At 52.4% G+C, this 45,270-nt stretch carries 43 protein-coding genes, 1 tRNA gene and 1 pseudogene; 5 read left to right on the top strand and 40 right to left on the bottom strand.

What is annotated here, in order from left to right; genetic code table 11:
- Positions 1-208, bottom strand: a pseudogene (locus H8L32_RS20425) (DUF4214 domain-containing protein); the annotation flags it as partial.
- A gap of 451 nt (positions 209-659) precedes the next feature.
- On the opposite strand from H8L32_RS20425, the gene H8L32_RS20420 reads away from it, so the two are divergent.
- On the top strand, positions 660-1,550 hold the full coding sequence (locus H8L32_RS20420) for a polysaccharide deacetylase family protein (protein WP_230412325.1): 891 nt from the start codon (positions 660-662) through the stop codon (positions 1,548-1,550).
- Here the strand turns inward: H8L32_RS20420 and H8L32_RS20415 are convergent.
- From H8L32_RS20415 to H8L32_RS20295, 25 genes are all read right to left on the bottom strand, one after another.
- Positions 1,539-2,150, bottom strand: a complete 612-nt coding sequence (locus H8L32_RS20415) for a 4'-phosphopantetheinyl transferase family protein (RefSeq protein ID WP_186949090.1) — start codon at positions 2,148-2,150, stop codon at positions 1,539-1,541. The two genes, H8L32_RS20420 and H8L32_RS20415, sit on opposite strands and share 12 nt — an antisense overlap.
- A 60-nt stretch (positions 2,151-2,210) precedes the next feature.
- Entirely contained in the window at positions 2,211-2,813 is a 603-nt protein-coding gene (locus H8L32_RS20410; RefSeq protein ID WP_186949089.1) for a hypothetical protein, read from the bottom strand.
- A gap of 145 nt (positions 2,814-2,958) precedes the next feature.
- The gene (locus H8L32_RS20405; protein WP_186949088.1) at positions 2,959-3,408 is read right to left on the bottom strand and encodes an excinuclease ATPase subunit; all 450 of its coding nucleotides are present in this window, start codon (positions 3,406-3,408) and stop codon (positions 2,959-2,961) included.
- A gap of 46 nt (positions 3,409-3,454) precedes the next feature.
- On the bottom strand, positions 3,455-4,699 hold the full coding sequence (locus H8L32_RS20400; protein ID WP_186949087.1) for a beta-ketoacyl-ACP synthase: 1,245 nt from the start codon (positions 4,697-4,699) through the stop codon (positions 3,455-3,457).
- A gap of 8 nt (positions 4,700-4,707) precedes the next feature.
- The gene (gene fabG / locus H8L32_RS20395; protein WP_186949086.1) at positions 4,708-5,439 is read right to left on the bottom strand and encodes a 3-oxoacyl-ACP reductase FabG; all 732 of its coding nucleotides are present in this window, start codon (positions 5,437-5,439) and stop codon (positions 4,708-4,710) included.
- Between the two features lie 2 nt (positions 5,440-5,441).
- Positions 5,442-5,924: an ApeP family dehydratase gene (locus H8L32_RS20390; RefSeq protein WP_186949085.1), complete on the bottom strand. Its 483-nt coding sequence runs from the start codon at positions 5,922-5,924 to the stop codon at positions 5,442-5,444.
- Positions 5,921-7,111, bottom strand: coding sequence for a beta-ketoacyl-ACP synthase (locus H8L32_RS20385; protein WP_186949084.1), 1,191 nt, complete (start codon positions 7,109-7,111; stop codon positions 5,921-5,923). Before H8L32_RS20385 ends, H8L32_RS20390 begins: the two co-directional genes overlap by 4 nt.
- Before the next feature lie 13 nt (positions 7,112-7,124).
- Positions 7,125-7,688, bottom strand: a complete 564-nt coding sequence (locus tag H8L32_RS20380; protein ID WP_186949083.1) for a DUF3261 domain-containing protein — start codon at positions 7,686-7,688, stop codon at positions 7,125-7,127.
- Positions 7,666-10,059 (bottom strand): MMPL family transporter, encoded by a 2,394-nt coding sequence (locus tag H8L32_RS20375; RefSeq protein ID WP_186949082.1) that lies wholly within the window; start codon positions 10,057-10,059, stop codon positions 7,666-7,668. The genes H8L32_RS20380 and H8L32_RS20375 overlap by 23 nt, the downstream gene beginning before the upstream one ends.
- Before the next feature lie 75 nt (positions 10,060-10,134).
- Positions 10,135-10,749: a LolA family protein gene (locus tag H8L32_RS20370; protein ID WP_186949081.1), complete on the bottom strand. Its 615-nt coding sequence runs from the start codon at positions 10,747-10,749 to the stop codon at positions 10,135-10,137.
- Entirely contained in the window at positions 10,746-11,180 is a 435-nt protein-coding gene (locus H8L32_RS20365) for an acyl-CoA thioesterase (protein WP_186949080.1), read from the bottom strand. The genes H8L32_RS20370 and H8L32_RS20365 overlap by 4 nt, the downstream gene beginning before the upstream one ends.
- Positions 11,173-12,756, bottom strand: a complete 1,584-nt coding sequence (locus tag H8L32_RS20360) for an HAL/PAL/TAL family ammonia-lyase (protein WP_186949079.1) — start codon at positions 12,754-12,756, stop codon at positions 11,173-11,175. The genes H8L32_RS20365 and H8L32_RS20360 overlap by 8 nt, the downstream gene beginning before the upstream one ends.
- A complete protein-coding gene (locus H8L32_RS20355; protein ID WP_186949078.1) occupies positions 12,743-13,699 on the bottom strand; it encodes an LpxL/LpxP family acyltransferase in 957 nt (318 codons plus the stop codon). Before H8L32_RS20355 ends, H8L32_RS20360 begins: the two co-directional genes overlap by 14 nt.
- On the bottom strand, positions 13,696-14,442 hold the full coding sequence (locus tag H8L32_RS20350; protein WP_329605207.1) for a glycosyltransferase family 2 protein: 747 nt from the start codon (positions 14,440-14,442) through the stop codon (positions 13,696-13,698). The genes H8L32_RS20355 and H8L32_RS20350 overlap by 4 nt, the downstream gene beginning before the upstream one ends.
- A gap of 1 nt (position 14,443) precedes the next feature.
- On the bottom strand, positions 14,444-15,523 hold the full coding sequence (locus H8L32_RS20345) for a class I SAM-dependent methyltransferase (RefSeq protein WP_186949077.1): 1,080 nt from the start codon (positions 15,521-15,523) through the stop codon (positions 14,444-14,446).
- On the bottom strand, positions 15,517-17,259 hold the full coding sequence (locus H8L32_RS20340; RefSeq protein WP_186949076.1) for an AMP-binding protein: 1,743 nt from the start codon (positions 17,257-17,259) through the stop codon (positions 15,517-15,519). The genes H8L32_RS20345 and H8L32_RS20340 overlap by 7 nt, the downstream gene beginning before the upstream one ends.
- On the bottom strand, positions 17,252-17,782 hold the full coding sequence (locus H8L32_RS20335) for a COG4648 family protein (protein WP_329605206.1): 531 nt from the start codon (positions 17,780-17,782) through the stop codon (positions 17,252-17,254). The genes H8L32_RS20340 and H8L32_RS20335 overlap by 8 nt, the downstream gene beginning before the upstream one ends.
- A 29-nt stretch (positions 17,783-17,811) precedes the next feature.
- Positions 17,812-18,057, bottom strand: coding sequence for an acyl carrier protein (locus H8L32_RS20330; RefSeq protein WP_186949075.1), 246 nt, complete (start codon positions 18,055-18,057; stop codon positions 17,812-17,814).
- A 28-nt stretch (positions 18,058-18,085) separates the two neighbouring features.
- Positions 18,086-18,340: a phosphopantetheine-binding protein gene (locus tag H8L32_RS20325; protein ID WP_186949074.1), complete on the bottom strand. Its 255-nt coding sequence runs from the start codon at positions 18,338-18,340 to the stop codon at positions 18,086-18,088.
- Entirely contained in the window at positions 18,333-19,106 is a 774-nt protein-coding gene (locus H8L32_RS20320; protein WP_186949073.1) for a lysophospholipid acyltransferase family protein, read from the bottom strand. The genes H8L32_RS20325 and H8L32_RS20320 overlap by 8 nt, the downstream gene beginning before the upstream one ends.
- The gene (locus H8L32_RS20315; RefSeq protein WP_186949072.1) at positions 19,099-19,863 is read right to left on the bottom strand and encodes a beta-ketoacyl synthase chain length factor; all 765 of its coding nucleotides are present in this window, start codon (positions 19,861-19,863) and stop codon (positions 19,099-19,101) included. The genes H8L32_RS20320 and H8L32_RS20315 overlap by 8 nt, the downstream gene beginning before the upstream one ends.
- A gap of 336 nt (positions 19,864-20,199) precedes the next feature.
- A complete protein-coding gene (locus tag H8L32_RS20310) occupies positions 20,200-23,349 on the bottom strand; it encodes an efflux RND transporter permease subunit (protein ID WP_186949071.1) in 3,150 nt (1,049 codons plus the stop codon).
- Positions 23,350-23,358: 9 nt separating this feature from the next.
- On the bottom strand, positions 23,359-24,609 hold the full coding sequence (locus tag H8L32_RS20305) for an efflux RND transporter periplasmic adaptor subunit (RefSeq protein ID WP_186949070.1): 1,251 nt from the start codon (positions 24,607-24,609) through the stop codon (positions 23,359-23,361).
- 30 nt (positions 24,610-24,639) lie between these two features.
- Positions 24,640-26,139: an efflux transporter outer membrane subunit gene (locus H8L32_RS20300; protein WP_222619427.1), complete on the bottom strand. Its 1,500-nt coding sequence runs from the start codon at positions 26,137-26,139 to the stop codon at positions 24,640-24,642.
- 8 nt (positions 26,140-26,147) lie between these two features.
- Complete coding sequence (locus H8L32_RS20295) at positions 26,148-26,930, bottom strand: CerR family C-terminal domain-containing protein (protein ID WP_186949069.1); 783 nt, start codon at positions 26,928-26,930, stop codon at positions 26,148-26,150.
- 287 nt (positions 26,931-27,217) lie between these two features.
- Here H8L32_RS20295 and H8L32_RS20290 point away from each other — a divergent pair, with 287 nt between their 5' ends.
- Positions 27,218-29,203 (top strand): methyl-accepting chemotaxis protein, encoded by a 1,986-nt coding sequence (locus H8L32_RS20290; protein WP_186949068.1) that lies wholly within the window; start codon positions 27,218-27,220, stop codon positions 29,201-29,203.
- Between the two features lie 142 nt (positions 29,204-29,345).
- Here the strand turns inward: H8L32_RS20290 and H8L32_RS20285 are convergent, their stop codons facing one another.
- From H8L32_RS20285 to H8L32_RS20245, 9 genes are all read right to left on the bottom strand, one after another.
- Complete coding sequence (locus H8L32_RS20285; protein WP_186949067.1) at positions 29,346-29,714, bottom strand: MerR family transcriptional regulator; 369 nt, start codon at positions 29,712-29,714, stop codon at positions 29,346-29,348.
- Between the two features lie 8 nt (positions 29,715-29,722).
- Entirely contained in the window at positions 29,723-30,076 is a 354-nt protein-coding gene (locus H8L32_RS20280) for an integration host factor subunit alpha (protein WP_456243413.1), read from the bottom strand.
- A gap of 101 nt (positions 30,077-30,177) precedes the next feature.
- Positions 30,178-32,604, bottom strand: a complete 2,427-nt coding sequence (pheT, locus tag H8L32_RS20275) for a phenylalanine--tRNA ligase subunit beta (RefSeq protein WP_186949065.1) — start codon at positions 32,602-32,604, stop codon at positions 30,178-30,180.
- Positions 32,605-32,678: 74 nt separating this feature from the next.
- On the bottom strand, positions 32,679-33,695 hold the full coding sequence (gene pheS, locus H8L32_RS20270) for a phenylalanine--tRNA ligase subunit alpha (RefSeq protein ID WP_186949064.1): 1,017 nt from the start codon (positions 33,693-33,695) through the stop codon (positions 32,679-32,681).
- Positions 33,696-33,822: 127 nt separating this feature from the next.
- Positions 33,823-34,182, bottom strand: coding sequence for a 50S ribosomal protein L20 (rplT, locus tag H8L32_RS20265; RefSeq protein WP_186949063.1), 360 nt, complete (start codon positions 34,180-34,182; stop codon positions 33,823-33,825).
- A gap of 28 nt (positions 34,183-34,210) precedes the next feature.
- Complete coding sequence (gene rpmI, locus H8L32_RS20260) at positions 34,211-34,408, bottom strand: 50S ribosomal protein L35 (RefSeq protein WP_110253942.1); 198 nt, start codon at positions 34,406-34,408, stop codon at positions 34,211-34,213.
- A 179-nt stretch (positions 34,409-34,587) separates the two neighbouring features.
- A complete protein-coding gene (gene infC, locus H8L32_RS20255) occupies positions 34,588-35,124 on the bottom strand; it encodes a translation initiation factor IF-3 (RefSeq protein WP_186949062.1) in 537 nt (178 codons plus the stop codon).
- A gap of 53 nt (positions 35,125-35,177) precedes the next feature.
- Positions 35,178-37,085: a threonine--tRNA ligase gene (gene thrS / locus H8L32_RS20250; RefSeq protein WP_186949061.1), complete on the bottom strand. Its 1,908-nt coding sequence runs from the start codon at positions 37,083-37,085 to the stop codon at positions 35,178-35,180.
- Between the two features lie 236 nt (positions 37,086-37,321).
- Positions 37,322-37,398, bottom strand: a tRNA-Val gene (locus H8L32_RS20245).
- Positions 37,399-37,612: 214 nt separating this feature from the next.
- On the opposite strand from H8L32_RS20245, the gene H8L32_RS20240 reads away from it, so the two are divergent.
- Positions 37,613-38,545: a cation diffusion facilitator family transporter gene (locus tag H8L32_RS20240; RefSeq protein WP_186949108.1), complete on the top strand. Its 933-nt coding sequence runs from the start codon at positions 37,613-37,615 to the stop codon at positions 38,543-38,545.
- A gap of 49 nt (positions 38,546-38,594) precedes the next feature.
- Here the strand turns inward: H8L32_RS20240 and H8L32_RS20235 are convergent, their stop codons facing one another.
- Genes H8L32_RS20235 through H8L32_RS20225 form a run of 3 tightly spaced genes read right to left on the bottom strand, consistent with a single transcriptional unit; the run spans position 38,595 to position 42,066 of the window.
- Positions 38,595-40,832 (bottom strand): RelA/SpoT family protein, encoded by a 2,238-nt coding sequence (locus H8L32_RS20235; protein ID WP_186949060.1) that lies wholly within the window; start codon positions 40,830-40,832, stop codon positions 38,595-38,597.
- Between the two features lie 5 nt (positions 40,833-40,837).
- Entirely contained in the window at positions 40,838-41,188 is a 351-nt protein-coding gene (locus tag H8L32_RS20230) for a RidA family protein (protein WP_186949059.1), read from the bottom strand.
- Positions 41,189-41,196: 8 nt separating this feature from the next.
- Complete coding sequence (locus H8L32_RS20225; RefSeq protein WP_230412323.1) at positions 41,197-42,066, bottom strand: alpha/beta fold hydrolase; 870 nt, start codon at positions 42,064-42,066, stop codon at positions 41,197-41,199.
- Positions 42,067-42,342: 276 nt separating this feature from the next.
- Between H8L32_RS20225 and H8L32_RS20220 the strand changes: the two genes are divergently transcribed.
- Positions 42,343-43,137: a 3-hydroxybutyrate dehydrogenase gene (locus tag H8L32_RS20220; protein WP_186949058.1), complete on the top strand. Its 795-nt coding sequence runs from the start codon at positions 42,343-42,345 to the stop codon at positions 43,135-43,137.
- Between the two features lie 124 nt (positions 43,138-43,261).
- Complete coding sequence (locus tag H8L32_RS20215) at positions 43,262-43,786, top strand: DUF3617 domain-containing protein (protein WP_186949057.1); 525 nt, start codon at positions 43,262-43,264, stop codon at positions 43,784-43,786.
- A gap of 118 nt (positions 43,787-43,904) precedes the next feature.
- Here H8L32_RS20215 and H8L32_RS20210 read toward each other — a convergent pair whose 3' ends face one another.
- Positions 43,905-44,546: a CoA transferase subunit B gene (locus tag H8L32_RS20210; protein WP_186949056.1), complete on the bottom strand. Its 642-nt coding sequence runs from the start codon at positions 44,544-44,546 to the stop codon at positions 43,905-43,907.
- A gap of 19 nt (positions 44,547-44,565) precedes the next feature.
- Positions 44,566-45,267, bottom strand: coding sequence for a CoA transferase subunit A (locus H8L32_RS20205; protein WP_186949055.1), 702 nt, complete (start codon positions 45,265-45,267; stop codon positions 44,566-44,568).
- Between the last annotated feature and the right edge of the window lie 3 nt (positions 45,268-45,270).

Genomic DNA, 45,270 nt, shown 5'->3' with positions numbered 1-45,270 from the left:
CGAACAGGTTTTTATAGATGGTGTTGACGGTTTGCGCTGTGGTCAGGTTGGCATACGTGTCTGCGTATTCTTTCTGAACGGAGAAGCTTTGCGCGATGTCTTTGAGGGACAGGTTGGACGCTGTCCAGTATGCCAGGCCCAGTGGGTCCGCTGGACGATTGAAATAAGCGATGTAAAGCTTTTGAATGTCTGCAGCGGTATTGGCCATGAATAGATCTCTGATAAATTAATTTAAAAATGTGAAATTGTAATGGTTACAGAATATTACAAATTTTAGCGGTGCAAGATTAACACGTCAATCCTGATCTACCTGTGACTCATATCACAAATACTCTTCCAGCTAAAGACTTGATCAAGAATTTACATTATCGCGATAGTGATCTCAATGTTTTCACGTCAGATATAGCGAATTAAGCCCCTTTTGTGACCTCTTTATGTTGTTTAAGCGGTCATCAGATCAGGCATAGGGAAAACACAAACAAGGTCTGGCGCTGCGGCTTATCTTTCCGTTATTTCCACATGGAAATAATTGTATTTACCTGGCAGTCATCGCCACCATTACAACAGCTTGTCAATCATGGTCGCCAGCAGGATGAACAAGAAAAATTCCGGGAGGGCAGATACAATACGGGCCTTCTACCCAAAACGGCATTCCGACTTTGTTGACCTTCTGTAACAGGCAATTCACTACCACCTGCTTGCTGGCTTTGCTGTTGGCTGGTTTTTATAATGCTTCTTCAGCGGCAGATACCTGTGTAGGCAATCCTGCGCCGATTCGTTATCTGTTGACCTTTGATGATGGCCCCAGTGCCGTGCAGCCAGACAATCCAACAGAAACAGTATTACGGACTTTGTCGAAAAACCCGTATCAGTCAGATATCAAGGCGATCTTCTTTACCCAGACACGCGCAGTCAACGGCGGTGGGACTGAGTATGGTCGCAGTCTGTTGAAACGTGAAGTGGAGAAAGGTCATTTACTGGCCTTCCATACTGCGACACCACGGCACTCCAACCACCGCTATCTGAAAGAGGATGAGTTCAATGCTTCGCTGGCATCAGGTATTGCTGATCTGACCGGTATCACGGGTATCGCTCCCAAGCTGGTGCGGCCACCGTTCTGGAATTATGATGCACGCACGCTGGATACCTATCACAGCCATGGTCTGCAAATGCTGCTAACGGATTTAAGTGCCAATGACGGCATTATTTACGGCATCAATTTCAGCCTGACCAAGCACCGCAACATGCGCAAAATGTTGTTGGCAGCACGTCCGCACTGGTGCAACAACGAGATGCCTGCTGTGGATGGGGTAACACCTATCGTCGTGACTTTTCACGATATCAATTCCTATACCGCCAGCCATCTGGAAGAGTATCTGGACATTCTGCTGGATGTCGCCAAAGAGCTGGACATCCCCGTCAGCGAAAAACCATTTTACGATAACCGGGAAGAGCTGGAACGGGCTGCCCTGGCGAGGGTAGTGAAAGACGCCAGCAATCCGCCAGAGTTGCCGGGTATATGGAACTGGTTCTGGAGTTTATTCCGCTGACAGAAGATCAATGTGCAAAAGTTGCGGTGAAGATGTTAGCTGCTCTGCACTGCACAGCGTGATGGACAATTCTGGATGTGGAAAGTGCAGGCATTCTGCATTTTCCACATTGAGTTCAGCGTTGAGTTTAGCATTGAGTTTTATATGTGCTTCCCTGCTGGTCCATAGCCGATAAAAATCATGCATGCGATTGCCAGCATCCTGTTGCTGCAACCAGGCATTTTCAGCAGCATCAAATGCATGCAATGCCAGCGCAGAAAAATCGCGATCAGGGTTCAATAATTCAATATCCAGACCCAGCCTGGTACTAGCACTGAGCGCGCAGGCAACCCAGTTGCCGCTATGCGAAAGACTGAAGCCAAGATCAGGACAAACCGGAAAATCCAGTTGCGGCGCATTCCCAGGACACTCGGTCAATTGCAACGCACTGACCGGCACGTCCAGCAACTGACTCAGGCTTTGGCGCAACAAAATACGTCCAAGCAGAAACTGCCGCTGACGCTCTGGTCTGACAAAGCGCTGGTAACGCTGTAATTCCGTTGGACCAAGCCATGATATATAGCAAGCCAGTTCCCTATCTTCGATAAGGGAACTATCCACAAGCCATACCGTGGCGACTGACATTAGTAGCTTACCAGGCAATACTTAAAGTCAATACGTTTAATCAAAACCTGACAAGACTTTATAAGTAATTTCAGTATTTGTCGCTTTGACTATTTCCAATCTTGCGCCTTTATAACCCAGTATTGACGACTCATCCAGATCATATGTAACTTCGTTACTGAAGGCTGGTCGCGCAATGTTATTAGAAAACTCCCTGTAACCAAGCGTGATCCGGTTTCCTATTTTGCCGTTATATAACAAGGTTTGCTGAAATGCATTTTGTGACTTTTGCGCTACTCTATTATTCAATGAATACTTTATATCTGCGCATTGCTCTTTGCTAAGACAAATTTTGTTTTCAGCCTTGTAAAGAAAGATGTCTTTTCCATCCTTTAAAAATTTAATGCGCGTCGCATTCTCAGCTTCAAATGGATATTCGCCTTTACGCAAAGTATAAGTGCCAATCATCTCATCTTGAGAAATGACGAGCGAAGGCACCAGTTGCCCGGTTCCCTGAACCAGTAATTCTTCTCCTACGCCTTTTTTTGCTATCGTACCCATCTCTGGAAAAGTAAAGGAAGCAATCTTCTTGGTGGCACATCCTGATAACAGGACAACTGGCACTATTGCCAAAGGTAGAATTTTTTTCCAGATACTCATATATAGTTTTCCCAATAGAAACGTCAATTAATTTTGTACTTCAAAAATTTACATCAAACCATCATTGAAACGCGTGGCTCGTGCATGTCGTTAATTTAAACATTCACAAAGATAAAGCATGCACAAATAAAACCACAACACTTTTTTATTTATTATCAATCTTCACAAAATCTGCCTTGAGAACAACGCCGGCCATCAAGGCATTCACATGGCATTCAAATTCTGTTTCGCTCGATTTTTCAACATTGTCATAGTTGCTGACGATATTGACCACAGCGTTGGCGCCCGAACTTTCAGCGCGCTTTTTCAGTTGCAACATGGCGGACAAGAATACCCAATTGCAAGCCTGCTCCGTCGACTTGTTCAAGGCATTTGTTTTTTTATTTGTCTGATCGTTGAGTATCTTTTTTAATACGGGCGGCGTAGCCTGCGAGCCAAAATAATACTTCACCTTGTCACCCAGTCTGTACTGCGCATTATTGGTGGCCATCGCGGTTGCTATGGGTAACATCACTACATTGTCAGCAGCCGCAACGGGCAATGCAAATCCAGCCAATGTGGTCAGTGCAATTAAAGTAGAAAGCAATTTTTTCATGTTCCATCTCCCTGTTAAAAAAACACGCTATCAGCACACGTGACTATCACGCATATTTTTTGAAAATCAAAGAGGTATTGATGCCGCCAAATGCAAAATTGTTCGACATGACGTATTCGCAATCAATAGCCCTGCCCTCGCCCCTGATGTAATCCAGTTCTGCGCATTGTGGATCAAGCTCCTGCAAATTGATGGTGGGGGCGAACCAGCCTTCACGCATCATTTCTATGCTGATCCAGGCTTCCAGTGCACCGCATGCACCCAGAGTATGTCCCATATAACTTTTAAGGGAACTGATGGGTATGGCATTGCCAAACACCTGGGCGGTAGCCTGGGTTTCGGCAATATCACCCTGCTGCGTACCGGTGCCATGGGCATTAACATAGGCGATATCGGACGGCTGTAATTGCGCGTCTTCCAGTGCCAGTTGCATGGCGATCTTCATGGTTTCTGCATTCGGTTGCGTCACATGGCAACCGTCACTATTGGTACCGAAACCGACCAGTTCTGCATAAATTCTTGCACCACGTGCCTGTGCATGTTCCAGCTCTTCCAGTATCAGGCTGCCGGCTCCCTCCCCTATCACCAGGCCATCACGACCGGCATCGAAGGGGCGTGGTGTATCTTGCGGATTGTCATTGCGCACGCTGGTGGCAAACAAGGTGTCAAACACGGCCGCTTCAGTGGCACATAATTCTTCGGCACCACCGGCAATCATGGCAATTTGCTTGCCGCTGCGTATGGCTTCATAGGCATAGCCTATGCCCTGACTGCCTGAAGTACAGGCGGATGAAGTCGTGATCACGCGACCGGTCAAGCCAAAAAACACACCAATATTAACTGGTGCAGTATGTGCCATCATTTTGATATAGGTGGTCGCATTGATGCCTTTGGTGGTGCGTTCTTCCATCATGCGGCCAAAATCACCGATGGCACTGGGCGTACCTGCCGATGAGCCGAAAGAGATTCCCATCTTTCCGCTGGTCAGCAAAGGATCATCCAGCAAGCCTGCATCGATCAATGCCATTTCGCTGGCGCGGGTTGCCATCAGGGCGACTCTACCCATGCTGCGGGTGGCTTTGCGGTGGTAGCGTTCATTCAGTTCAAATGGCGCAGCCGGTACACCCAACTGTGTATTCAAACCATCATAGTCGCTCCATTCCTGCATGCGCACGACGGCATTGCGGAATTCACCCAATTGCTTGCGAATAGCCGGCCAGTCATTACCCAAAGGGCTGATGCCAGCCATGCCGGTCACGACGACGCGGCGATTCTGTCGATTAATGCTCATATCCGAACTCATGCCATACCTCCATTAACCGATATCACCTGTCGTGTCACATAAGCGGCATCTTCATGCATGAGGAAGCTGACGACGGCGGCCACCTCTTCCGGCTTGCCGACACGACGTGCAGGTATCATTTTCAAGGCTTCTTCCAGTGGTACTTCACTGATCATGTCGGTTTCTATCAAGCCTGGCGCCACACAGTTGACGGTGATGGCACGCTTGGCCAATTCGATGGCCAGTGCCTTGCTGGCACCGATGATACCCGCCTTGGCGGCGCTATAGTTGACCTGGCCACGATTACCCACCAGGCCAGACACTGAAGCCATGGTAACGATGCGGCCCGGTTTGCGGCGTTGCACCATGGGCATGACCAGAGGATTGAGCACATTATAAAAGCCGTCCAGATTGGTATTGAGGACGATATCCCAGTCTTCGCCCGACATGGCCGGAAAAGCATTATCCCTGGCCTCGCCAGCATTGCAGACCACGCCATAATAGCAACCATGTGCTTCCACATCTGCCAGCAGCAGCGCTGCGGCATTGTCCCGTTCGCTTATATCAAACTGCAATACGCGTGCAGTACGGCCCAGGCCCATAGCGGTGATTTCAGCGGCCACAAGCTCAGCCTCTTCACGCTGACTGCGGCAATGCAATACGATATCGTAGCCATCACGGGCCAGACGCAAGGCAATGGCCTTGCCTATACCACGTGAAGATCCGGTTACCAGCACACTCTTACTCATCTCTAACTCCGTTGCAGAAATTCTTTGGCATCAGCCGGTTGAAATACCGTGATGGTGGCTACAGCCAGCGACACGCCGCTTGCCTGATCACGGATGGCACACTCAAATGCCCCTAATCCATTGTCCCCTTGCAAGACCCGCTGTATCTGCACTTCCAATACGCTACCGGTGGCAAATACCGGCTGGCTGCAGTCGTAACGCCGGGTTCCCAGCAAAAAACCGACCTTCACCGGTTCATTGCGCAGGCTGGCAAGATAACCGGCATGGGCTGCTATCGCCTGCGCCATGTATTCGATACCGACCCAGGCATCCACGCCTTGCGGTTTGCAAAACAGGGTCTCTGGCCGGATCGCCACTTCAGCAGTCAGGGTTTCGGCATCCGCTGCCAGCACCCGGTCCAGCAAGACCATCTCGCCATCATGCGGGACCAGACTGCGCACTGGCGGAAATACCGGTGGAAATACACTTGCGGTGGTTTGATTCATTCTGTCTTCCCCAACACCAGGCATGCGTTCGATCCGCCAAACGCAAAAGAATTGCTGACTATCCAGCGCAAAGGCTTACCTGTCTGCTGCCGTGGTGCCACGGTATGCAGGGCAGGCAATTGTGGATCGGCAATGCCATCCCACAGATGCGGTGGCAACAGGCCTTGCGGATTATCTGCCTGCATTGCCAGCCAGCATAGTGCCGCCTCAATGGCAGCGGCAGCCCCCAGGGTATGTCCGGTAAATGGCTTGGTGGAACTGACAGCGATGTCGGGGCCAAATATGTCTTGGATCACGCGTGATTCCATCGCATCATTTTGCACCGTGGCAGTACCATGCAGGTTGATATAGTCAACCTCGGACGCTGCAATACCGGCACGCTGCAAAGCCTGGTTAATCGCCATACGGGCGCCACCACCAGCGGGGTCAGGTGCAGACATGTGGTGTCCATCCGACGATTCCCCCCAGCCGCACAGCGCCACGGCACCGGGTGCCGGTTCAGCAGTCATCAGAAAGAAGGCAGCGCCTTCGCCGATATTGATGCCTTTGCGATTGGCACTGAGCGGGTTGCAGAATTCTGTACTGACTGATTCAAGCGCAGAAAAACCGGCCACGGTGAATTCGCACAGGGTATCCACACCGCCGGTCACCACTGCATCACACAAGCCCATCCTGATCAGACGGGCAGCACTTGCCATCGCCTTGGCACTGGAAGAACAGGCGCTGGAATGGGTATAGGCTGGTCCACCTGTGCCCAGTTCATGGGCCAGCATGGCTGCCGGTGATCCCATTTCCTGCACCGCATACTGAAACGACGCTGGCAGGCTGCCATGTTCGTGATAAGCCCGCAACGCTGTCTCTGTGCCGGCAATGCCGGACGTACTGGTACCGACGACGATACCCACACGATCAGCGCCAAAGCGCTGTATTGCAGCATCAACCGCCTGACGTATCTGTGCCAGTGCTGCCAGCGCCAGTTGATTATTGCGGCTGCGCATGGTCACCGGTAAATGGCTGACATCGGGCAAGATAGCGCGCACCTGGCCTACCGGCAATATCCGTCCCGGTGACCAGGCATCCGTCATCTGCAGGCCGGTATCGGCCTCGTCCAGCAAGCGACGCCTGATCTCCTGGTGATTGTCACCCAGGGCACAGACTACGCCACAGTGATGTAAATACAGCTTCATAAATAAAATAGCTTCAAGGTGCCGACTGTATGGTCAGGCGATAGTGATAACGCAGATTGTTCAGGACAACCGTGCCGCTCCAGCGCGGCATGCGGCTGTAGTCTATGCTGGTCACCAGTTCATTATCCAGATACAGTGTCCGGCGCAAACCCTGGTCTTCAATACGCCAGCCTGCCGGCAGCGCCTGGGCAATCGCCTGTACTGGCCACAAACTCAATTGCATATCTTCCAGCACATCTTCGGCCCTGACCTGTGCCGGCAGCATCATGTGACGCCAGGATTTGAGTTCCTTGCCATCATAGCTGAGACTTAACACACGCTGACCAAAAGCCAGACCTACCAGTTCCAGTTGCCCGGCATCCACTTCCAGTGCGGCATCCAGTTCATCGATGCGGCCATTGCGTTCCACCTTAAGATGTTGCTGCACGCTGAAGTTTTCACCCAGACTGGCAGGTACCAATTTCAAGCCCAGGCGGGCCTGCTTGGCCACAGGTGGCGCGCTGGCACAGCCAGACAGTATGGCCAGCATCAGTAACACGGATAGCCCGACGATTTTACGATTGAACAGGTGGCGCATGATGGCTTTCTGAAGAAGTAAAACACGGTACGATCAGCCAGACCAGGCTGGTACCGATGAGCATGGTCAGTCCAAATGCCTGCAATGCAGGGGTGCGGCTCAGGCCCAGCAAACCGAAAGACAAAATGGTATTCGCTGCTGACAAACCCACCGCCAGCCAGGGTGTGGCATTGCGTCGGTCTGCGTGTTCCTGCATGAAGATGCCATAGTCAACCCCTACACCCAGCAGCAGCATCAGCGCCAGCACATGGAATAATTGCAGGCTTTGTCCGGTCAGTCCAAACAGTGCCAGCGTGGTCAGGCTGGCGACCATGGTCGGTGCCAATACGCGCCACGCATGACGGCGATAGCGTGGCCACAACAGCGCAAACACCAGCACATAGGCGGCACAGACTACCCAGCCCATATAGACTCGATAACGCCCCAATACCGAAGAAATTTCACTGACTTTATCCACCCACTGCACACCATCCAGACCATCGGCAGTGTGTTGCAGGGATGTCAGACCGCCGTTGGTGTAATTCAAACCACGCAGGGCGACAATGCTGGCATATTCATTACCAATACGGCCCAGCCACAGGTGGCGCCAGGGTTCGCCTGCGGCAGTTTTCAGGAAACTGTTTACGCTCATGCCTTCAGAAGGCTGCAGTAAATGCGTACGGATACCGGCCGCCCAGCTCGCCTCTTCATCCACCTTGATAGCCAGTTGCGACAGAGGGCCACCATCGGCCAGCAGTTTTTCTTCTATCAACTGACGCCGTGCAACCTGTGTCTGTGCAGAAGGCACCCAGTTGGACAGCGCCTGATAGCCGGAGATAGTGTGTTTCTCTATCATAGCCTCCAGCTTGCGCTTCAGGATTTCTTCGCGCTGCAACACCATTTCTGCCGACGCACCACGCACCAGGAAATACTGCACTGGTGTCGGTGCATCCAGCAATTTACCAAGCTTGATCTGGTCTGCCACCAGCTGTTTTGGTGGCGTTTGCAAGAGCCTGATATCGTCGTTCGCACCCAGTCTGGAACAGGCAAACAGCACCAGCATTGAAAATGTCACCAGCAAGCCTATGCTATAGCGTTTCATGGTCAGACGCGGCCAATGCCATAGCGCTGCACTGTACCAGGCCACCAGCTTGCCACTTTTTAAACTACCGCCACGTGCCAAGTGCGGAAACCAGCACACCACGGTCAACCAGGCGAATATCAGGCCCAGGGCAGAAAATGCTGCCATATGCCGCAAGCCGGGGAATGGTGTCAGACCCAGGCCCAGGTAACCGATCACAGCCGCCAGCAAAGTCAGGCCCAGGCCAGGCAGCAAGCGCTTCAGCAATTGATGGGAATCGAGTTCAGCATCGGCATTCAGGCGGTTACATAAAAAGTAAATACCATAATCCTGTGCCACACCAATCAGGCTGGCACCAAATACCAATGTCAGCAAATGGATACCGCCAAACAGCAGCCAGCATACGGACATCGCCCCCAGAAAACCTATGCCTATCGACATCAGGATCAGCAGGATAGGTTTCAGTGAACGGAAACTGAACCACATCAGTAAAATGATACCGGCCAGGGAGCCAACGCCAATGGTCGATACTTCAGAATTAGCCTGCTGCCCTGCGGCTGCGGCATGTAGTACCACACCAGCGCTGATGATCTGCAAGCCTGGCGTTGCCTGCCTTGCTGCGTCAGCAGCCCTGGTCAGCAATGGCAGCACAGCTTCCTGTGCGGTCAATGAAAATGCCGCTGGTTTCAGGCTCATGGGCAGCAACACATACTGATTTTCTGCATCGGCAACAAACAGCATGCCATCACGCGGCCTCACCGGCGTTTCCTGCGCCCTCTCCTGTACCCAGCCACTGAAAAGACCAAAGGGATCATCCTGAAAAGAACCCAGCTTGGGGCCGGAAAAAGCGCCATACATTTTGACCAGCGCTGTATCGGTCCAGAATTGTGCCGGTTGCGTGCGCAATTGCTGCTCTTGCTGCGCAGTCAGCAAACCCAGACTGTTCTTTTGAAAAGCTGCCAGCCAGTCGCTTTGAGTCTGTTCATTGATGGTAGTTGATGTCAACAGATCGGTACGCGTGGCGATCACTGCGTTATAGGCCTGCGCAGCGCGTTTTGCCTGTTCCCAGTCAGGTGCACCGATCAATACCACCACCCTTTGCTGGGCGGTGTCGACCATATGTGCAAAGGATTGCTGTAGTACCGGGTCGCGTTCCTGCACCGGCAACAAAGCCAGGATGTCGGTGTCGGGCGTGATGCGTTTGCCCAGCCACAAATAGGCGTTATGTGCCAATAGCAGGCACACCACCAGAGCCCAAGCAATTGCCAGGACGGTGGCCAGGCTACGCCGGTTTTTCAAGACTTTATCCATTCCATCCCAATTGGTTTTGAGGCTTTAGCAAAAGCAGCATCCTGTTATCCTGTTACTCTGTCTGGTACCGGTGCATCAAAACATTGCCAGTTCTTCAGCAGTGATTGCCGTTTCACCGGTTTTGATATCAGAAAAGATGATGGCAGTACGGTCGCCACTGGCTTCATCGATATGGATGTTCTTTACATATGCTGCACCATCCAGACTGATCTGCCCTATGGCCTTGGCCAGCGCTGCTTCGCGTGCCTTGAGACTGACTTTCCAGCTACCGGCATCGGCAGTGCCATCGACCTCAAACAACGATTCCAGCTTGCCCAGATCACCAGACAGCAGAGAAAAAAGTACACTGTTGATCATGCGCACGGTGGGTTCTTTTTGCGCATCCAGCCGCATGGCAACGCGGTCACCCTGCATGTGAACAATTTCATCGCGCGTCAACCGCAAGGTATTCGGGAAAGGCTGCAAGGTGCGCCACAATACGCCCTTGCCATTGATCACGCAAAACCGGCCATTTGAAGCCAGCGGCTTTTTCATACCCACCAATTGCTTGGTCTGATCAAAGCGACCGCACAGGACAGCAGGTTTGGCCAGGGTATTCTGGATTTTTGTGGTCAGTGCCGAGGTGGCACCGGCATTAACCGTCAGCACCACAGCCATCAGCACAAACAGGCTGGAAAGTATGCGTTTCATACCGGGGTCACTCCCAATTTTTCGAATAACACGGATGGCGAAACAAAACACATTTCACCACTACTTATTTCTACCGCGACTTGTGTGGTGCTGGCGCGGGTCAGGCGTTTTCCACTGGCAGCATCGGTGATCAGGTAATCGATCTTCAAGCGATTTTCCCATTCCACGATGTCGGCACGCAGCTTCAGTTTCTGCCCAAAGCTGGCGGGGGCAACATAGCGCAACTGCATGTCTATCACCGGCCACGCATAGCCCGATTCCTTCATCTGCACATAGTTATACTGGATACTGTCCAGCAGCGCACAACGCGCCACCTCCAGGTATTTGACATAGTTGCCGTGCCAGACTATTTCCATCGGGTCCAGGTCAAAAAACTGTACCTGCATCTCGACTTCGGCAGACCAGCGGCTGGGGGCGGCATTCTTACGCATACAGACTCCATTCCTGCTGACGCATGCGTTCCAGCATCAGGCGTAAATCAGGCTCCAGACGACGGTCTTCCTGTATCGGGGCGATATCTGTGGCCAGTACGTCCATCATCTTTGCCAATGCCGGTGAAAGTGATAATTCAGGATGCAGTTGCAGGCGCAGCCACACACCCTGGCGCACGGTAATGAGCAAGGCAGCAACCACTTGTTCGGTCAGTTCCAGCACGCGCAGGCAATCCCTGGCGGCTATCGTACCCATGCTGACCTTGTCCTGGTTATGGCATTCGGTAGAGCGTGAAAACACCGAGGCCGGCATGGTCAGCTTCAAGGCCTCTGCCGTCCAGGCAGAAGCACTGATCTGCAAAGCCTTGAGACCATGATTGATGGCCGCCCGTGGTCCCTGCACGCCAGACAGGTTGGCAGGCAAGCCCTGGTTGTAACGGCTGTCTACCAGCAGAGCCATTTGCCTGTCAAGCAGGTCCGCCAGATTGGCGACGGCATTCTTCATGCCATCCATGGCAAATGCAATATGACCGCCATAAAAATGGCCGCCATGCAGTACACGTTCATTCTCGGCATCAATGATGGGATTGTCATTGGCACTGTTCAATTCGTTTTCTATGGATTGCCGGAAAAATGGCAAGGCGTCGGCCAGCACACCGATGACATGAGGCGCGCAGCGTATCGAATAACGGTCTTGCAAACGCTTGCCATTGCGTTCGACCTGCCCTGCCGGTAAATCATGGCGCAGCCATGCTGCCACGCCCTGCATGCCTGCATGTGGCTTGACTGAAAACAGCACTTCATCAAAATGATGGGCATTGCCATCCAGCGCGAAAGAAGCCAGCGCAGTGATACGTGTCGTCAATTGCGTCAGGTAAGCGGCGCGGTCATAGGCCAGGCAGGCCAGCGCTGTCATGACAGCAGTACCATTCATGATGGCCAGGCCTTCTTTCGGGCGCAGACGCAAAGGAGTGATGCCAGCGTCACTCAGTGCCTGTGCAGCCGCTACATGCTCGCCCTTGCGCCAGACTTCGCGTTCACCGCACAGGACGGCGGCCAGATAAGACAAGGGAGTCAGATCGCCACTGGCCCCCACCGAACCTTCGGATGGGATCAGGGGCAACAAGTCGTGTTCAAGCAAACTGGCGATCTGCACCAGCAATTCCACACTGACGCCCGAGAAACCTTTCGATAGCGAAGCCAGACGCGTTGCCATCACTGCGCGGGTCTGTGCCGGAGTCAGGTATTCACCCAGGCCACAACCATGATAGGTGTACAGATGATGCGGCAATTCCACTACCAGATCTGCCGGCACCGTGACCGTGCAGGAATCGCCATAACCCGTGGTGACGCCATAAATGGTGCCATCTTCACGCAACAGGCGATCCAGGAAATCGGCACCGCGTGCAATCGCTGCCCGAAAGGCAGGGTCAGCCGACAAGACTGCCTGCGCTTTACCCTGCGCAATAGCTACAATATCTTCTATACGCAACCTGTTGCGGTCAAATGCAATGACACGCGGTTTGCTGCCGGAGATAGTTGATATAGTTGAGATGGTTGGATCAGCGGGATGCATCTGTTTGTTCCAAATGAGGTATATGCCAAAAATCGTAAAAATTAAACCATTGCAAAGGCGCCTGCACACAATAATGTTCCAGTCGTGCGGCGTAGGCAGCAATCAGTTCCTGCAACAATTCGTCGCGCGCCTTGCGGGGCAGTCTGACTGATTCGCGCAGCAACTCGAAGCGTACTTGCGGCACGCCATCCATCTGCAGGGAAAACAATAAATACACCGGGCATTGCAAAATACTGGCAAGTACATACGGGCCTACCGGGAAAGCGGCATCCTGGCCAAGAAATTTTGCGCAAGCGACTCTGGGCTGAGGTGCCACCGGTATACGGTCACCGGCAATGACGACGAAACCGCCCTCTGCAATTTTTTCTGCCAGCAGCATGGCGGTAGCAGGTGTCATTTCAGTCACTTGCAACAAGTCCATCTGACTGTGAGGATCAAGCTGGCCCAGCATGCGATTGAATGCCTGGGCATGTTTGGTGTGCACGAGTATGGTCAACTTTACATCCGGAAAATCACGGGACAATACCCGGCACATTTCCAGATTACCCTGATGCGAGCATATCAAGACGGCACCGCGCCGGGTAAGCAACTGCGCATGCATCTGTTCTTGCCCGTGATACTGCACCTGCTCAGTCTTGAACAAGCCGCCCCAGAGCAACATTTTATCCAGTATGCTTTCGGCAAACGCACCAAAATGCCAGAATACCCCCAGCCAGCCTTGCCGTACCGCACGGTAAGCATGTATGCGTCGCAAATAATCCAGCGATGCACGGCGTGGTGCCGCGTGCAGTAATACATACCACAGCAATACCGGGTACAGGACGATGCGGAATGGCCAGCGTCCAAAGTAACGAAAAATCCAGAACAACAGGCGCATGCCAGCTACAAAGCTGACTTCATTCATGCTGGCCCAATGCCTGCCGGTGGCAGTCTGTTTTGTCATGAGCGGCCCCGCCAGTTACGCAACAGCAAACGCGGCAAACGCCACAACATGCCAAAGAATAATTGAGTATGCATTTTGGTGATCAGCACATTGTCCAGCCAGACACGGAAGTGCGAAACACCATCTGTCGGATATGCGACCCTGGTAGGCAGATTGATGATGTCGGCCCCTTCCCAATACAGCCGGACCAGGATATCGGTATCAAAATTCATGCGCTTGCCCAGCGTCTGCTTTGCCATCAGCGCCAGTACAGGAGCTATAGGATAGACCCTGAAGCCGCACATGGAATCACGAATCGCAAACGACAGGGTATTGATCCATACCCAGACATGGGTCAGGTAACGGGCATACAGGCGCAGCGCCGGAACTGATTCATCGTAGACAGGATAGCCAACCACGATAGCCTGCGGGTGGGCCTGTGCCTGTTCAAGAAAGCGTGGAATATCGGTGATGCAATGCTGGCCATCGGCATCCACCTGCAACAGGTGAGTATAGCCAGCCTCTGCCGCATGGACAAACCCTGTCATCACCGCCGCCCCCTTACCCTGATTACTGGCATGACGCAACAGGCTGACCCGCGCCGGAATAGCTGCATGCAGTTCATTCAGCACCGTGGCACAGGCAGGCGAACAGCCGTCATCGACCAGTATGCAATCTACATCCTGCGCCAGGACGGCATGCACTACCGCAGTAATGGCATGTTCATGATTGTAGACAGGGATCAATACGCAGGGTTTGAACACTTTACTGCCCTGCCCTCGTAAACCGCAGCAGTGAATGGCAGTAACCAATATCGTCACGGGTGGTCAGCAATTGCAGGCCTGCAGCTTCTGCCAGGCGTATATAGTCATTGCTTTCGTAAATCTTGCTGTTGCCGCTGGCCATGGACGTGAAATACGGCGAGGTATTGATCAGGCAAAAGGCGGCGATATCATAACGTTGCCTGTCCCAGAAAGTATCCATGATCAGCAACTGCCCCTGAGGGCTGAGCGCTGCTGCAGCGCGCTGCAGGATACTGGCGATGGCCGGTTCGGAAAAACAACTGAGAAACTGACTCATCCAGATCATATCCATGTTCGCCGGCAGTGCCATTTCGGCATCCAGCAAATCCACCGGGTGAAAATGCGCACGCTCCACTACGCCAGCCTTGCGCAGGTTTTCTTCGGCAACCGTCAATTGCTTTGGCAGGTCAACCAGATGCATTTCCACCGATGGGTTATAGGCCAGCGCAGCGCAACTGAATTTACCGGTATTTGCACCAATGTCCATCAGGCGGCGCGGTGCCGTGGCAAATACATCGGGCAAAATATCCGGGAATGAGGTATCCGAATAATGATGATCAAACGCAAACCAGCTGGTTTTGGCAGGTTCTGGCAATTGCGACAGCCCCTGATACAGCGTAGGCCAGTCGCCCAGTGCAGTCAGGCCCAATGGTTTTTCCTGATCCAGGGATTCATCCAGCCGGAACAAACCTTCGTAACAAACATCATGATTGAAATCGAGATTGATCTGGGTAATCGCATCGGTCAGTACGCAGTAGCCGGTTTTATCGATGACATAGCGCCCCGCACTCAGATACACGACACCAGCCGACAGACAGGTTTCCAGCACGACCTTCAGTACATATTCAGTCCAGCGCCCGGTAGCGGCCAGTTCAGCAATTGTCAGGCCCGTACCACCAGTATCTGACAAGGCTTGCAACATGCCGCGCTTCCAGGCATAGCGAACGCATTGGAACACGACGGGGCCAAAGGCGATCTTCTGCGCTTCAAAACGGGCAGCAAAAGCACTCTGGCGTTCCGGTGAGAATTTTTTATCTAGCATGCGGTCTTTTCGTTGGTGAATAAGATGCGACCACTGGCGTGTTGCCCGGCGTCGGAAAAATAACGGAATTGCAAACTGCCTTTATGCAGGTCATGAATCATTTCCAGCATGACAGGGGTTTCAGCACGTATCACCTGCTGAAATTTGAGTGCATGAATGGAGATAAAAATGGCCGGTAAATCAAAATACTGACGCGCATATAAAATGGCCCAGTCAACCTGTACCACGCCAGGCAATACCGGAGCGATCGGAAAATGGCCATCGAAATAAAACAGTGATGCCGGTACTGTCAGCTCCAGCACTACACGCGTCGCTTCCTGTTCATGCATCTGTACCACTGGAAGGCGTGGTCGCTGGTCCTGGTTTTCATTGATCAGGGCCAGCAATTGCGCATGTGTAGTCTTGCCCTGGGCATTGACTGGCATCTGGTCCAGGTAACGCCAGCGACGTGGCAATGCGATGGCATCGACAACGCCTGACAACAAAGTACGCAGACGCTGGTTGAACGCATGTTTATCTGCCGTCGCCAGCAAGGTATGTCCTTGTGCCGTGGGAACCACAAAGGCTGTCAACTTCTGTCGTTGTCCAGCGACTTCTTCATCGACCAGGATACGTACTTCACTCACCAGCTCAGAGTTCAGCAAAGCCTGCTCCATGGCGTCCAGCGAAATTCTTTTTTCTTCAATTTTGACAATACGGTCGCTGCGTCCCAGCAACAGCAGGTGGCCGTCTTCGGTCATCTGTCCGCGGTCGGTCAAACGCAGCCAGGCATCCTGCATCAAATGGGGTGAACGTACTTCCAGCAAGCCATCGTCCTGATGTATGCGCCATGCCACCCTGGGCAAGGCTTGCCAGGTATCGATATTGCCCGGCTTGCGCTGACGCCAGGCAATGCCGCCAGTTTCAGAGCTGCCATACACTTCCAAAGGGACTTGTCCCAATAATTTGCCAACTGAAAATGCGATTTCTGCTGTCAATGGTCCGCCGGATGAAAACACGGCACGTAGATGTTGCCTGGCAGCCTGCCAGTCCAGATGTTCAGGCAAACGTTTCAGGTGAGCCGGGCTGGCGATCAATACACAATCAGCCTGTCCGGCCAGTTGCTGCAATTGTTCAGGAAAGCTCAGACTGTCTGTATGAATGGCACGACCTGCAGCCAGAGGCCACAAAATCCTGAACAGTAAACCATAGATATGTTGATGCGAGACGGTCGCCAGCACTACGGCATTGCCCAGCCGCGCGCCAAATACTTCTTCCAGGCTGGCTACTTCGCTGGTCAGTTGCGATATTTTTTTGGGTACTGCCTGCGCCTGTCCGGTACTGCCTGAGGTATGTACCACCAGCCCTGGGAAATCGGGGTCCATCCGGGTCAGCACCGGTATCTGAACAGAAGCAGTACTGGCTTGCACAGGCTGAAATTCGGCAGGAAAATCACCGGCAAAGGCATCAACAGATTTCGCCATTGCCATGCAACTGCTGCTCAGGGTATCGGCATTCAGCCATACGGTTTTACCGCACTGCCATGCGGCCAGCAAGGCTGCTGCAAATTCCAGGCTGTTGTTCAGATACAAGGCAAGTTGTCTGCCAGGCAGGTGCTGGAAGGCATGTGACCACGCACCTATGCGCTGCATGAAAGCGGAATGAGATAAAGCCACAGAACCGGCACGCAAGCCGATGACGGTATCAGCCGGACGGGATGCCACCGCCAGGCAGGGATCAGAGAAAAATTCAGACATGATGCAAGCGCTTGAACCGCAGACGTACCAGATATTCGAGACCGAACAACAATCCCATGAGAATATAGGCAATGACGCCGGTATACAGTGACCATACCTCGGCCGATGCCCACAAGGCTGTGCCCAGGGCGATGGCCCCATTGAATATGAAAAACACGCACCAGACCTGGGTCACGCGCCTTGTATAAGCCACTGCCGCGGGTGGTAAATCCGGCTCGCGCAAGCGGGCAAAGCGTTCGACCATGGAAGGTGGAACAGCCAGGCTGAAACCAAACACGGCCAGCAATACGGCATTGACCAGAACTGGATATAATTTAAGCGGCAACAGGGCATTCGCCCAGACTGCGCATGCAGCCAGCGCCAGGGCCGCAAACATGGACCAGCGGGCGATCTGACTGAGTTTGAAGCTGGGGATTCTTGTGGCAGCCGCCAGCAACAATATGGCAGCCATCCAGCGCGGCTCTACCTGCCCCTGACCCAACCAGATCACCAGCGGATAAAGTATTGTAAGGACGACCGCCACTGCGGCCAGTATTCGGCGAAAGATGCTGATTACTCCGCAGTGAGATTGCCCAAGGCTTCCACGACATCCCCGATAGTGCGAATCTTCTTGAACACTTCGGGTTGCAAACGCAGGCCTGTCATTTGTTTCAGCTTGACGGCCAGATCGACAGCATCAATGCTGTCTATATCCAGATCTGCGTATAGATTCGATTCCAGTGTCAATGAAGATTTGTCCAGCTCAAACATCTCGGCCAGCAGATCAACTACCCACACAAACAATTCATCTTTGCTCATTGCACTTACCACAACCATTGCCTGCCCCTTACTTCTTTCTATGTGTTTCAATCAGTGCAGCAAGTGCGCTGACTGATGCGAAATGGCGACGCGTGTCTTCTGAATCAGCAGACAGCGAAATACCGTAGCGTTTTTGCAAAGCCACACCCAGCTCGAGTGCATCAATGGAATCCAGCCCCAGGCCTTCTACAAACAAAGGTGCATTGCTATCTATGTCGGCTGCTGTGATGTCTTCCAGTTGCAGCACTTCGATAATCAGTTCTTTTACTTCTTGTTCAAGCATGACGTTGATTTTCCTCGGTAAAATAATGTTGCAGGTGGTCCGTCAGATGACGTGCCGCCATGACGTCCGATTGACCGGCGTCGATAAAACCCTGTATCGGAATATCATCCCTTACTTCTATTCTGAACTGCGCCAACCTGCGTGGTACCTGCCACCACTTTTCCCCTTTACCCAGGGTGGGTGGCTCGCAACGTATCAATACCGGTGTGACCGCACGCACGCCACGTACAGCGATATTGGCAGCACCACGCTTGAGACTGATAACACCATCCGCCGGGGTACGTGTACCTTCGGGAAAAATGATCAGGTTATTTCCCGCCCGCAAGGAAGCAATACATGCTTCCAGCAAATCTTGCCCATGTTCATTACTGATATACGCTGCGGCCCTGACCGGCCCACGGGTAAATACATTATTCCGCAACCGCCCTTTTACTATACAGTCAGCGTGTTTGACAAATGCCATTAAAAACACGGTATCAATCAAGGTAGGATGATTCGCCAGTATTAGCAAGCCACCACGCTCCAGCTTTTCCAGCCCTATTAATTCATAACGCAATACACCCAGCAGGCGCATCAGACCAACAAAACCGCGAAACGTCCAGCGTATGATATGGCGTGCCATCGTCCGGCGTCGTTCCTGTTGCCATACCAGAAGATACAAGGTCGGAAATACCACAGCCCACAGCACTACACCACCTATGCCGAAGGCCGTGAAGCTGATGCCTGTGGCAACGATACGCCAATAACGATCCAGATGATCAAACATCTCGCGACCAGATCCAGCTGCGGTTTCCAGCCTGCCGGATCAACTTCGTCTGGGCACCGCATACAAAACGCCATGCCTGCAAGCCGGATGGCATTGCCCCCGCAGTTGCCAGCACTTCAGCATCCATATTGTCTTCCTGCCTGCCTGTAACGCTTTCGCATCTCAAGCGGATGACATCATCTTGTGCCGGCACCATCAGCCATGCCCATGCATATGGCTGTTCATCCGCATCCTGAAACTGCTTCATGAGATCAGGCAAGGGCTGATCGTAAGCGACCAGCAATACCATGGGCTCGCCATCTGCCAACAAACCACATGCCTCAATCACGGCATGTTCTACCGTGCTGTCACCTGCGGCCAGGGCAATATGATTCGCCTGATCTTTACGCGCAATCGAAAACAAACCGGCACTTGCATTGTGTACTGCCAGACCAAAACCGGTCGGTGACACGGATTGCTCCTGCACCAGTTCCGTCAGCAAATCAATGGCACGCGTCACTTCGCCATGACGCGAACAAAACACAGTGGGAATATTGGTACGCCCATCCAGGCATTGATAGGCCACTTCCAGTGCCATCTTGCCAAGGGATCCGGCACGGCGGCGCAACATCGGCGGCATCGCAGCCACAGCTGGTTCGGCATTTCCCACAAAAGCAAAAGGCGCTTTTGCCCATTCTTTCCAGGCATCTGGCGTATCGACTCCCGGGGCCCAGGCAGCATGACTTGCAATAGAAAAACGAACCCCATTTTCACGCATTATTTTTATTTTCCACTCAGGCACACCACACCGTTCGCTGATAGCGCAAAAAATCAGTTTTATACAATTTGTAACAAATCAGGCTGGCATTATAACAAAGCGCAATTAGAGCTCACAATCTGATGTGTCTAAATCGTCGTAATTTTTGCACTTCTTTTAACAATTTGGTAATTCAGTACAAAATAAGCATTTCCAAAATGCAATTTACATCCTGAATTGAAATACGGCATTGAAATGTAAAAGGCCCGGGTGCATCTGCATGCACCCGGGCCTTTGTTTTTTACACCGGACAATCCGAATCAAGAAACGGCGTCTTGTCCCTGATTCAGGTATTCATCACGATGTTGCTGCGACCGGCTTGCCTTTCAGCCAGTGCCTGATTTTTCCCAATAAATGTTCGAAATCATCGATGTAGGTAAACACGGCCGGTACCACCAACAAACTCAACAGGGTTGAGGTAATCAGGCCGCCTATCACTGCAATCGCCATTGGTGAACGGAAGCTGGGGTCAGCACCCCAGCCCAGAGCCAGCGGCATCATGCCAGCACCCATGGCGATGGTAGTCATGATAATGGGGCGGCTGCGTTTGTGACAGGCATCCACCAGGGCATCGAAACGACTCATGCCGGCTTCCCTTGCAATGACAGCGTAATCCACCAGCAGGATAGAGTTCTTGGTGACGATGCCCATGAGCATGATCAGACCTATCATGGATGGCATGGACAAGGCCCGTCCGGTAACCAGCAAAGCCACGAAAGCACCACCTATACTCAAAGGCAAGGCGGCCAGGATGGTCACCGGCTGCAGGAAGTCCTTGAACAGCAAGACCAGTACGCCATAAATACACAGCACACCAATCAGCATGGCAATGCCAAAGCTGGCGAACAGGGCCTGCATTTCCTGCGCATCACCCAGCTCAGCAATGCTGACCGATGGCGGCAGGTTTTTCATGCTGGGTAAGGCACGTGCTTCTTCATTGACTTCACCCAGTTGACGGTTACCCAGCTCCACATCCAGGGTCACATTCCGCTTGCGGTTCAACCTGTCTATCTGTGCCGGACCGGATTCCATCGTCACACTGGCTACGCTGCCCAGCATGACGGGGCCGTTTTTGCCAGGTACGGTCAGACGTTCTATCTCGGACAGATCTGCCCTGAAACTATCTGGCAACTTCACCCGGATGGGTACCTGACGTTGTGACAGGTTCAGCTTGGGCAGGGATTGATCATAATCACCCGCCGTTGCCACACGTACGGTTTCACCTATGCTGGAAGCGGTGACACCCAGATCGGCAGCCCGGGCCGAATCGGGACGCACGATAATTTCAGGGCGTACCAGCGAAGCACTGGAACTGACATTGCCGATGCCTTTCAGGGTACGCAATTCCCGCTCAACTTTCTGGGCGGCTTCGACCAGTGCCAAAGGATCTTCACTCTGCAAGACCAGTTGCATTTTGACGCCGGTATCCGGCGGCCCTACGGTGAATTTTGCCCCCGAGATATCTGCTACTTCATTGCGGATCTTGGCATCGATGTCGCCGATGGAGTCCTTGCGTTTATTTCTGTGTACTGCCGTCACGGTCAACACTGCGCGCCGGGCTTCTGCCGCTGCCCCCGGTGCAAAGGCATCACCGCTGGAACCACCACCAATGGAACTGAATACATTGATGATGTTCTTGTCGCGCATGATGGCGATCCTGGCCTGCTCTGCCGTGGCACGGGTTTCTGCCAGTGTGCTGCCTGGTGGCAGTTCTATATTGACCTGGGTTTGTGCACGATCTGCCGATGGCACGAAGCCAGTAGGCAACAAACCGACCAATGCAATCGAGCATACAAAAAACACGGTCGCAGCGATCATGGTAACCAAGCGATGACGCAAGCACCATTGCATGGTTTTCATATACCGTGTCATGAGCCAGCTGTCTTTCTGAATATGCGCGCCTTCTGCATTGACACCGGCCTTGCCTGGTTTTGGCGACTTCATGATGTAAGCAGCCATCATCGGTGTCAGCAAACGCGCCACCACCAGCGAGGCCAGAATTGCAATCACCGCCGTCCAGCCAAACTGCTTGAAGAACAGGCCAGGTACACCACCCATAAAAGCAGTTGGCAAAAATACGGCAACCAGTGCAAAGGTCGTGGCAATGACGGCCATACCAATTTCATCGGCCGCTTCCATTGCTGCCTGCATCGGTGTTTTACCCATGTGCAAATGGCGGGCGATGTTTTCAATTTCCACAATCGCATCATCCACCAGCACCCCCACTACCAGCGCCAATGACAGCAAGGTCACCGTGTTGAGGGTATAGCCGAAATATTTCAATCCCAGGAAAGTCGGGATCACCGACAAAGGCAGGGCCGCAGCCGCCACCAGGGTGGCACGCCAGTCGCGCAGGAACCAGAACACCACCAGAATGGCCAGCAAGGCACCTTCATACAACAAATCCATGGAGCCATCGAAATTTTCTTCCACAGGCTGGGCATTGTCGATGGCCTGATGAAATTTCATGTTCGGATGCGCGGCCTGCAATTCTTCGACTGCAACACGTGAACCCCTGGCCACATCAACCTCACTCGCGCCCTTGGTACGGAAGACTTCAAAACCGACCACAGGCTTGCCATCCAGCGTTGCGGCAGAACGTGGCTCACTGACGGTATCCAGCACCCTTGCCACCTGATCCAGCCGTATATGACGGCCGTCCGGCAAGGGAATATCCAGTGTAGCCAGTTCGGCTGCCGTCTTGACGGTAGCAATGGTACGCACCGATTGCTCGGCACCACTGACGTCACCACGGCCACCCGGCGCTTCCTGCTGCACCAGTTTAAGGCGGCGTGATACATCCACGGCTGCCACATTCAGCGCTGCCATTTTGGCGGTATCCAGTTCTACCCGTACTTCACGGGTCACACCGCCCATGCGCTTGACAGCACCTACACCTGGCACGCTGCGCAGTCGTTTTGACACGGTATTGTCAACAAACCAGCTCAGGTCCTGTGCATCCGGTTTACTGTTTTCACCGGCCACTACAGTACTGTTTTTGTCAGGTTCGGTCGCTTCGACGGTATACGTCATGATGACACGGCCGGCTGTCGATGCCTTGGTCACCGTGGGGTCACGCATTTCGCTGGGCAGGTCGGCCCGTACGGTTGCCACGGCATCACGTACTTCATTGACGGCATCAGAAATGACTTTTTCCAGAACAAATTCGACCGTTACTTCAACGTCACCGTCCAGCACCTTGGTATAGACGTTTTTGACGCCCTGCAAGGACGCGACTGCATCTTCTATCTTGCGGGCGACTTCAGTTTCCAATTGTGCCGGTGCGGCACCGGACAAGGGTGCGCTGACGGTAACAATAGGCAGTTCTATATCCGGAAAATCTTGCACGATGGTCGTGCGAAACGACAATATCCCGGCCAGTGTCAGCAACACAAACAGCATGATGGCTGGAATGGGATTCTTGATTGAGAGGGATGAAAAATTCACGTTGGCCCCTTAATTTTTTACGGTTGCCGGCTTGGAAGCTGTTGCAGTAGCCGCCACAACCTTCACCGCATCACCATCATTCAGAAAGCCTGCACCATTGGCGACAATAATGCTGTCGGCATTCAACCCCTGGGTCACTTCAACCTGATCGCCCTGCGGCAGACTGACGCGACGGCCCGTCTGCAATTTGATCTGGGTCACGCGACCGTCAGGATTCAGACGGAAGGCGTAGCTGAAGCCATCCCGCACCACGACCGCCTGCTGGGGAATCGTCAATGCCTGTGAACTGCCCATAACGAATTCGCCTTTGGCAAACATGCCGGGCTTGAATGCCTGCCCATCTGTTTGCGCTGCCACTTGCGATTTGCCCGATAATTTGCCAGATACAGTGGCGACCGTGGGTAACAAGTCTACGTACACCAGGCCCATCCGGGTCTGTGCATCGACAACAGGTGATACTACCCTGACCTTGCCCTTCCATTGTGTGCCGCCGGGGGCGGTGACGACGGCTTCGGTGCCGGGTGTCAATCTGGCCATTTCACTGGCCGTGACTTCGGCTCGCCATTCCAGACGCCCCTGACGTATCATGCGGAACAGTTCAGCCCCATTCGCCACCACGGCACCCAGAGTTGCCGAACGGGCGGTGATGATGCCGCTGTCTGGTGCCAGCACACGGGTGTTTTTCACGCGCAGTTGCTGGGCATCGACATTTGCTTTCGCGGCTTCCACCCTGGCTTTGGCGGTCTGCTCGGCAGTCAGGTATTGCCCGACCTGCTGTGCACTCAATGCGCCACTGGATTGCAGGGCACGGGTACGGTCAGCATTGGCGGCGGCATCTGCCAGGTTGGCCTGTGCCTCTGAAAGGCTGGCCTGAGCCTGGGCCAGATCAGCCTTCACGGTATCGCTGGAAAAACTCACCAGCAACTGGCCGCGCTGCACCTGGTCACCAATATTGGCATGCAGTTCCTGTATGCGCAGGCCATTGGCTTCTGAGCCTATCAGGGCTTCCTGCCAGGCAGCGACACTGCCATTGGCTGCCAGCCTGATGGCCAGGTTGCCAGCCACTGCCTTGATGGTGGTGACTGTCAGTGCCGGCTTGGCTGGCGTGGCCGATGTGGCTGCACTTGCACTGGCTGACTTTGAGGTGGCATCTGCGGCAACGGATGTGGAAGAAATCCACAAGCCGCCAGCAGCGACAGCAATAACACCCGCCAGACTCAAGCCCAGGGAAACCGGTTTGCGTGAAATGAATGGGATCATATGAATGAAGCTTTCTATTATTCGTTAAATTCAAGAATTTGGTTTAGCGGTACTGTCATGGGCAAATTGGGTAGATGCAGCAGATGTGGCAGATGCAGCAGATGGCATCACCGGCGCAACAGGCGTGGTGTTGACTCCGGGCTGCATGTCCCAGCCGCCACCCAGGGCCTTGTATAATGCGATCCAGGCATTATTTCTTTCAAGTTGCAGACTGATTAGCGACGACTGTGAGGCAAACGCCGTACGCCTTGCATCTTCCAGTTCCAGCAGACTTGCCATGCCCTGGTTGTAGCGTACCGTGGTTGCCTGCAATGCCTGCGTATAGCCGCGTGCGGCCAGTTCCGAATCCTGGCGCCGGGCATCAGTACTTTGCAGATTCACCAGTGCCTCTTCCACTTCACGCACAGCCTGTCTGACCTTGCTGGTGTAACTGCTGCTGGCTGCCAGATAGCGTGCCTTTGCCGCATCGACATTGGCCACAGCCTGGCCACCATCAAAGATGGGTAAAGTCAGTGCCAGCGGACCGATGGACCAGGTATCCATGCTGCTGTCCACACCCATGGTGCGGTAACGCATGCTGCCTATCGACCCACTCAGTGTCAGGCGGGGATAGCGACGTGCTTCGGCCGCACCGATCTGTGCACTGGCCATGCTCACTTCTTTTTCTGCTGCGTAGACATCAGGGCGCTGCTGCAACACTAGCGCCGGTACCGTACTGATGCCCAGCGGCAGCAAATTCTTTGTCGCAGCATCACGGCTGACGACATCCAGCTTTTGCCGCAGTTCCTGCTCTGGCCTGGCAGTCATGGCAACCAGTGCCTTTATGTCGCGGTCACACTGGGCCGCCTGCTGGATGGCGCGGCTATTTCCTTCAGCCGCACTGGAACGTGTCAGACTGGCCGTGGAATTGGACGTCATTCCGGCCTGTGCACTAAGTTCGGTCAAACGTGCAGTTTCAGCTCTGGACCGGGCGTCCTGCCAGGTAATATCAGCGACCTGACGGCAACTCAGTACAGAAAAATATAGCTGAGCAACTTCAGCCGCAACCGATATGCGGGCATCATGCCATTGCGCCCTGCTGCCTTCCAGATCGGCCTCTGCTGCCTGATTGGTGGCGCGATTGGCACCGAACAGATCGAGTTCCCACGAAGTCTGCAAACCCACCTGTGCCGTGCTGGCGACCGGAACGCCGATCTGATTTTTTGCCCGGCTGACATTTGCCACCGCATCCAGCGAAGGCAGCAAGGCGGCACCACTGGCAACCCTGGCTGCCCGGGCGGTTTCTATGCGTGACCAGGCTTGCGCAATCGATGGGCTGACTGCTTGCGCCGCATCAATCAACTCCACCAGGGTAGCGTCGCCCTGGGCCTGCCACCAGGACCGCAGTTCAGTATTTTTTTCAGTTACCGGCAAGGCCGCCTGCCATTGTGTTGGCACGGTCGCCATACCCGCCACACCGGTGTTGGTGGTAGCACAGGCAGCAAGCAGGGAAACACTGCCGGCAGTAAGTATCAAACGTCGAATAATCATATCGCTGCTTATGAAGTTGAGTTATCGGAAGAATCTAAAAGTCGGCGCCGTTTTTCGTCTTCACACATGGCCATGGCGTAATCGACCAGACGGGATGAATAGACATCGATGGCCCTGGGCCTGGCGATCAGTGCCGGTCGTATGACCTGCATCAAATCACGACTCACCATCAGGGAAACTGCCAGGCCGGTAACGGAAAAAGCCAGTCTGTGCACATCATCATCGGCACGCTGGATACCCAGATAGCGACACAATAAACGTACCAAACCCTGATGGGCTGGCCGTATCATGGTATCGATTTCTTCCACCCATAAACCAGTGGGTTCCAGCATTTCGCGGAAATGCAGTTTCATGCACTTGTCCACCATTTCTCCCTGCTTCAGGGAATCGGTAAATGAACAGATCAGCGCCGACAAAATGTCGCGCAACTGCGTTTCCGGTTGTTCAAAAATAGCCGGATCTACATTGGGATTGCTGCGTGGGTCATTAAACACCGCATGGTACAAACCCGCCTTATCACCAAAGTAATAACTGATGGCAGATATATTCACGTCTGCCGCCCTGGCGATTTCGCGTGTAGACGTCTTGGCATAGCCTCTTTCGGCAAATAATTGCAGGGCACTATCAAGCAGGCGGGTACGCGCCTCTATGCCGTCCACCCGTAACAGCTTGCCCCCATGGGTGGTAGATGGCGCAGGTAATTCTGGCTGCCGGACCGACCGGCGGACAGTTTGACTAGCTACCTGGCTGGCGATTTGGCTGGCTTTTTTTGGGGGGCTGGACTTTTTCATGAAACGCATCCTAACATAAATCAAACGTTTGATTTAACTATCTCATGAAAATGTACCTTTCCTTTATATCTGCACCGCCACATCAAAAAACATATCCGCATCCTGTTCCGGCATCACGCACCATTACCTTTGCGCTTGATTTATCGTCAAAACCATAAGCTTTTCAACATGCCACACATCAAAAACCCGGCCAGAATATTTCCAAAAGACAAGCCAACTGTCACGGCATAGTCATATTGACGGATTAGGCTCTCAAAAATTGTATTTCCCATGATTGGTGCCTAAAAGTGAACCTGTTCAGCTCCCCCGCCATCCGTCTGATGCGCAGCTTCAAGATCGCGCACAAATTCAGTTTTGTCGCTCTGGCATTCGGCATACCCTTACTGGTCGTACTGTTTCTCCTGTTTCAGGACATGAGAAACGATATCGTACAAGTCGAAGCCAAGCAGACTGCAATCAAGGCCATTGCAGAACGAGGCAAGCTGCGCGTACTGCTGCAAAAACAGCGCGCCTTGCAGCATATGCGCCTGCAAGGCAATAAACAAACTGGCAATGCGCTGGCTGAAAATCAGGGCAAAATCGATAAGTCACTGGAACAACTGGACAACAAGGATGCCCTTAAAGCGCAGTGGACAGCCATGCTGGCCAAGCTAAACAGCTTCAAGGCACCCGAGAGTTTTGCTGAACACAGCAAACTGATACAGCTCATCGATAATGAAGTTACGGCTATCGCCTACGCATCCAAGCTGACACTGGACGGTGATTTGAAAACGCATCAACTGGCGAATGCCTACGTCAGTACCCTGCCCCAGATCGAAGAAAAACTGGCCGTGATTGCAGGACGCGGCGCCGCCTATATCGACAGCGGGCTGTTTGAAGCAGGTGAAGATGTCATGCTGAATTCCATGCATATGCTGGCGCGCCATGAACTGAGCAGTCTGGCTCAGCTCATGCAAGGTATCAGCCAGCATGAACCGCAATACGCGGCGGCACAGGCAGGCATACAACAGCAAATCGATGATGCAAAAAAATTCCTGACACGTTCGCAGGATGAGGTTCTGGCCTCAGTCAATCAAAGTTCCGGTGATGCCTTTTTGCTGGCAGGTCTGGGCACAATAGAAAAACTGACGCAATCAGAAACAGGCATCGCCACACTGATCAATCAGAACCTGAATGCCGAGATAGCGCGTGTGAACCAGCGTTCATGGAAAATGTCAGCCAGTATCATTGCACTGCTGATTATTGCCACCTATTTCCTGATCGCTATTTATCTGGCACTGACCAGCGACCTGAAACTGCTGACTCAGGCCATTGCCGAAACTGCTGCCGGCAATCTGCAAAACCGTGTGCATAGCAAGGGCAAGGATGAATTGGCCACATTGATCAATGCAGTCGGTGCAATGAACAAAGATTTGTGTGACATGGTGATCAATATCCGTAACGGTGCTCTCACGGTGGATGTAATTGCCAGGGAAATCCACGATGAAAATACAGATCTTGCCAGCCGCACTGAAAGCCAGGCTGAAGCATTGCAACAAACTACCAGTGCCATTGATGAACTGACCGCCACCATCACGGAAAATGCAGGTAACCTGGCGCAGGCCAACAGTCTGATTCATAGCTCTGCCGAAAGAGTGCAGCAAGGCTTGCGCGTCATGGACAGCACCATCCTGTCCATGCAAACCGTCAGCGCCAGTTCCAGGAAAATTACAGAGATTATTGGTGTCATGGATGGCATTGCCTTCCAGACCAATATCCTGGCACTGAATGCCGCAGTGGAAGCCGCCCGCGCCGGCCAGGAAGGACGTGGCTTTGCCGTCGTGGCAGCCGAGGTAAGAAATCTGGCGCAACGCAGCACCAGCGCTGCCAAAGAAATCAAGGCCCTGATCGCTGCATCCGGCAAAGCGGTGGAAGCAGGCAGCACCATGATCAATACAGCGGGCAAAACCATGCAGGATATTGCCGAAAACGTGGACGTGGTGACCGAACTGATACGTCAGATTGCACAAGCCAGCCAGGACCAAAGCGTGGGTATTTCTCACGTCAACCAGGCAATTGCTGACATCGACCAGATCACCCAGGACAATACCTGCCTGGTAGAACAGGCCAGCGAATCAACCATCAAACTGGAACAGCAAGCTGCCCTGCTGGGAGCTGCCGTCAGCGTCTTTAAGACCCAGGCATCCACCACAGAAAGCCAGCACCTGCATCTGGCCAGCAGCGCCCATGACTATCTGCCAGCGAAACCCGCCGCACGCAAACTGGCTGCATGAACTATCAGTTCAGTCAGCACAGGACCAGTACCGGCAGCACCAAAAACAAAACCACCTTGCGGTGGTTTTGTTTTTTTGTTTCGAGCTGAGTGTAGCTAAGCTGAACTTAACTAATCAGTTCATCGATCAATATCTGCCGGCATCAGACTTTCAGCAAAGTCAGTATCGACAATAACTCGTCTCTGATCTGATGCAGGTTGACTGGCTCGGCCTCTTGCACGGCGACTTCTGCCGGGCCGCCATTGACGTTCAGCTTGTTTCTGGCGCCGTTGATGGTAAAGCCCTGCTCATATAATAATTCGCGGATACGGCGTATCAGCAACACCTCATGATGTTGATAATAGCGGCGGTTACCACGCCGTTTTACCGGTTTAAGCTGTGAAAATTCTTGTTCCCAGTAACGCAGAACATGCGGCTTGACGCCACATAGCTCACCAACTTCGCCTATCGTAAAGTACCGCTTGGCCGGAATAGGCGGCAGCACAAAAGACTCAATCTTGATTTCTGTCATGGAAAATATCAGGCAGCGTGGGCCAGAGGTTGACTGCCGACATCATCGACCATGCCTTTGAGCTTCTGACTGGCGTGGAAAGTAACGACACGACGAGCAGTAATAGGAATTTCTTCCCCGGTTTTGGGATTACGACCAGGACGTTGCGGCTTGTCACGCAACTGGAAATTGCCAAAGCCGGACAACTTGACGGCCTCGCCTCTTTCCAGTGCATCACGGATTTCATCAAAAAAAGTTTCTACCATGTCCTTGGCTTCACGCTTGTTCAAGCCTACATGCTCAAACAGCAGTTCGGCCAGTTCTGCCTTGGTCAAGGTCGGCAACTCTTTTTCCGCCTGTGAGCGCGCCCTGGCTTCCAGCATCGCACGATTCAAATCAGCATCCAGCACCGACTGAAATTCAGCGGAAATAACGTCATTCATTTTGAAACTCTTCCAAGTAAATCTAACAGGTTCAGGCAAACTTAACGCAGACGGGCAGCAAATTGCTGACCGGCGGCTGCCACCAGTGCATTCATGGCAGCTTCCACTTTATCATCTTGCAGGGTACTTTGAGTATCTTGCAAGCTAAAGCGGAAAGCAAGACTTTTCTCATCAGTTTCCAAACCCTTGCCGCGATATTCATCAAACAAAACAACGGCTTGCACTATTTTGCATGCTTCATTCTGACGAATTTCAGCCTGGAATACGTCTAGCAAATTTTGCACCATTATTGCCTGTTTGACAACAAGTGCCAGATCACGGGTCACCGCCTGGAATTTGGAGATTTCCTGGTACATCGGCACATTCACATTTTGCAATGCAACGACATCCACTTCAAACAATACGGGTGCCAAAGGCAATTCATATTTCTGTTGCAGACGTGGATGCAATTCACCAATATAACCGATGTGCTTGCCATCACATTCTATTGCGGCGCTACGGCCAGGATGCAGGGCAACATGCTCCTGCTTGATGAAGCGCAGCGTTTTTGGTGCAAATAATGCCTCCAGATCGGCTTTGACATCAAAGAAATCCACATTGCGGTTTTCCTGACCCCACTGCTCTTCGGCAACCGGGCCATAAGCCAGTGCGGCCAGGCGTTTTGGCTGCTGATAACCGGCGACTTCCAGCGGGCCATCCTGCACATTGGCATCCTGCACATAAATGGCACCGATTTCAAAAATACGGACGCGATTGAGCTTGCGGTTCAGGTTATAGCGCGTATTCGCCACCAGACTGCCTATCATGCTGGTACGCATGACACTCATCTGGCTGGCAATCGGATTCAACAGGCGAACAGGCTGGGAATTGCCGGAAAAGTCCAGCTCCCAGGCTTCTTCGACAAAGCTGTAATTGACGACTTCCTGATAATCCTGGTCAGCAACCAGACGACGCACAGCAAACAGCGAACGCTGGTTTTCTGGCGCGATCAGCATCGCATTGGCAGCCACCGGCGGCAATGCAGGAATGTTTTCAAAGCCATACACGCGCGCCACTTCTTCGATCAGATCTTCTTCGATTTCAATATCGAAGCGATAGGATGGCGGCGTCACCAGGAATTCACCTGGTTGCTGGGTGAATTGCAAACCCAGACGGGTGAAAATATCAGCAATCTTTGCATCATCCAGCGCAACACCAATTACCTTGACGGCACGTGCAGTACGCAACTTGACTGGTGGGCGTTGTGGCAGATTGATGATCTGGTCATCGACAGGGCCCAGTTTGACTTGGCTGGCACCACCACAGATTTCAACGATCAGGGCACTGATACGCTCAATGTGTTCGACGATGGACGCAAAGTCGACGCCACGCTCAAAACGATGTGCTGCATCGGTAGAGAAATTGAAGCGACGGGCGCGGCCCTGTATCGCCTGTGGCCACCAGAAAGCGGCTTCCAGATAAATATTTTGCGTGTCCAGGCTCACTGCAGTGGAATCACCGCCCATGATACCGGCCAGGGATTCAATTTCTTTTTCGTCAGAAATCACACCAACCCAGTCATCCACCTCTACCGTATTACCGTTCAGCAGTTTCAGCGATTCACCGGCCTTACCCCAGCGCACATCCAGGCTGCCGTGGATTTTGTCCAGATCAAACACATGCGATGGACGGCCGAGTTCCAGCATGACATAGTTGGAGATATCCACCAGCGCAGAAATCGGACGCTGACCACTACGTTCCAGTCTTTGTTTCATCCATTCTGGCGTCGCGGCACGGGCATTCACGCCACGGATAACACGACCGGCAAAACGACCGCACAGATCAGGTGCACTGACTTTAACAGGCAAAGTTTCTTGCAAAGTCACCGGCAGCACGACCGCTTCCGGCAATTGCATGGGCGTGCCAGTCAGGGCCGAGACTTCACGCGCCACGCCAAGTACGGACAGGCAGTCGGCCTTGTTCGGTGTCAGCTTGATGGTGAATTTCAGGTCATTGAGTTGATAGTAATCACGGAAATTCTGACCCACTGGTGCGTCAGATGGCAAGTCCATCAGGCCACCGTGATCTTCCGACAATTTCAATTCACGGGCTGAGCACAGCATGCCGTAGGATTCGACACCGCGCAGCTTGCCTATCTTGATTTCAAATGGTTTGCCGTCTGCGCCAGGTGGCAGAATGGCACCGACCATGGCGCATGGCACTTTCATGCCTACGCGTACATTCGGCGCGCCACAGACGATATTCAAGAGACTGCCTGTGCCTACATCCACCTGACAGACATTGAGTTTGTCGGCATCGGGATGTTTGGCGATTTCGCGGATTTCCGCGACCACGACATTGTTAAATGGCGGAGCAACCGGCTCCACCTCTTCGACTTCCAATCCCGACATGGTGAGCAGATGGGACAACTCATCCGAAGTCATCTTCGGATCAACCATGGTACGTAGCCAGTTTTCAGAAAATTGCATAATTCAGCCGTCTAATGTTGGATACAGGGCGCGATGCGCCACGCAAAAATTCAGGGATGCGCTGTGGAATTCTTTTAGTTGAATTGCTTCAGGAAGCGCAAATCGCCTTCGTAGAACAGGCGCAAATCGTTGACGCCATAACGCAGCATGGTCAGGCGCTCAAGACCGGAACCAAAGGCAAAGCCTATGTATTTTTCCGGGTCCAGACCCATGTTACGCACTACGCTAGGATGTACCTGGCCAGAGCCGGACACTTCCAGCCAGCGGCCTTTCAAAGGACCACTGCCAAAGGCGATATCGATTTCGGCAGAAGGTTCCGTGAACGGGAAATACGATGGGCGGAAACGCACCTGCAAATCGTCAGTCTCAAAGAAGGCTTTGACAAAATTCAGATACACGCCCTTGAGGTCAGCAAAGCTGATGTCTTCGGCGATCCACAAGCCTTCAACCTGATGGAACATCGGGGAATGCGTGGCATCGCTGTCAACGCGATAAGTGCGACCCGGTGCAATAACCTTGATCGGCGGTTTGTTCATGCGCGCATAACGTACCTGCATCGGGCTGGTATGGGTGCGCAACAATAATTGTTTGCCCTGGCTATCTTTGCCATCGACATAAAAGGTGTCCTGCATGGAGCGTGCCGGATGGTTTTCCGGACTGTTCAAGGCCGTAAAATTGGTCCAGTCTGTTTCGATTTCGGGGCCGTCTGCCACGTCAAAACCGATGGAACGGAAGATTTCTTCAACGCGCTGCCAGGTGCGCATGACGGGGTGTATGCCACCCACGCTGCGGCCACGACCAGGCAAGCTGACGTCGATCGCTTCTGCATTCAGACGTGTCTGCATTTGTGCATTGGCCAGCGCATCACGGCGCTCGGTCAAGGCGGTTTCAATCTGGACTTTGGCTGCATTGATGACTGCGCCCTGAACCTTCTTTTCCTCTGGTGGTAATTTGCCCAGACTTTTCATCTGTTCGGTAATCTGTCCACTCTTACCAAGGTAAAGCGCTTTTGCGTTCTCTAAAGCGGCAGCATCACTGGCTGCCAGAAAATCAGCACGTGCCTGGCTGACGATTTGATCTAAAGGGTTCATGCCTTGTTCCCGCTTACCATGAAGCTGAAATAATGATCTGAAAACAAAACGGGGCATAGGATTCAACCTCTGCCCCGCTTGATATTTGCGACTGAATGCTATCAGTCGCTACGACTACCGTCTGCTATTAAGCAGCCAGGTTAACCTTGACTTGATTAACAATCGCAGCAAATGCTGGTTTGTCAGTCACAGCCATGTCAGCCAGTACTTTACGGTCGAGTTCAATTGCGGCTTTTTTCAGGCCGTTCATAAACACACTGTAAGTCAGGCCATGCTGGCGAGCCGCTGCATTGATACGTGTGATCCACAAAGCGCGGAATACACGTTTCTTGTTGCGGCGATCGCGGTATGCATATTGACCAGCGCGCATAACTGCTTGCTTGGCAATACGGAATACTTTACTGCGACGACCACGGTAACCTTTGGCAAGGTTGAGAACTTTCTTATGACGGGCACGAGCTGTAACCCCACGTTTTACTCTAGGCATAATAACTCCTTAAATAATGAGTATGAGGTTAAGCTGTTGGCATCATGCGCATTACGGATACCATGTTGGTGTCATGAACACCTACAGAACCGCGCAATTGACGTTTGTTTTTGGTAGTTTTCTTGGTCAGAATGTGACGTTTGAAAGCTTGACCGCGTTTAACGGTACCACCTGGACGGACGCGGAAGCGCTTCTTGGCGCTGCTTTTCGTCTTCATTTTTGGCATAGTACTATCTGTCTATTAAGACAGCTCCACTTTTATATGATGGTAGGTGGCAGCAACGATCGCTACTCTTGGATGCCTACTTCTCACTTATTGTGACCCAGCTTTTGGCTGGGTCTATCGTAATGCCCGCTAATGCGTGCTTCACAAAACCTGCTTTTGCGTTTCAAATAAGCTGAAACTTATTTTTTCTTCTTCGGTGCCAGGATCATGATCATCTGGCGACCTTCCATCTTCGGAAACTGTTCAACCTGGCCATACTGTTCCAGATCAAGCTTCAAACGCTCCAGCATACGCATGCCGATTTCCTGATGCGCCATTTCGCGACCACGGAAACGCAGGGTAATTTTGGTCTTGTCGCCATCATCCAGGAACTTGATCAGATTACGCAATTTGATATTGTAATCGCCATCATCTGTACCCGGACGGAATTTGACTTCCTTGACCAGTATCACTTTCTGCTTGAGCTTGGCTTCGTGAGCTTTTTTCTGCTCCTGGTATTTGAATTTGCCGTAATCCATCAAACGGCAAACCGGTGGCTGCGCCGTCGGCGCTATTTCCACCAAATCCACGTTGGCTTCTTCAGCCAAACGGAAGGCTTCACTCAGTTTCACGATGCCCAGAGGCTCATTCTCAACGCCGGATAAGCGCACTTCAGGCGCTGTAATTTCACCGTTGATGCGATGTGACTTGTCAGTAGCTATTGCAGTTTCCTTCAAAAATAATAATAAAAGCTATGCAACCCTGTTAAAACAGGGTCGCTGCTAATCTGTTAAACCTTGGTTTCAACTTCGTTTTTCAAACGAGCTATAAAGGCGTCCAGAGGCATTACCCCCAGATCCAGATTGCCACGCGTACGCACAGCCACTGTATTGGCATCCCTCTCTTTATCGCCTATCACGAGGATATATGGCAGTTTTTGAATGGAATGCTCGCGTATTTTATAGGTAATCTTCTCATTACGCAAATCTGTATTCACTCTAAACCCTTGTTTCTTCAGGATTTCTGCAACAGATTGTGAATATTCAGCCTGCGATTCCGAGATATTCAGGACGGAAACCTGCACCGGCGCCAGCCACAATGGCAAGGCAGCAGCATGATTTTCTATCAAGATACCGATGAAACGCTCCATCGAGCCCACAATCGCACGATGCAACATGATAGGCACTTTACGACTGTTGTCATCTGCAACATATTCCGCACCCAGGCGACCCGGCATGAAGAAATCGACCTGCATGGTGCCAACCTGCCATGGGCGACCAAGGCTGTCTTTCAGGTGATATTCAATCTTAGGACCGTAAAAAGCACCCTCACCCGGCAATTCTTCCCACTCAACGCCGCAAGAACTCAGCGCAGTACGCAGGGTAGCTTCTGCCTTATCCCAGATTTCATCGCTGCCGATGCGGTTCTCAGGGCGCAAGGCCAGCTTGATGAAGATTTTTTCAAAGCCAAAGTCTTCATACACTTTCATCGCTTGCGGATGAAAAGCCATGACCTCATCCTGGATTTGCTCTTCAGTACAGAAGATATGACCATCATCCTGGGTAAAGCCACGCACACGCATGATGCCATGCAAGGCACCAGACGGCTCATTGCGGTGACATTGACCAAATTCACCAAAGCGCAAAGGCAGATCGCGATAGCTTTTCATGCCAGAATTGAAAATCTGCACGTGGCCGGGGCAGTTCATCGGCTTCAAGGCATATTCACGGTTCTCGGATTCAGTGACAAACATATTGTCTTTATAGTTATCCCAGTGACCAGTCTTACCCCACAGGCTTTTATCCAGAATTTGCGGACCTTTAACCTCTTGATAACCACAGTCCTGATACACCTTGCGCATGTATTGCTCCACCTGTTGCCAGATAGTCCAGCCCTTGGCATGCCAGAACACCAGACCAGGCGCCTCATCCTGGAAGTGGAACAAATCCAGCGCCTTACCCAGCTTGCGGTGATCACGTTTTTCAGCCTCTTCCAGCATGTGCAGATAGGCTTCCTGATCTTCCTTCTTGGCAAAAGCAGTACCGTAGACACGTTGCAGCATCTCGTTTTTGGAGTCGCCGCGCCAGTAGGCACCAGCCAGCTTCATGAGCTTGAATACTTTCAGCTTGCCAGTCGATGGCACGTGCGGACCACGGCACAAGTCAGTGAAATTGCCTTCTGTATATAGCGACACATCCTGATCAGCGGGAATAGATTCGATGATCTCGGCCTTATAGGCTTCGCCTATGGACTTGAAGTAGGCAACCGCCTCATCGCGCGGCAGCACTTTGCGTGTGACTGGCTCGTCTTTTTTCGCCAGTTCAGCCATTTTCTTTTCTATCGCCACCAGATCATCTGGTGTAAATGGGCGCTTGTAAGAAAAGTCATAGTAAAAACCGTTTTCAATGACAGGACCGATAGTGACTTGCGCATCTGGATACAATTCCTTGACGGCATAGGCCAGCAAGTGAGCAGTAGAGTGACGTATCACCTCCAGACCATCCGCATCCTTGTCGGTGACGATGGCCAGATCCGCATCAGCATCAATCAGATGCGAGGTATCGACCAGCTTGCCATTGACGCGCCCAGCCAGAGCAGCTTTTGCCAGGCCAGCACCGATGCTGGCAGCAACTTGTGCCACCGTTACCGGCGCATCGAATTGTCGTTGCGAACCATCAGGAAGTTTTACTGAAACCATGTCACTCTCCAAAGCGGAAAAATACAAAAATAATTGAGATTATTGAGATAAAGGATGAGTCTAAAAAACGCAGACGAAAAAAAAGCACGGCTAGCCGTGCTTTTTCAGTTTGTTTCAAACGAAAAGTATCCTCGACTAGAGTCGCTCCCAAACCAGTTTCGTGGTAGTTCGCGGTGTCATAACCAGGGATGCCTTTCTCGCTCTTAACTATAATGTTTTAATAATTTTAAAATCTTTGGTAGGCACGATTGGACTCGAACCAACGACCCCTACCATGTCAAGGTAGTGCTCTAACCAGCTGAGCTACGCGCCTAAAGAAACGAGAGTATAGCAGAGACTTTCGGGAAATTGCTAGTCCCCTGCCCTAAAAAATTTGCCGCACTTGAAAAGCAGGCCGGAAATTGGGTCTGCAACAAGCTATACAAGCCAGGCCGCCAGGCTTATTTCCAGGGCACCCAAATACCCGCATTCGGCTACACTATGGCATATTCAATATTCCTGTATCCATCCAGCAAGCCATCATCGATATGCCCTATCACGCCCATTCCAAAAGCGAGCATTTGCACGATCACCGCCGTGGCGATGCCGAACACCGGCATTATTTTGAAAACCGTAGCCAAAAGATCCTGGCCTGGGCACTTGGCCTGACCCTGAGCTTTGCCGGCGTGGAAGTGGCTTTTGGATTTCTATCGAATTCACTGGCCCTGATATCCGACGCCGGCCATATGGTGACAGATGCCGCGGCATTGGGCCTGGCACTGCTGGCACAGATCATTGCAAAACGCCCGCCCACGGCAAAAAATTCCTTTGGCTTTGGCCGTGCTGAGGCGCTGGCGGCCTTTGTTAATGGCCTGGTCATGCTGGGTGTGATTATCTGGATCGCAAAAGAAGCGATACAACGCTTTTCGACACCAGAAACAGTACAGGGTGGCACTGTCATGATGGTGGCAGGCATAGGCCTGGCGATCAATATCGTCGTTGCCTGGGTATTGTCACATGACAAGGAAAGCGTCAACACCAAGGCCGCCATGGTGCATGTCATGGGGGATTTGCTGGGGTCGGTAGCGGCCATCGTGTCCGGCGCGGTAATCTACCTGACTGGCTGGATGCAGATTGATCCGTTGCTGTCGATTTTTGTTTCGCTGCTGATCCTGAAATCTACCCTGTCGGTATTGAGCGAGTCTTACCACTTCCTGATGGAAGGCGTGCCACACAATATTGATTATGTGCAAATTGGTGCCGACCTGGAAGAAATCAATGGTGTGCTGTCCGTGCATGACCTGCACGTATGGGAAATGTCGCCCGGCTTCCCAGCCCTGATAGGCCACCTGGAAATCGAAGACCTGAGCGCCTGGCCACGCATACTGGAAAGCGTCAAGGCGATGCTGCTGAGCAAACATAAAATTGACCATATCACCTTGCAGGCGGAAGTGGCCGACTCTGAAGAATTTCAGGATTAACAGATACCAAGGCTGGATACTTCAGTAAATGAAGCATCCAGCATATGCTTTAATTCCTTCGCACTTCCAGCACACCACTGACTTCATGCAACACCGTCAGCGCTTTTTGCAACTGCGTGGTGCCACCAATTTCAACCGTGAATGACATCCTGGCCTGTGACTTGGCGCTTTGGGTATTAACGCCGATCACATTGATTTTTTCACGGGAAAATACTTCAGAAATGTCACGCAACAAACCCTGGCGATCTTGTGCCAGCACGAAAATGTCAACGGGATATACCGTGTCTTTGCCGTGCTCACCCCAGGTGGTCTGGATCACCCGCTCGGGCGCCTTGTTGCGCATTTCTGCGAAATTCTTGCAACTCAGACGATGAATGGAAATGCCTTTACCGCGCGTCACAAAGCCAACAATATCGTCCGGTGGCGCCGGCTTGCAGCAACGCGCCAGTTGCGTCATCAAGCCTTCAGTGCCAACCACCAACACACCGGATTTGGCCCCCTGCGTGACGCTGGATGCACGGCTCTTGTTGGTGAAACTGACTTCGTCCGGTTCATGCTCGGCGACATTTTCACGCAATACAGTCTCGATCTGGCGCAGACTGAATTCATCCTTGCCGACTGACAGGAACAGTTCGTTGACTTCAGCAAACCCCAGCTTGCGTGCGAGTTCTTCAAGATTGACGGCAGTCTTGCCTTCACGCTGCAAGGTTTTTTCAACCAGCGCACGGCCTGAAGACAGGGTTTCTTCCTGATCGATGGTATTGAACCAGGCACGGATTTTGGTGCGGGTACGCGTGCTGGCAGAATACTCGGACGTTAGCCAGTCACGCGAAGGACCGGTCTGTGGCGAGCCAACTTTCAGGGTAATGATTTCTACCGTCTGGCCATTTTTCAAAGGTGTATTCAGCGGCACCATGACATTGTCGACGCGCGCACCACGGCAGCGATGTCCAACATCCGTATGCAGGTGATAGGCAAAGTCCACCGGGGTTGAATTGGATGGCAATTCGATGACCCTGGCTTGCGGCGTCAGTACATAGATTCTGTCATCCAGGCTGGCAGCCTTGAGTTTTTCCACCCATTCGCGCTGCAACTCTTCCTGCTCGACGACGACATCGGCGACATCGGTTTTCCAGGCCAGCAATTGCCGGAGCCAGGCAATTTTTTCATCATATTCCTGCGCAGAAAAATTCGAGCCGCCCGATTCCTTATAGCGCCAGTGGGCAGCTACGCCGTATTCGGCAAACTGATGCATTTCGCGGGTACGTATCTGCACTTCCAGCGGCCGGCCATCTTCCACTACCACGACTGTGTGCAAGGACTTGTAGCCATTCGGTTTGGGGCGCGAAATATAATCGTCAAATTCTTTGGGTATCGGTGTCCAGGCATTGTGGACGATACCCAGAACGGTATAACAATCCTTGATGTCATCGACGATCACACGAAAAGCACGGACATCATACAGTTCGTCAAAATCAACGGACTTGCCTTTCATCTTTTTCCAGATGCTGTAAATATGCTTGGGGCGTCCCGTGACTTCGGCCTTGACGCCAGTTGCCTGCAACTCCTTGTTCAGCCTGGCGATGGCATTGACGACAAAGCTTTCGCGCTCCAGTCGCTTTTCTTCCAGCATTTTGGCAATACGTTTGTACTGCTGCGGCTCAAGAAAACGGAAAGACAGGTCTTCCAGTTCCCATTTCAATTGCCAGACACCGAGACGATTCGCCAGCGGCGCATACAAATCCATGGTTTCGCTGGCGTATTGCTGGGCAGCGCCATCTTCGCGTTTGCATTCGGCAAAATAACGCAGGGTGGTCACGCGCGATGCCAGACGTACCAGGACTACGCGCATGTCAGTGGCCATGGCCAGCACCATCTTGCGCAGGGTTTCCATCTGGGTGGCGGCTTTTTCTGCGGCGTCCTTGCCACGCCCTACATCACGCTGTGTCAGGGCAGCTTCACGCAATTTCATCAGGCGACGGATGCCCGTGACCAGATCGGCAATTTCCTTGCCGAAGCGGATTTCTATCTGCTCGGCCGCAATCGGATTCAGTTCCGGCAATTCAAACAGGATGGCGGCAATGCGGGTATCAACGTCGGTACGCAGCATCGCCAGCGTAGCTACCACGCCACTGATAAATTGCAAGGCATTTTGCTCAGTCACCACGCATTTATTTGCGTACAGGGGCGTGACATATTCCAGCGCAGCGATGACCCGCTCTGCGTCTGTATCTGACAAGCCTTCGAGCAATGCTGCTTCGGAAGCTGTGGTCGAAATTGATACCATATGAATTATTTCTGTGCTGCAGTAACGACGATCTCAATCAGCCATTCAGGCTTTGCCAGTCGGGCTTCCACCGTCGCACGTGGCGGTGAATTACCTGCGGCTACCCATGCATCCCACACCTGATTCATGGCAGTAATCAATGTAATGTCGGACAAAAATATCTGGCAACTCAAAATACGTGTCTTGTCGCTGCCGGCTTCAGCCAGCAAACGGTCTACGTGGGCCAGCACCTGTTCTGTCTGGCCTTCTATTCCCTGCGTTGCGTCGTCCGGCACCTGGCCGGCAAGATAGACGACACGGTTGAATATGGCCGTTTCTGACAAACGCGGACCTACATGAAATCTCTGGATACTCATTTTTATACTCAAACCTGGTTCAACAAAAAATCAACTGCAACGGCAATCTGATCCGGCTGCACAAACGTCGGTGCATGCCCTACGCCTGGAAATTCCACCAGCTTTGCCCTTGGGCCGCGCTGTGTCATTTCAGCCGCGGACGCGGCTGTCAACAGATCGGATTCGCTACCACGCACCAACAAAGTCGGACATTGTATTGCATCATACGCTGCCCACAGCATAGTCTGGGCAACAGCAGCCATTTCCGGCGTGCTGGCCTTGATCGGCTGGGCCAGGCCAAGGTCATAGTGTCGCACCCATTGGCCCTGTTCATTTTGACGCAACACATCCCGTGCCAGTTTTTCCCACTGTTCTGGCGTATGCGGGCCAAACGAAATGGATATGGCCTTGATATAGGCTTGCGCTTCGTCAAATGTCGCAAAGCGCACATCCTGCCCGATATAATCGCCTATCCTGGCAAGTGCCTCAGGATTCAACACCGGCCCCACGTCGTTCAGGACCAGTTTGCTGACCGGATTATCCGGCAAACTTGCCAGGCTCATGCCTATCAGGCCGCCCATGGAAGTACCAAACCAGTGCACCGTTTCCGCATCCAGTCTTGCCAGCAGGGTCACCATATCACTGACGTATTGCGGAATCTGGTAATGCATGGGGTTGCGCAGGCGACCGGAATACCCACGCCCGACCACGTCCGGACACACTACCCGATAATGCTGGCACAGCTCGGCTGCCAGGGAATCAAAGTCATCGGCGACACGGGTCACGCCATGCACGCAAACTAATACTCTGGAATTCTGCGGATCGCCCCACTCTTTGTAGGACATGGTGTGCAAGCCGGTAGGCGAGATACATTGCACTGATTTGCGTCTTGCCTGCATGATTTATCCCTGTGAACTGTATTTTTACATCGAAGATGCTGCTCATTTTACCGTTCGTTACGCTTAAAATCATTGTTAACTGTGCTCAGCCATGTTTTTTTAACAAAATCCGGCTTGCAGCAAGCAAGAACAACCACATACCAGCGCCATAACAACACCATAACAACACCATAGCAACGCAACTACAACGTCATATATCATAAGCAAAGATGATTTTTTGCAATTGCCCTGTCCATTTTTAATCCGCTTTCACCTATTCAATCTTCAGGAGTCCGCATGCACGCATTGTCACTTAAAGCCAAAACCGCTCTGGTCACCGGTTCCACTTCCGGCATAGGATTGGGCATAGCCCGTTCACTGGCAGCGGAAGGGGCAAATATTGTTTTCAACGGTTTTGGCGACATCAATGAAATCCAGGTCCTGCAAACCGCGGTCGAAAGCGAGTTTGGTGTGCAGACAGCCTATCACAATGCCGACATGAGCAAGGCTGGTGAGATAGAAGCCATGATGCAGTTTGCCGCCAGCAAATTCGGTGGTGTGGACATCCTGGTCAATAATGCCGGCATCCAGTATGTAGCCAATATTGAAGACTTCCCGGTAGAAAAATGGGATGCCATTATCGCCATCAACCTGACATCCAGTTTTCACACCACACGCCTGGCGCTGCCTTACATGAAGCAAAAAAACTGGGGTCGCATCATCAATCTGGCATCGGTACATGGGCTGGTGGCATCAGCGCAAAAATCGGCGTACGTGGCAGCCAAGCATGGCCTGATCGGCTTTACCAAAACAACAGCACTGGAAACTGCACAAACCGGCATTACCTGCAATGCCATCTGCCCTGGCTGGGTATTGACACCCCTGGTACAAAAGCAGGTGGATGACCGTGCAGCCAAAGAAGGTGTGGACAATGACACGGCAAAAAAACGCCTGCTTGCAGAAAAACAACCTTCCGGCGAATTTGTCACGCCAGAACAACTGGGGGCACTGGCCGTGTTCTTCTGCAGTGAAGCTGGCCAGCAGATACGCGGCGTTGCCTGGAATATGGACGGCGGCTGGGTTGCACAATAATTCCACGGCCAGATAGCTGGTCAGTGTGCGGAGGGGCAAAGAAGCGACAGCCTGTATTTTTTTGCTTTCTCCACCCTTTTTTCAGATGTATAGTGCGATAACACTTTTAAAACGGGAGCTCCTCATGCACGTTTTTGTACGCCTGGCAGGCATTTCTGCCCTTCTCATCACTACCGGTAGCTGCCTCGCTGCAGACAAAATGAAACCCGGCCTGTGGGAAATGACGATGAAATCAGATGCCATGAAAGCCATGCCTAAAATTCCGCCTGAACAGCTGGAAAAAATGAAGCAGATGGGTATAAAAATGCCTGACATGCAAAATGGTGCCATGGTACACAAAGTCTGCTTTACCAAAGAAATGGTGGACCAGGACAAACCACCTTCAGGTGGTCGTGAACAGCAATGCCAGAACAAGAATTTTTCTCGTTCAGGCAATAGTTATTCATCAGAAATCGTCTGCGACATGCCGGAAATGAAGGGCACCGGTAATGTGAAAGGCAGCTTTACACCGGACAGTCTGACTTCCGTTTATGATTTCAAGGGAGTCTCCCACGGCCAACCGGTTTCGCAGCATATGGAAACTACGGGCAAGTGGGTAGGCAGTGATTGTGGCGATGTCAAACCGCCTGTCATGCCGCAGAAAAAATAAACGCTCACAGCCGTTGCTGCACACAAACGCTGTGCACAAACAAAAAGCCGATGTGTTGTCTGACATCGGCTTTTTGTTTCAGGAATGTAGCCCTTTACAACCAGACACCGGCACAGGTTCAGGCTATGGCACTGACATCCAGTGCGGCTTCGGTTTTAGCAATGATTTCTTCTTTGCTGACACCCGTCGCCAGTTCTACCAGTTTCAAACCGGCAGGCGTTACATCAATCACACCCAGGTCGGTGATAATGCGGTTGACTACGGCGACACCGGTCAAAGGCAGATTGCAGGCTTTCAAAATCTTGTGAGCGTCACCCTTGGCAACATGCTCCATCAAGACCACGACGCGGCCCACACCAGCCACCAGATCCATCGCACCACCCATGCCCTTGACCATTTTGCCCGGGATCATCCAGTTGGCCAGGTCGCCATGCTCACTGACCTGCATCGCCCCCAGGATGGCCAGATTGATCTTGCCGCCGCGTATCATGGCGAAAGAATCAGCCGAGCTGAATATCGATGAACCCGGCAAGGTCGTTACTGTCTGCTTGCCAGCATTGATCATGTCGGGGTCGACTTCTTCTTCAGTCGGGAAAGGGCCTATGCCCAGCAAGCCGTTTTCGGACTGCAACCAGACTTCCATGCCCTCTGGTACATGGTTGGCGACCAGAGTCGGCAAGCCTATGCCCAGATTGACGTAAAAACCGTCTTGCAATTCCTGTGCTGCACGTGCAGCCATTTCATCACGATTCCATGCCATGTCTTGTCTCCTGCTGTGTTTATTTCGAAGGGCGTACGGTACGCTGTTCTATACGTTTTTCCGGATTGGCATTGACGACTATGCGCTGTACGAAAATACCCGGTGTATGGACTTCATCCGGATCCAGTTCACCGATTTCGACCAGCACTTCGACCTCTGCCACAGTGATCTTGCCTGCCATCGCTACATTCGGATTGAAATTGCGCGCAGTCTTGCGATACACCAGATTACCCGCCTTGTCAGCCTTCCAGGCCTTGACCAGAGAGACATCGGATACTAGCGCACGTTCCATCACGTATTTTTGGCCATCAAATTCACGGATTTCCTTGCCATCGGCGACAATGGTGCCGACACCGGTTTTGGTGAAGAAAGCCGGGATGCCTGCACCACCGGCGCGCAGCTTTTCTGCCAGCGTGCCTTGCGGGGTAAATTCCAGTTCCAGCTCACCAGCCAGGTACTGGCGTTCAAATTCCTTGTTTTCACCCACATAGGATGAAATCATTTTCTTGATCTGGCGTGTCGTCAACAACTGCCCCAGACCAAAGCCATCCACACCGGCATTATTCGAAATGGCGGTCAGTTCCTTGACGCCAGAATCACGCAAGGCAGCGATCAGTGCCTCGGGTATGCCACACAGGCCGAAACCGCCTACGGCGATGGTCTGACCATCCTTGATCACACCTGCCAGCGCGCTGGCAGCGTCAGGATAAACTTTGTCCATAAT

It is taken from the genome of Undibacterium hunanense (assembly GCF_014284335.1).
In the GTDB taxonomy this organism is placed as follows: Bacteria; Pseudomonadota; Gammaproteobacteria; order Burkholderiales; family Burkholderiaceae_D; genus Undibacterium; species Undibacterium hunanense.
Note: the sequence above shows the minus strand (reverse complement) of the source record. Positions and strands in the feature narration are given on the sequence as shown.

Excerpts from the sequence above, each read along its gene's own strand:
- H8L32_RS20410 (WP_186949089.1), bottom strand. The coding sequence starts at position 2,813 with ATGAGTATCTGGAAAAAAATTCTACCTTTGGCAATAGTGCCAGTTGTC.
- H8L32_RS20405 (WP_186949088.1), bottom strand. The coding sequence starts at position 3,408 with ATGAAAAAATTGCTTTCTACTTTAATTGCACTGACCACATTGGCTGGA.
- H8L32_RS20400 (WP_186949087.1), bottom strand. The coding sequence starts at position 4,699 with ATGAGCATTAATCGACAGAATCGCCGCGTCGTCGTGACCGGCATGGCT.
- fabG (WP_186949086.1), bottom strand. The coding sequence starts at position 5,439 with ATGAGTAAGAGTGTGCTGGTAACCGGATCTTCACGTGGTATAGGCAAG.
- H8L32_RS20390 (WP_186949085.1), bottom strand. The coding sequence starts at position 5,924 with ATGAATCAAACCACCGCAAGTGTATTTCCACCGGTATTTCCGCCAGTG.
- H8L32_RS20385 (WP_186949084.1), bottom strand. The coding sequence starts at position 7,111 with ATGAAGCTGTATTTACATCACTGTGGCGTAGTCTGTGCCCTGGGTGAC.
- H8L32_RS20380 (WP_186949083.1), bottom strand. The coding sequence starts at position 7,688 with ATGCGCCACCTGTTCAATCGTAAAATCGTCGGGCTATCCGTGTTACTG.
- H8L32_RS20375 (WP_186949082.1), bottom strand. The coding sequence starts at position 10,059 with ATGGATAAAGTCTTGAAAAACCGGCGTAGCCTGGCCACCGTCCTGGCA.
- H8L32_RS20370 (WP_186949081.1), bottom strand. The coding sequence starts at position 10,749 with ATGAAACGCATACTTTCCAGCCTGTTTGTGCTGATGGCTGTGGTGCTG.
- H8L32_RS20365 (WP_186949080.1), bottom strand. The coding sequence starts at position 11,180 with ATGCGTAAGAATGCCGCCCCCAGCCGCTGGTCTGCCGAAGTCGAGATG.
- H8L32_RS20360 (WP_186949079.1), bottom strand. The coding sequence starts at position 12,756 with ATGCATCCCGCTGATCCAACCATCTCAACTATATCAACTATCTCCGGC.
- H8L32_RS20355 (WP_186949078.1), bottom strand. The coding sequence starts at position 13,699 with ATGACAAAACAGACTGCCACCGGCAGGCATTGGGCCAGCATGAATGAA.
- H8L32_RS20345 (WP_186949077.1), bottom strand. The coding sequence starts at position 15,523 with ATGCTAGATAAAAAATTCTCACCGGAACGCCAGAGTGCTTTTGCTGCC.
- H8L32_RS20340 (WP_186949076.1), bottom strand. The coding sequence starts at position 17,259 with ATGTCTGAATTTTTCTCTGATCCCTGCCTGGCGGTGGCATCCCGTCCG.
- H8L32_RS20330 (WP_186949075.1), bottom strand. The coding sequence starts at position 18,057 with ATGAGCAAAGATGAATTGTTTGTGTGGGTAGTTGATCTGCTGGCCGAG.
- H8L32_RS20325 (WP_186949074.1), bottom strand. The coding sequence starts at position 18,340 with ATGCTTGAACAAGAAGTAAAAGAACTGATTATCGAAGTGCTGCAACTG.
- H8L32_RS20320 (WP_186949073.1), bottom strand. The coding sequence starts at position 19,106 with ATGTTTGATCATCTGGATCGTTATTGGCGTATCGTTGCCACAGGCATC.
- H8L32_RS20315 (WP_186949072.1), bottom strand. The coding sequence starts at position 19,863 with ATGCGTGAAAATGGGGTTCGTTTTTCTATTGCAAGTCATGCTGCCTGG.
- H8L32_RS20305 (WP_186949070.1), bottom strand. The coding sequence starts at position 24,609 with ATGATCCCATTCATTTCACGCAAACCGGTTTCCCTGGGCTTGAGTCTG.
- H8L32_RS20300 (WP_222619427.1), bottom strand. The coding sequence starts at position 26,139 with ATGATTATTCGACGTTTGATACTTACTGCCGGCAGTGTTTCCCTGCTT.
- H8L32_RS20295 (WP_186949069.1), bottom strand. The coding sequence starts at position 26,930 with ATGAAAAAGTCCAGCCCCCCAAAAAAAGCCAGCCAAATCGCCAGCCAG.
- H8L32_RS20285 (WP_186949067.1), bottom strand. The coding sequence starts at position 29,714 with ATGACAGAAATCAAGATTGAGTCTTTTGTGCTGCCGCCTATTCCGGCC.
- H8L32_RS20280 (WP_456243413.1), bottom strand. The coding sequence starts at position 30,076 with ATGCTGGAAGCCAGGGCGCGCTCACAGGCGGAAAAAGAGTTGCCGACC.
- pheT (WP_186949065.1), bottom strand. The coding sequence starts at position 32,604 with ATGCAATTTTCTGAAAACTGGCTACGTACCATGGTTGATCCGAAGATG.
- pheS (WP_186949064.1), bottom strand. The coding sequence starts at position 33,695 with ATGAACCCTTTAGATCAAATCGTCAGCCAGGCACGTGCTGATTTTCTG.
- rplT (WP_186949063.1), bottom strand. The coding sequence starts at position 34,182 with ATGCCTAGAGTAAAACGTGGGGTTACAGCTCGTGCCCGTCATAAGAAA.
- rpmI (WP_110253942.1), bottom strand. The coding sequence starts at position 34,408 with ATGCCAAAAATGAAGACGAAAAGCAGCGCCAAGAAGCGCTTCCGCGTC.
- thrS (WP_186949061.1), bottom strand. The coding sequence starts at position 37,085 with ATGGTTTCAGTAAAACTTCCTGATGGTTCGCAACGACAATTCGATGCG.
- H8L32_RS20240 (WP_186949108.1), top strand. The coding sequence starts at position 37,613 with ATGCCCTATCACGCCCATTCCAAAAGCGAGCATTTGCACGATCACCGC.
- H8L32_RS20235 (WP_186949060.1), bottom strand. The coding sequence starts at position 40,832 with ATGGTATCAATTTCGACCACAGCTTCCGAAGCAGCATTGCTCGAAGGC.
- H8L32_RS20230 (WP_186949059.1), bottom strand. The coding sequence starts at position 41,188 with ATGAGTATCCAGAGATTTCATGTAGGTCCGCGTTTGTCAGAAACGGCC.
- H8L32_RS20225 (WP_230412323.1), bottom strand. The coding sequence starts at position 42,066 with ATGCAGGCAAGACGCAAATCAGTGCAATGTATCTCGCCTACCGGCTTG.
- H8L32_RS20220 (WP_186949058.1), top strand. The coding sequence starts at position 42,343 with ATGCACGCATTGTCACTTAAAGCCAAAACCGCTCTGGTCACCGGTTCC.
- H8L32_RS20215 (WP_186949057.1), top strand. The coding sequence starts at position 43,262 with ATGCACGTTTTTGTACGCCTGGCAGGCATTTCTGCCCTTCTCATCACT.
- H8L32_RS20210 (WP_186949056.1), bottom strand. The coding sequence starts at position 44,546 with ATGGCATGGAATCGTGATGAAATGGCTGCACGTGCAGCACAGGAATTG.
- H8L32_RS20205 (WP_186949055.1), bottom strand. The coding sequence starts at position 45,267 with ATGGACAAAGTTTATCCTGACGCTGCCAGCGCGCTGGCAGGTGTGATC.